This is a genomic window from Bradyrhizobium sp. 142, from assembly GCF_023074015.1.
Classification (GTDB): Bacteria; Pseudomonadota; Alphaproteobacteria; order Rhizobiales; family Xanthobacteraceae; genus Bradyrhizobium.
In genome coordinates this window covers 1-57,671 of the sequence record NZ_JADPKQ010000399.1, presented here as the reverse complement: position 1 = coordinate 57,671, position 57,671 = coordinate 1, and the positions used below count along the sequence as shown (strand labels likewise).

At 62.2% G+C, this 57,671-nt stretch carries 52 protein-coding genes, 1 pseudogene and 1 riboswitch (1 of these 54 running past the window's edge); of the genes and pseudogenes, 19 read left to right on the top strand and 34 right to left on the bottom strand.

What is annotated here, in order from left to right:
- From IVA82_RS37025 to aceE, 14 genes are all read right to left on the bottom strand, one after another.
- Window positions 1-244, bottom strand: the 5' portion of a protein-coding gene (locus tag IVA82_RS37025) for a sigma-54 dependent transcriptional regulator (RefSeq protein ID WP_247388317.1). The gene continues 1,130 nt to the left of window position 1, outside the view; the window shows 244 of its 1,374 coding nt (coding positions 1-244); the start codon lies at window positions 242-244; its stop codon lies beyond the left edge, outside the window.
- Window positions 234-2,126, bottom strand: coding sequence for an ATP-binding protein (locus tag IVA82_RS37020; RefSeq protein ID WP_247388316.1), 1,893 nt, complete (start codon window positions 2,124-2,126; stop codon window positions 234-236). The genes IVA82_RS37025 and IVA82_RS37020 overlap by 11 nt, the downstream gene beginning before the upstream one ends.
- Entirely contained in the window at window positions 2,119-3,123 is a 1,005-nt protein-coding gene (locus IVA82_RS37015; protein ID WP_247388315.1) for a cytochrome d ubiquinol oxidase subunit II, read from the bottom strand. The genes IVA82_RS37020 and IVA82_RS37015 overlap by 8 nt, the downstream gene beginning before the upstream one ends.
- Window positions 3,120-4,511: a cytochrome ubiquinol oxidase subunit I gene (locus IVA82_RS37010; protein ID WP_247388314.1), complete on the bottom strand. Its 1,392-nt coding sequence runs from the start codon at window positions 4,509-4,511 to the stop codon at window positions 3,120-3,122. The genes IVA82_RS37015 and IVA82_RS37010 overlap by 4 nt, the downstream gene beginning before the upstream one ends.
- Window positions 4,512-4,599: 88 nt before the next feature.
- Window positions 4,600-5,922 carry an NAD(P)/FAD-dependent oxidoreductase gene (locus tag IVA82_RS37005; RefSeq protein WP_247388313.1) on the bottom strand — a complete coding sequence of 441 codons (1,323 nt, stop codon included), beginning with the start codon at window positions 5,920-5,922 and terminating at the stop codon, window positions 4,600-4,602.
- Between the two features lie 45 nt (window positions 5,923-5,967).
- Window positions 5,968-8,250, bottom strand: a complete 2,283-nt coding sequence (locus IVA82_RS37000; protein WP_247388312.1) for an NADP-dependent malic enzyme — start codon at window positions 8,248-8,250, stop codon at window positions 5,968-5,970.
- 74 nt (window positions 8,251-8,324) lie between these two features.
- Complete coding sequence (gene phaP, locus IVA82_RS36995; protein ID WP_247388311.1) at window positions 8,325-8,750, bottom strand: TIGR01841 family phasin; 426 nt, start codon at window positions 8,748-8,750, stop codon at window positions 8,325-8,327.
- A gap of 11 nt (window positions 8,751-8,761) precedes the next feature.
- Window positions 8,762-9,214 (bottom strand): acyl-CoA thioesterase, encoded by a 453-nt coding sequence (locus tag IVA82_RS36990; protein WP_247388310.1) that lies wholly within the window; start codon window positions 9,212-9,214, stop codon window positions 8,762-8,764.
- A gap of 7 nt (window positions 9,215-9,221) precedes the next feature.
- Window positions 9,222-9,947 (bottom strand): acetoacetyl-CoA reductase, encoded by a 726-nt coding sequence (gene phbB, locus IVA82_RS36985; RefSeq protein ID WP_247388309.1) that lies wholly within the window; start codon window positions 9,945-9,947, stop codon window positions 9,222-9,224.
- Window positions 9,948-10,067: 120 nt separating this feature from the next.
- A complete protein-coding gene (locus tag IVA82_RS36980) occupies window positions 10,068-11,240 on the bottom strand; it encodes an acetyl-CoA C-acetyltransferase (protein WP_247388308.1) in 1,173 nt (390 codons plus the stop codon).
- Window positions 11,241-11,312: 72 nt separating this feature from the next.
- Window positions 11,313-12,644, bottom strand: coding sequence for a dicarboxylate/amino acid:cation symporter (locus tag IVA82_RS36975; protein WP_247388307.1), 1,332 nt, complete (start codon window positions 12,642-12,644; stop codon window positions 11,313-11,315).
- A 47-nt stretch (window positions 12,645-12,691) separates the two neighbouring features.
- Complete coding sequence (gene lpdA / locus IVA82_RS36970) at window positions 12,692-14,440, bottom strand: dihydrolipoyl dehydrogenase (protein ID WP_247388306.1); 1,749 nt, start codon at window positions 14,438-14,440, stop codon at window positions 12,692-12,694.
- Window positions 14,441-14,456: 16 nt separating this feature from the next.
- Window positions 14,457-16,025, bottom strand: coding sequence for a dihydrolipoyllysine-residue acetyltransferase (locus IVA82_RS36965; RefSeq protein WP_247388305.1), 1,569 nt, complete (start codon window positions 16,023-16,025; stop codon window positions 14,457-14,459).
- Window positions 16,026-16,047: 22 nt separating this feature from the next.
- Window positions 16,048-18,735: a pyruvate dehydrogenase (acetyl-transferring), homodimeric type gene (gene aceE, locus IVA82_RS36960; protein WP_247388304.1), complete on the bottom strand. Its 2,688-nt coding sequence runs from the start codon at window positions 18,733-18,735 to the stop codon at window positions 16,048-16,050.
- Window positions 18,736-19,279: 544 nt separating this feature from the next.
- On the opposite strand from aceE, the gene lipA reads away from it, so the two are divergent.
- Together lipA and IVA82_RS36950 are read left to right on the top strand one after the other, a co-directional pair.
- Window positions 19,280-20,248 carry a lipoyl synthase gene (gene lipA, locus IVA82_RS36955; protein ID WP_247388303.1) on the top strand — a complete coding sequence of 323 codons (969 nt, stop codon included), beginning with the start codon at window positions 19,280-19,282 and terminating at the stop codon, window positions 20,246-20,248.
- 639 nt (window positions 20,249-20,887) lie between these two features.
- On the top strand, window positions 20,888-21,289 hold the full coding sequence (locus IVA82_RS36950; RefSeq protein WP_247388302.1) for a phosphoribosyltransferase family protein: 402 nt from the start codon (window positions 20,888-20,890) through the stop codon (window positions 21,287-21,289).
- A 107-nt stretch (window positions 21,290-21,396) separates the two neighbouring features.
- Here the strand turns inward: IVA82_RS36950 and IVA82_RS36945 are convergent, their stop codons facing one another.
- From IVA82_RS36945 to IVA82_RS36910, 8 genes are all read right to left on the bottom strand, one after another.
- Window positions 21,397-22,047: an urea amidolyase associated protein UAAP2 gene (locus IVA82_RS36945; RefSeq protein WP_247388301.1), complete on the bottom strand. Its 651-nt coding sequence runs from the start codon at window positions 22,045-22,047 to the stop codon at window positions 21,397-21,399.
- 10 nt (window positions 22,048-22,057) lie between these two features.
- Entirely contained in the window at window positions 22,058-22,876 is an 819-nt protein-coding gene (locus IVA82_RS36940) for an urea amidolyase associated protein UAAP1 (protein ID WP_247388299.1), read from the bottom strand.
- 41 nt (window positions 22,877-22,917) lie between these two features.
- Window positions 22,918-23,520, bottom strand: coding sequence for an urea carboxylase-associated family protein (locus IVA82_RS36935; RefSeq protein ID WP_247493792.1), 603 nt, complete (start codon window positions 23,518-23,520; stop codon window positions 22,918-22,920).
- A gap of 25 nt (window positions 23,521-23,545) precedes the next feature.
- Window positions 23,546-24,328, bottom strand: coding sequence for an amino acid ABC transporter ATP-binding protein (locus IVA82_RS36930; protein ID WP_247388296.1), 783 nt, complete (start codon window positions 24,326-24,328; stop codon window positions 23,546-23,548).
- A gap of 8 nt (window positions 24,329-24,336) precedes the next feature.
- Window positions 24,337-24,993 carry an amino acid ABC transporter permease gene (locus tag IVA82_RS36925; protein ID WP_247388295.1) on the bottom strand — a complete coding sequence of 219 codons (657 nt, stop codon included), beginning with the start codon at window positions 24,991-24,993 and terminating at the stop codon, window positions 24,337-24,339.
- The gene (locus IVA82_RS36920) at window positions 24,990-25,637 is read right to left on the bottom strand and encodes an amino acid ABC transporter permease (RefSeq protein ID WP_247388294.1); all 648 of its coding nucleotides are present in this window, start codon (window positions 25,635-25,637) and stop codon (window positions 24,990-24,992) included. Before IVA82_RS36920 ends, IVA82_RS36925 begins: the two co-directional genes overlap by 4 nt.
- A 35-nt stretch (window positions 25,638-25,672) precedes the next feature.
- A complete protein-coding gene (locus IVA82_RS36915; protein WP_247388293.1) occupies window positions 25,673-26,410 on the bottom strand; it encodes a transporter substrate-binding domain-containing protein in 738 nt (245 codons plus the stop codon).
- 193 nt (window positions 26,411-26,603) lie between these two features.
- Window positions 26,604-27,440: a nitroreductase family protein gene (locus IVA82_RS36910; protein ID WP_247388292.1), complete on the bottom strand. Its 837-nt coding sequence runs from the start codon at window positions 27,438-27,440 to the stop codon at window positions 26,604-26,606.
- A gap of 188 nt (window positions 27,441-27,628) precedes the next feature.
- Window positions 27,629-27,734: riboswitch (guanidine-I (ykkC/yxkD leader) on the bottom strand.
- Window positions 27,735-28,206: 472 nt separating this feature from the next.
- On the opposite strand from IVA82_RS36910, the gene IVA82_RS49215 reads away from it, so the two are divergent.
- Window positions 28,207-28,416: a hypothetical protein gene (locus IVA82_RS49215; RefSeq protein WP_346658787.1), complete on the top strand. Its 210-nt coding sequence runs from the start codon at window positions 28,207-28,209 to the stop codon at window positions 28,414-28,416.
- A gap of 106 nt (window positions 28,417-28,522) precedes the next feature.
- Here IVA82_RS49215 and IVA82_RS36900 read toward each other — a convergent pair whose 3' ends face one another.
- Window positions 28,523-28,882 (bottom strand): Rieske 2Fe-2S domain-containing protein, encoded by a 360-nt coding sequence (locus tag IVA82_RS36900; RefSeq protein ID WP_249815660.1) that lies wholly within the window; start codon window positions 28,880-28,882, stop codon window positions 28,523-28,525.
- A pseudogene (locus IVA82_RS36895) lies at window positions 28,872-29,363 on the bottom strand (ABC transporter ATP-binding protein); the annotation flags it as partial. The pseudogene IVA82_RS36895 and the gene IVA82_RS36900, both read right to left, overlap by 11 nt.
- Before the next feature lie 103 nt (window positions 29,364-29,466).
- Here IVA82_RS36895 and IVA82_RS36890 point away from each other — a divergent pair.
- From IVA82_RS36890 to IVA82_RS36870, 5 genes are read left to right on the top strand one after another with little or no spacing between them, the layout of a single operon-like run.
- On the top strand, window positions 29,467-30,345 hold the full coding sequence (locus tag IVA82_RS36890) for a BadF/BadG/BcrA/BcrD ATPase family protein (RefSeq protein WP_247388290.1): 879 nt from the start codon (window positions 29,467-29,469) through the stop codon (window positions 30,343-30,345).
- Window positions 30,336-31,091 (top strand): GntR family transcriptional regulator, encoded by a 756-nt coding sequence (locus IVA82_RS36885; protein ID WP_247388289.1) that lies wholly within the window; start codon window positions 30,336-30,338, stop codon window positions 31,089-31,091. The genes IVA82_RS36890 and IVA82_RS36885 overlap by 10 nt, the downstream gene beginning before the upstream one ends.
- Entirely contained in the window at window positions 31,088-32,113 is a 1,026-nt protein-coding gene (locus tag IVA82_RS36880) for an SIS domain-containing protein (protein WP_247388288.1), read from the top strand. The genes IVA82_RS36885 and IVA82_RS36880 overlap by 4 nt, the downstream gene beginning before the upstream one ends.
- Entirely contained in the window at window positions 32,113-33,279 is a 1,167-nt protein-coding gene (nagA, locus tag IVA82_RS36875; RefSeq protein WP_247388287.1) for an N-acetylglucosamine-6-phosphate deacetylase, read from the top strand. The genes IVA82_RS36880 and nagA overlap by 1 nt, the downstream gene beginning before the upstream one ends.
- Before the next feature lie 19 nt (window positions 33,280-33,298).
- The gene (locus tag IVA82_RS36870) at window positions 33,299-34,396 is read left to right on the top strand and encodes a Gfo/Idh/MocA family oxidoreductase (protein ID WP_247388286.1); all 1,098 of its coding nucleotides are present in this window, start codon (window positions 33,299-33,301) and stop codon (window positions 34,394-34,396) included.
- Window positions 34,397-34,508: 112 nt separating this feature from the next.
- Here IVA82_RS36870 and IVA82_RS36865 read toward each other — a convergent pair whose 3' ends face one another.
- The gene (locus IVA82_RS36865; RefSeq protein WP_247388285.1) at window positions 34,509-35,327 is read right to left on the bottom strand and encodes an IclR family transcriptional regulator; all 819 of its coding nucleotides are present in this window, start codon (window positions 35,325-35,327) and stop codon (window positions 34,509-34,511) included.
- 152 nt (window positions 35,328-35,479) lie between these two features.
- On the opposite strand from IVA82_RS36865, the gene IVA82_RS36860 reads away from it, so the two are divergent.
- From IVA82_RS36860 to IVA82_RS36820, 9 genes are read left to right on the top strand one after another with little or no spacing between them, the layout of a single operon-like run.
- Window positions 35,480-36,475 carry an ABC transporter ATP-binding protein gene (locus IVA82_RS36860; protein WP_247388284.1) on the top strand — a complete coding sequence of 332 codons (996 nt, stop codon included), beginning with the start codon at window positions 35,480-35,482 and terminating at the stop codon, window positions 36,473-36,475.
- A complete protein-coding gene (locus IVA82_RS36855) occupies window positions 36,468-37,163 on the top strand; it encodes an SDR family NAD(P)-dependent oxidoreductase (RefSeq protein WP_247388283.1) in 696 nt (231 codons plus the stop codon). Before IVA82_RS36860 ends, IVA82_RS36855 begins: the two co-directional genes overlap by 8 nt.
- Entirely contained in the window at window positions 37,160-37,447 is a 288-nt protein-coding gene (locus IVA82_RS36850) for a (2Fe-2S)-binding protein (protein WP_247388282.1), read from the top strand. The genes IVA82_RS36855 and IVA82_RS36850 overlap by 4 nt, the downstream gene beginning before the upstream one ends.
- Window positions 37,444-38,814 (top strand): NAD(P)/FAD-dependent oxidoreductase, encoded by a 1,371-nt coding sequence (locus IVA82_RS36845; protein ID WP_247388280.1) that lies wholly within the window; start codon window positions 37,444-37,446, stop codon window positions 38,812-38,814. Before IVA82_RS36850 ends, IVA82_RS36845 begins: the two co-directional genes overlap by 4 nt.
- Window positions 38,811-39,971, top strand: a complete 1,161-nt coding sequence (locus tag IVA82_RS36840; RefSeq protein WP_247388279.1) for an FAD-binding oxidoreductase — start codon at window positions 38,811-38,813, stop codon at window positions 39,969-39,971. Before IVA82_RS36845 ends, IVA82_RS36840 begins: the two co-directional genes overlap by 4 nt.
- Window positions 39,949-41,499: an ABC transporter substrate-binding protein gene (locus IVA82_RS36835; protein ID WP_247388277.1), complete on the top strand. Its 1,551-nt coding sequence runs from the start codon at window positions 39,949-39,951 to the stop codon at window positions 41,497-41,499. Before IVA82_RS36840 ends, IVA82_RS36835 begins: the two co-directional genes overlap by 23 nt.
- A gap of 31 nt (window positions 41,500-41,530) precedes the next feature.
- Window positions 41,531-42,469: an ABC transporter permease gene (locus IVA82_RS36830; RefSeq protein ID WP_247388276.1), complete on the top strand. Its 939-nt coding sequence runs from the start codon at window positions 41,531-41,533 to the stop codon at window positions 42,467-42,469.
- Window positions 42,466-43,332 carry an ABC transporter permease gene (locus IVA82_RS36825; protein WP_247388275.1) on the top strand — a complete coding sequence of 289 codons (867 nt, stop codon included), beginning with the start codon at window positions 42,466-42,468 and terminating at the stop codon, window positions 43,330-43,332. The genes IVA82_RS36830 and IVA82_RS36825 overlap by 4 nt, the downstream gene beginning before the upstream one ends.
- Window positions 43,329-44,303, top strand: a complete 975-nt coding sequence (locus tag IVA82_RS36820; RefSeq protein ID WP_247388273.1) for an oligopeptide/dipeptide ABC transporter ATP-binding protein — start codon at window positions 43,329-43,331, stop codon at window positions 44,301-44,303. The genes IVA82_RS36825 and IVA82_RS36820 overlap by 4 nt, the downstream gene beginning before the upstream one ends.
- A 490-nt stretch (window positions 44,304-44,793) precedes the next feature.
- Here the strand turns inward: IVA82_RS36820 and IVA82_RS36815 are convergent, their stop codons facing one another.
- The 5 genes from IVA82_RS36815 to iolG all read right to left on the bottom strand — a co-directional run bounded on the left by IVA82_RS36815 (window position 44,794) and on the right by iolG (window position 49,773).
- Window positions 44,794-45,798: a substrate-binding domain-containing protein gene (locus tag IVA82_RS36815; RefSeq protein WP_247388272.1), complete on the bottom strand. Its 1,005-nt coding sequence runs from the start codon at window positions 45,796-45,798 to the stop codon at window positions 44,794-44,796.
- Between the two features lie 55 nt (window positions 45,799-45,853).
- A complete protein-coding gene (locus IVA82_RS36810) occupies window positions 45,854-46,957 on the bottom strand; it encodes an ABC transporter permease (protein WP_247388270.1) in 1,104 nt (367 codons plus the stop codon).
- Complete coding sequence (locus IVA82_RS36805) at window positions 46,947-47,687, bottom strand: ATP-binding cassette domain-containing protein (protein WP_247388269.1); 741 nt, start codon at window positions 47,685-47,687, stop codon at window positions 46,947-46,949. Before IVA82_RS36805 ends, IVA82_RS36810 begins: the two co-directional genes overlap by 11 nt.
- Before the next feature lie 189 nt (window positions 47,688-47,876).
- Window positions 47,877-48,686: an SDR family oxidoreductase gene (locus tag IVA82_RS36800; RefSeq protein ID WP_247388359.1), complete on the bottom strand. Its 810-nt coding sequence runs from the start codon at window positions 48,684-48,686 to the stop codon at window positions 47,877-47,879.
- 82 nt (window positions 48,687-48,768) lie between these two features.
- Window positions 48,769-49,773 carry an inositol 2-dehydrogenase gene (iolG, locus tag IVA82_RS36795; protein ID WP_247388268.1) on the bottom strand — a complete coding sequence of 335 codons (1,005 nt, stop codon included), beginning with the start codon at window positions 49,771-49,773 and terminating at the stop codon, window positions 48,769-48,771.
- A gap of 274 nt (window positions 49,774-50,047) precedes the next feature.
- Here iolG and IVA82_RS36790 point away from each other — a divergent pair, with 274 nt between their 5' ends.
- Window positions 50,048-50,920 carry a MurR/RpiR family transcriptional regulator gene (locus IVA82_RS36790; RefSeq protein WP_247388267.1) on the top strand — a complete coding sequence of 291 codons (873 nt, stop codon included), beginning with the start codon at window positions 50,048-50,050 and terminating at the stop codon, window positions 50,918-50,920.
- Window positions 50,921-51,050: 130 nt separating this feature from the next.
- On the opposite strand, the gene IVA82_RS36785 is transcribed toward IVA82_RS36790, so the two are convergent.
- The 4 genes from IVA82_RS36785 to iolD form a co-directional block, all read right to left on the bottom strand.
- On the bottom strand, window positions 51,051-52,124 hold the full coding sequence (locus IVA82_RS36785) for a Gfo/Idh/MocA family oxidoreductase (RefSeq protein ID WP_247388266.1): 1,074 nt from the start codon (window positions 52,122-52,124) through the stop codon (window positions 51,051-51,053).
- A gap of 75 nt (window positions 52,125-52,199) precedes the next feature.
- Window positions 52,200-53,174, bottom strand: a complete 975-nt coding sequence (locus IVA82_RS36780) for a Gfo/Idh/MocA family oxidoreductase (protein ID WP_247388265.1) — start codon at window positions 53,172-53,174, stop codon at window positions 52,200-52,202.
- 94 nt (window positions 53,175-53,268) lie between these two features.
- Entirely contained in the window at window positions 53,269-54,168 is a 900-nt protein-coding gene (gene iolE / locus IVA82_RS36775) for a myo-inosose-2 dehydratase (RefSeq protein ID WP_247388264.1), read from the bottom strand.
- A 6-nt stretch (window positions 54,169-54,174) separates the two neighbouring features.
- Entirely contained in the window at window positions 54,175-56,046 is a 1,872-nt protein-coding gene (gene iolD, locus IVA82_RS36770) for a 3D-(3,5/4)-trihydroxycyclohexane-1,2-dione acylhydrolase (decyclizing) (protein WP_247388263.1), read from the bottom strand.
- Between the two features lie 169 nt (window positions 56,047-56,215).
- On the opposite strand from iolD, the gene IVA82_RS36765 reads away from it, so the two are divergent.
- Entirely contained in the window at window positions 56,216-57,346 is a 1,131-nt protein-coding gene (locus tag IVA82_RS36765; RefSeq protein WP_247388262.1) for a Gfo/Idh/MocA family oxidoreductase, read from the top strand.
- The last annotated feature ends 325 nt before the right edge of the window (window positions 57,347-57,671 follow it).

Sequence of the window (57,671 nt, the reverse complement as noted above, 5' to 3'; positions counted from 1 at the left end):
TCACCGGCAGATCCTGATCCAGCCTGCGCAGATCGGCTTGCCATTCAAGGCCGCTCTTGCCGCGCAGGCGGACGTCGCAGACCACGACAAAGGGCATGTCGGAGCGCATGGATGCGTTGGCGGTCTCGACCGACGCAAATCCCGAGACCGAAAACCCCGCAAGCTCGAGAGCCTGAACGCCGCCGATCCGGACATCGTCGTCGTCCTCGACGTAGATCACGCCAATCGATTGGTCATCGCCCATGCGAAGCCACCTTTGTTATGTCAGCCAACGGAAGGATCACGACGAATTCGGCACCATCCGGAAGATTCCGCGCGCGCAATTCGCCCCCAAAGGTTCGCGCGATGTGGTTGGAGAGCATCAGACCGAGTCCAAGCCCCTTGCCCGCAGGCTTGGTCGTCACAAAAGGCTCGAACATGCGCTGCAGAACATCGGAGGCGATCGCAGGACCGCTGTTGCTGATGGCGATGCGGCAGCGGGCCGCTTGCCCGTCTTCCTTGGTTGCCCGGATCGCAATCGACTTTCGCTCGGCGCTCTCCACGGCATCCAGCGCATTCGCCACAATGTTGCAGAGCAGCTGCTCAAGCCGGATTTGATCGGCAATGACGGTGAGACCAGCGTCAATGTTCGACTCGACGGCGACGCCGCCCTCCTTGATGCGCGCGGCAAGTATCTTGAGCGATTCAGCCACGGCGTGTTCGACAGAGACGGTGTCAAGCGGGCTGCTTGACTTGTAGGCGAAAACCCGCAGCTGACTAGTCAGGCGTCCGAGTCTGCGTACCAGTTCGCCGATGCGGGTGAGGTTGCCGCGGGCATCGCCGATCGACCCGCGATCGACAAGCAATATCGCGTTGTCGGCCGCAGTCTGCAGCGCAGCCAAGGGCTGGTTCAATTCATGGACAATTCCGGCCGACATCTGACCGAGGGCAGCCAGCTTGCCGGAATGGATCAGTTCATCTTGCGTGGCCCGCAGTTCCGCCGTTCGTTCCTGCACCCGGGTCTCGAGCATGTCGTTCGCCGCCTGCAACGCCGCCTGATTGGCCAGACGTTGCTTGGTCTCTCTCCTGCGCTGCAGGACGAGACCAAGCGCCAGCAGGGCCGCGATGGTGGCAAGACCCGACGTCGCACCCATGATGCGCGCGGTCTGCCGTGTCGGTGCCTCATCGTCGAGCAGAACAAGTTTCCACAGATCGTGATTGATCGGTTGCTCGCTGATTGTATAGGCAGCTCCGTTCTCTGCGGTGACGCGGGCAGCGCCGTCCGAAAACTGCGCGACAAAATTCCATCCGAGCGGCTTCAGCTCGTGGTTGCCGTATGGTTTGGATCGCGAAATCTCCTCATGCATCTGAGGCGACAGCGCCGCCATAGGTCGAAAGCGCCACTCGTCGCGCGAGGCAAGGATGGCGACCCGGCGCTCGTCAAGCAGAATGATGTCGCGGTCAAACTCGCGCCACGCGCGCTCAAACGAATCCAGATTGGCCTTGACGGTGGCGATACCCCTCGTCTCTCCGCCCCGCTTCAGGGCATAGGAGAGATAGTAGCCGGCGCGGGCGCTGGTAATGCCGACGCCGAAAAACGCCCCTCGACCGCGGGAGAGCGCTTCGCTCACATAGGGGCGATAGGACAGGTTCTCACCGAACGGCGTACCCGGCTGGTCGAAATCGGCGGCCGCCAGCGTCGCACCGGAAACACCCAGGACATAGAGATTGTCGGCTCCGGCCAGCAGATTGATCGACTTCAAGTACTGGCTGACGGTGTGCTGCAGTGCAGGGTTAGGATCGGCCAGCACCTGGAAGACGCTGGGCGACGTCTCGAGCAAGGACGGAAGATACTCGAAACGCGAAAGATAACCGTCGAGCCGAGCCGATTCCACGGTCAGCCGCTGCTGGGCGGCGGAGCGCAAATGGTCCAGGCCCCGCTGGAAAGCCACGGCATATCCAAGCCAAGAAGCGGCCGCGACCAGCGCGAGACCTGCAGCGCCGCGAACCAGCCAGCCCGTGAAACTGGATGCCACCAAATTGGCTTTGGGCTTCCCCCTGACGTCCAGTAGCGATGGAAGGTCCGTCATCTCGGGAACCAGGAAAATCCGGAGCGCGCCAGCCACGACGGACGACCGCTCATGCATAGTCTAACTCTATGGTCTTGCCCCGGAATACGCGATAGGAAAATCCGGTGTAGGCGATAATGACGGGCAGCGTCACGCACACACCGATCAGGATGACCTTGAGGGCTTCGGGACTGCTGGCCGCCTGCCAGACGGTCAGCTTATCGATCACCACGAAGGGATAGATGCTGTAGCTGAGGCCGAGGAAGCTCAGCACGAAGACCAACACGAGCAAGGCGAAAGGCAGCCAGCACAGGCTGCCGCGCACGGCGGGCGAGCCGAGTAGAAGGCGCACCGCCATGAGCGCGATCCCCGTCGTGATCGGAATCGACGCCACCGCGATCATCGCCGGCAGGGCAAACCACCTGGCGCGAACGGTCTCGCTGATCCAGGGTGTTGCCATCGAAATCAGGATCAGGCCAAGCACCATGGGCGGCCAGGCGATCTTGCTCCATTCGATCGCCTTGTGCTGGAGTTCGCCATCCGTCTTCATCACCAGCCACGTCGCGCCGAGCAGCGCGTAGGCCATCGGCAGCGCGATCGCGATTGCCGCAGCAAAGATCGGATAATTCCAGCCCTCACCAAAACCGCTGATGTAGCGGCCGAGCATCCAGCCCTGACATACCGATGCCAGCATCGATCCGGCAATGAGCAGGCGGTCCCAATTTGCCTTCCCGCTCGCCTTGCCCTTGACCCTGAAGTCGAAGGCGGCGCCGCGCAGGATCACGCCAACCAGCATCAGCGCGGTCGGCAGGTACAATTCCGACAGCACCAGTCCATGCGCCTTGGGGAAAGCGACAAGCAGCAGACCGACGCCCAGAACCAGCCACGTTTCATTGGCGTCCCAGAACGGGCCGATCGACGCGACCATGGTATCCCGCTCCTCGGGTGTCGCCCGATGCATCAGCATGCCGACGCCGAGATCGTATCCATCGCTCACGACATAGACCAGCAGCGACACGCCCATCAGCCCGATAAAGATCAGCGGAAGCAGTTCGTCGAATGACATCGCGATCATGCGAATTCCCCCTGGCGCTGAATTTGGCGCGAGCCGTCTGCAAGGTCCGCCGGCACGATTCCGCCCGCGATCTTCTCCGCGGTTTCCGACATGTATTTCAGCACGCCGACATAGGCCGCGAGCAGCGCCAGATAGAGCGCAATGTAGATGGCGAGCGTCAGGGCAACACTCGTCGACGGGACGCGCGAGGCGACGTCGCTGGTTCGAATAAGGCCGGCAACGATGAAGGGCTGGCGCCCGATCTCCGTGACGTACCATCCGGCAATGGTCGCAACCCAGCCGGCAAAGGTCATTGCCGCGAACAGCGTGAGCATCGGCCGCGGCATTGCTGTGAAATCCCAGCGATCGCGCCAGTGGCGCCACAGGCCGAACCAGCTCACCAGCAGCATCAGGATGCCGGTCCCCACCATGATCCGAAAACACCAGAACACCGGAAAGACCGGCGGATGGGCCGATGGGAACTCGTTCAGTCCCTTGATTTCGCCGTCAGGATCGTGCCGTAGGATCAGGCTAGCAAGTTTTGGAATTGCCACTTCGAAGCGGTTGATCTTCGCCGCGTCGTCCGGGATCGCGAACAGCAACAGCGGAACGCCCCGCGCCGTCTCCCAGACACCTTCCATCGCCGCGATCTTCTGCGGCTGGTGCTTGAGTGTGTTGAGCCCGTGAAAGTCACCCGCCACCATCTGCGCCGGCGCCACAATCGCAGCAAGGATCAGCCCGGTCCGCAGCACGCGCGAGGCACTGGCGGTCGCGACGCCCTTGAGAAGCTGCCATGCACTAATCCCGATCAGCAGGAACGCGCAAGTCAAAGCCGATGCCAGCATCATATGGACGAAGCGATACGGAAAGGACGGATTGAAGACGATCTCCAGCCAGTTCTGTGCGTGAAACTGGCCATCGACGATTTCGTAGCCCGCCGGCGTCTGCATCCAAGAATTCAAGGCCAGGATCCAGAACGCGCTTAGCATGGTGCCGAACGCGACCAGGACGGTCGATCCTAGATGGATCACTTCCCCGACCCGGCGGTGGCCGAACAGCATCACGCCGAGAAAGCCGGCTTCCAGAAAAAAAGCGGTCAGCACTTCATAACCGAGCAGCGGGCCAGCGATATTGCCGACGCGCTCCATGTAGCCCGGCCAGTTGGTGCCGAACTGGAAGCTCATGGTGACGCCACTGACGACCCCGAGCGCGAACGTCAGTGCGAATATCTTGGTCCACATCCGGTAGGCGCGGAGCCAATCCATCTTCTGCTGCAGATCGGTCGCACGCAGATGCTTCAGCCGGAAGAACAGCAGCACCCAGCCCAGCGCGATCGAAATCGAAGGAAACAGGATATGAAACGTGATATTGGCGGCGAACTGGATGCGCGCAAGGAACACAACGTCCATCAGCATTCCCTCCAGGTTCGGCGCAGCGCCCACCGCCAATCAAGTGCACAACGGCCGATACCGCACCCGTGCCGTTCGTGCCTTGCAATCAATGGAGCTTCACGTGCGGCTCGGTGCGCCGGGTGATCAGGCGGGCCAGCGTGTCGAGCGCCACCTTCACCGAACCATGCAGCGCGTGTTCGTGCATCTTGTAGAGCGACAGATACATCATCCTTGCGAAGATGCCTGCGAAGACCAGGTTGCCGCCGACGAGCGCCCCCATCATCGAGCCGACCGTGCTGAATTCGCCGAGCGACACCAGTGATCCGAAGTCGCGGTACCGATAGGACTTGAGAGGATGACGCCCGAGATACCGTGGAATCTGTGAATAGAGGTGGGACGCCTGCTGATGAGCCGCCTGCGCCCGAGGCGGCACATTGCCATGTTTTCCCCATGAGCAGGCCGAGCAGTCGCCGATGGCGAAAATATTGTCGTCACGGGTTGTTTGCAGCGTCGGCCGAACAACGAGCTGATTGATGCGATTCGTTTCGATGCCGGCGATATCCTTCAGGAGATCCGGCGCCTTCACGCCCGCGGCCCAGACGATCAATTCGGCCGGGATCGTCCGGCCATCCGTCAGATTGACCCGGTCGGCGCCGACCTCGGAGACCTTGGCGCCGACCAACACATTAACCCCGAGCTTGGCCAGTAATTTTTCCGTCTCGCTCGACACCCGTTCCGGCAACGCTGGAAGCACCCGTTCGGCGGCTTCGATCAAGGTGATCTTGATGTCCTTCTGCGGATCGACCTGATCCAGGCCATACGCGACCACTTCGCGCGTCGTTCGGTGCAGTTCGGCCGCAAGCTCTACCCCGGTCGCGCCGGCTCCGATGATCGCGACCTTCAACTGGTGCGCTCCCAGCGGCAACGATTGGGCATGCGCACGGATGCACGCATTGACCATTCTTTCGTGGAACCGTCTCGCATCGCTGTGCGAATCGAGCTTGATTGCATGGTCCACGACGCCAGGCGTGCCAAAGTCGTTGTTCTGACTTCCGATGGCGATGACAAGGACATCATAGCCAAAGGTCCGCTTCGGCGTGACCTCGCGGCCCTCGGCGTCGAAGTACGGCGCCACCAGCACCTGACGGCGATCCCGATCGATCCCGGTCATCTCCCCAATGCGGTAGCGAAAGCCGTGCCAGTAGGATTGCGCAAGATAGTCGACCTCGTGGGCCGAGATATCCATGCTCCCCGCGGCAATTTCGTGAAGCTTCGGCTTCCACACATGCGTGCGGCTTCGCTCGATCAGCGTGATATCGAGTTTTCCCCTGCGTCCGTATTTATCGCCCAGGCGCGTCGCAAGCTCCAATCCGCCGGCTCCGCCTCCGACGATCACAATCCTGGATGTTGCCAACTGCGGCTCACTCATGATGGCCTCAACCGATCGAGTTCTTTTCCAACCGCGTCTTGCCGATCAAGCCCGCTCCGAAATGGCGTCTGCGACCGCGACGGCAGCCATGTTCACGATACGCCGAACTGTGGACGATGGCGTCAGGATATGGGCCGGCTTTGCCGCCCCGAGCAAAATGCCGCCCACCGTCAGTCCCTGCCCCGCCGCCATCCGCAACAAATTGTAGGAGATGTTGGCGGCGTCTAGATTCGGCATCACCAGCACATTCGCTGGTCCTTCGAAATCGGTGTCGGGAAACTCGTGATCAAGCACCGACCGCGATAGCGCGGCATCCCCGCGCATCTCGCCCTCAACGGCCAGATCGGGCGACCGCTCGCGAATGATGGCGCGCGCCTCCCGCATCTTGTGCGCTTCCGCGACGGCCGAGCTGCCAAAGCTCGAATGCGACATCAACCCCACCCTCGGCGTGATGCCGAACCGCCTGACCTCGGCGGCCGCCAACAACGCAATATCGGCGACCTGCTCGGCGGTCGGATTGAGATTGCAGTGCGTGTCGCAAATGAACAGCTGATGCTTTGGGAGAATGAGCATCTGCATCACGGCGAGCGTGCGCACGCCGTCCCGGGTCCCTATTACGTGGCTTATGGCCGTGAGGTGACTGGCGGTCCTTCCGATGACCCCGCACAGCATGGCATCGCCAATGCCCCTCTCGAGCAGGATCGACGCGAGCACCGTCGCGTCGCTCCGCGTCTCCGACAGGGCCAGCGCGGCCGACACGCCATCACGCTTTCTGCGCGCATGATACACTTCCGCGGACTTGGAATAGACCTGCGCATCATGTGGATCGATAATCTCGCAGTCGCTGCCTGGCTTGAGCCGGAGACCGAAGGCCTTGATCCGCTCTTCGATCGTCGAAGGCCGGCCGAGCAGCAGCGGCCGGGCAATGCTCTCGTCAGCGATGACCTGTGCTGCGCGCAGCACACGCTCGTCCTCGCCTTCCGCCAGAAGCAGCGATTTGCCGCTTCCCTTGGCCAAGGAGAAGACCGGCTGCATCGCGTTTCCGGACTGGTAGACGAACCGGGCGAGCTTCTGACGATAGGCCTCCATATCGAGGATCGGACGCCTGGCAACGCCGGTGTCGGCAGCGGCCTTGGCCACCGCCGGCGCGATCATTTCGATGAGCCGCGGGTCGAACGGCTTCGGAATGAGATAGTCGCGGCCGAAGCGCAGCCCCTCCCCCTTGTAAGCGGCGGCGACCACCTCGGGCACCTCCGCCATGGTCAAATCCGCGAGTGCGCGTACCGTCGCGAGCTTCATCTCCTCATTGATCGTGGTCGCCCCGCAGTCCAGCGCACCTCTGAAGATGAACGGAAAGCACAGCACATTGTTGATCTGGTTGGGGTAGTCGGAACGCCCTGTCCCTATGATCGCGTCGGGACGAACGGCCAGCGCATCCTCCGGCATGATTTCGGGGATCGGGTTGGCCATGGCGAAAATCAACGGATCTCGCGCCATCTTCTTGACCATGTCGGGCGTGAGCACGTTGCCGGCCGACAGACCGAGGAAAATGTCCGTATACTGGATGATCTGGTCCAGCTTTCGCGCGTCCGTCGTTACGGCGTAGCGCGCCTTGTTGTCGTCCATGCCTTCGGTGCGGCCGGCATACACCACGCCCTTCGCATCGGTCACGATGATATTATCGTGTCGCAGCCCGAGACTGACGATGAGATCGAGACAGGCAAGCGCCGCTGCACCGGCGCCGGAGCAAACCAGCTTGACGTCAGCGATGTCCTTTTTCACCAGCTTCAGCCCGTTGAGGATCGCGGCCGCCGCGATGATCGCGGTGCCGTGCTGGTCGTCGTGAAAGACGGGAATCTTCATTCGGGCGCGCAGCTTCTGTTCGATGTAGAAGCACTCCGGCGCCTTGATGTCCTCCAGATTGATGCCGCCGAAGGTCGGCTCCATCCTGACGATCGTTTCGATCAACGCGTCAGGATCGTTCTCGGCGAGTTCGATATCGAATACGTCGATTCCGGCGAACTTCTTGAACAGGCACGCCTTGCCTTCCATGACCGGCTTGCTCGCAAGCGGGCCAATATTGCCGAGACCAAGCACAGCGGTGCCGTTGGTGATGACTGCCACGAGGTTGCTGCGCGCCGTCAGTTCATCGGCCTGCAAGGGATCCTTGGCGATGACCAGGCAAGGTTCCGCCACGCCGGGTGAATACGCCAGGGCCAGATCGCGCTGCGTTGCCATGGACGTCGTTGGCACGACGGAGATCTTCCCCGGCGTCGGCAGGCGATGATACTCGAGTGCGGCTTCCCTCAGATCCTGATCCTGATCCATGATATTCCCCGATTCTACTGTTGGTTCGAGAGGCGATGCGCCTCTCTCCTGCTTCTGCTCGGCCGGCGGGGCCTTCACGCACTTCCGCCACGGGTGCGCATCACGGCCATCCCTTCCTCGAAGCGTCGACGCATTATTTCGATCGTCTGCTTCTGGGACTCGGCCGCGGTCTCGGCGAGCTGGCGCATGTTGGAGATGGCTTTTTCAAATCCCTGCCTGGCGATTTCACTGCGCCGCCCCGCAACGGTTTCGTTGCTGGCCTCGGCAGCGATCGCCTTCATGGTTTCCTGGAAAACCTCGGTCTGCCGTGCCATCAGGTTCCGCCAGCTCTCGTATGCCGAACGATTGACCTCGGTGAGCGCGTCGATGTTTTTCTTCTCCATATCGATCAACGACATCATGTCGACGCCGCTGATCTGGCAGGATTCGATGAGCTTGGCGAAGTCGAACCCCGGGAGACCCCAGTCGGCTGCGCTCGGCGTTGACTTGTTGTCGGACACGTCCGTCTCCTTCATGAGTGATTGGTGCGGTGATTTGTGGTGGCGGCGTCGGTCACGTTGACTTCCCTTGGCGGCTGATCGGGTCTGAGGTCTGCAATGGGTGTCGGCCGTCCTTCGGCATCGAGCGCGACGAACGTAAAGATGCCTTCGGTCACCTTCACACGGTCCCCCAGGCGGCGGCGCAGCGCCCAGGCTTCCAGGCGGATCGCCAGCGATGTCCGCCCGACACGCTCGGCCGCTGCGTAGACGCAGAGAACGTCTCCGACCTGGACCGGCTTGATGAAATGCATCGCCTCGATCGCAACCGTCGCGACCCGCCCCTGCGCACGCTGACCGGCATGGATGCCACCCGCGATATCCATTTGGGAAAGCACCCAGCCGCCGAAGATGTCGCCACTCGGATTTGCGTCCGCAGGCATGGCGAGCGTTCGCGTCGTCAGGTCCCCTTGTGGCTGCGTCGACATCGGCACCTCAGACCATGCTCTGGCCGCCGTTGGCGGATATCGTCGAACCCGTGATGAAGCCCGCATCGTCGGACGCCAGGAACAGGACCGTGCGCGCGATCTCGTGCGGCTCACCCAAACGGCCGACCGGGATCAGGGGAATAATGTTCTTGGCCACGATTTCCGGGTTGATCGCCTTGACCATCTCGGTGGCGATATAGCCGGGACAGATCGTATTGACGGTGATGCCGGAGCGAGCGCCCTCTTGCGCCAGTGCCTTCACAAAACCCATGTCACCCGCCTTGGCGGCGGAGTAGTTGACCTGGCCCATCTGGCCCTTCTGGCCGTTGATCGAGGAGATGCAGATCACACGGCCGAATTTGCGCTCGCGCATTCCTTCCCACACCGGCCGCGTCATGTTGAACAGCGAATTCAGATTGGTGTTGATGACCGCATACCATTGGTCCGGCGTCATCTTGTGGAACATGCCGTCCTTGGTGATCCCCGCGTTATTGACCAGCACGTCCACCGGACCGAGATCGGCCTCGACCTGCTTCAAGCCGGCGATGCAGGCGTCGTAGCTCGACACGTCCCATTTGTAGACGTTGATGCCGGTCTCGTTCTTGAACTTCGCCGCCGCTTCTTCATTTCCGGCATAGCTCGCAGCTACCTTATAGCCGGCCGCCTTGAGCGCGATCGAGATCGCCTCACCTATGCCTCGCGTTCCGCCGGTCACCACCGCAACTCTGGACATCGTTTCCTCCTGATCTTGGTCGGTTGTATTCGCCGGCTCCGGGGAGCCGTTTTCGTTTGCGGACGGCCCGGTGCCGTCCGCATCTGGTTCCGGTTGTAACGACCGGGCCCGTCCGCTGGTTTAGCGCTCGACCGTCAAAGCAACGCCCATGCCGCCGCCGATGCAGAGCGTGGCAAGGCCTTTCTTCGCGCCACGCTTCTGCATCTCGAACAGCAGCGTCGTCAGAACGCGCGCGCCGGATGCACCGATCGGATGGCCGATGGCGATGGCACCACCGTTCACGTTCACGATCGATGGATCCCAACCCATGTCCTTGTTGACGGCGATGGCCTGCGCCGCGAAGGCCTCGTTGGCCTCGACGAGATCGAGATCCTTGACCTTCCAGCCGGCCTTTTCGAGCGCCTTGCGGGACGCCGGAATGGGCCCCGATCCCATTACCGCCGGATCGACGCCCGCGGTCGCCCAGGACACGATCTTCGCAAGCGGCCTGAGGCCGCGCCTGCTGGCTTCGTCAGCGCTCATCAACACCAGCGCGGCCGCGCCGTCGTTGAGACCCGAGGCGTTGCCGGCGGTTACCGAGCCCTCCTTGTTGAAGGCAGGCTTCAGCTTCGCCATCGCATCGAGCGTCGTGCCCGGCCGGATATATTCATCCTGGTCGACGACGATATCGCCCTTTCTGGTCTTGACGGTGACAGGAACGATTTCGTCCTTGAACTTGCCGCCCTTTTGCGCGTTCTCGGCCTTGTTCTGCGAGCTGGTGGCGAACGCGTCTTGCTCTTCACGGCTGATCTGCCATTTGGCGGCGATGTTCTCGGCCGTTACTCCCATGTGATAACCATGGAACGCATCCAGCAGGCCGTCTTTCAGCATGGAATCGATGAACTTGACGTCGCCCATCTTGGTGCCGGAGCGCATGTGAGACAAATGCGGCGCCATCGACATCGACTCCATGCCGCCGGCGACGATAACCTTCGCATCGCCATTGGCGATCTGCTGCAGTCCGAGGGCCACCGACCGCAGGCCCGAACCGCAAAGCTGGTTCATGCCCCACGCCGTCTTCTCCTGCGGAATGCCGGCGGCCATGGCGGCTTGTCGCGCGGGATTCTGCCCCTCGCCCCCGGCCAGCACCTGGCCCAGGATGACTTCGTCGACGTCCTCGGGGGAGACCTGGGCGCGCTCGAGCGCCCCCTTGATCGCGACGGCCCCGAGTTCATGGGCGGTCAGCAATCCGAATGCCCCGTTGAAGGAGCCAACCGGCGTCCGCGCGGCAGACACAATTACGACGTCAGTCATGACCAATTCTCCTTTTTACGGCCGATCCGTTGTGATTCGAATATCAAAGAACCTTGCGTTAGAGACGCCGCGCTAAAGCGCCCTGGCATCCGCGACGGCGGTCTCAAAGTCGGTCGGGTCGATATTGCGTTCGAGCCCGGCGCGCAGCTTGTCCCGATCTAGTTCGCCCTCCCACCAGGCCACCACGACGCAGGCGACGCCATTGCCGCAGAGATTGGTCAGCGCGCGGCACTCGCTCATGAACTTGTCGATGCCGAGCACGATCGCCATGCCGGGAAGCAGCTCCGGCCGCACGGCAGCGAGCGTGCCTGCCAGCGTGATGAAACCCGCACCCGTAATGCCCGAAGCGCCCTTCGACGTCAGCATGGCGACGATGAGGATCGTCATCTGCTCACCGAAGCTGAGATCGACGTTCATGGCCTGGGCAATGAAGAGCGTCGCCAGCGTCATGTAGATGTTGGTGCCGTCGAGATTGAAGGAATAGCCGGTCGGCACGACCAGGCCGACGACCGGCTTGGAGCAGCCGAGGCGCTCCAGCTTTTCCATCAGTTGCGGGAGCGCGCTCTCCGAGGACGACGTGCCGAGCACGATCAGCAACTCATCCTTGATGTATTTGAGGAACTTGAAGATCGAGAAACCGGCGATGCGGGCGATCAGACCAAGGACCACCAGCACGAAGATCACCGCGGTTAGGTAGAAGGTGACGATAAGTCCGGCGAGATTGCCCAGCGCCTGCGGACCGTACCGCCCGATCGTATAGGCCATCGCCCCGAACGCACCGATCGGCGCGGCCTTCACGATGATCGAGATGACGCCGAACATCGCGTGGGCGACATCGTCGATGAACGATCGCACGGTATGGGCCCGGTCACCGAGCCCCATCAGTGCAAAGCCGAACAGGATTGCAAACAGCAGGACTTGCAGGATTTCGCCCTGCGCAAACGCCCCGACCACTGTTTCCGGAATGATGTGCAGGACGAAGTCCACCGACTTCATCTCAGCCGCCTGCTTGGCGTAACCAGCGACGGCGGCGGCATTCGACTGCCCCTGGAAACCCGATCCCGGGTGCAGCACGTTGGCGACGATCAGGCCCAGCCCGAGCGCGAAGGTCGAGACGATCTCGAAGTAGATGAGCGCCTTGACCGCGACGCGGCCGACTTTCTTGACTTCGGAGATATGGGCAATTCCGGAGACGACGGTGCAGAAGATGATGGGCGCAATGGCCATCTTGATGAGCTTGACGAAGCCGTCGCCCATCGCCTTGATCCAGTCATTCTTGGCGAAATCCGGCCAGAGCCAGCCGACGGAAATACCGAGCACGATCGCCACCAGCACCTGGACATAGAGAATCTGATAAATCGGCTTCTTCTGCGTCGCGGTTATCGCAGTTGTCGTTCCGGACATCGTGTCTCCTCCATGATCTCGTCGTGTCTGCGTGGCCGCAGGCAACGTCATTTTTTCTTCTGTGGCGGCAGATCGGTGCAGTGGCCCTCGAAGACTTCCGCGGCCATTCCAATGGACTCGCCGAGCGTCGGATGCGGGTGAATGGTCTTGCCGATATCGGACGGGTCGCAGCCCATCTCGATCGCAAGACAGATCTCGCTGATCAAGTCGCCGGCATGGGTACCGACGATGCCGCCGCCGACCACACGATGGGTCGTGGAATCGAACAGCAATTTGGTGAAGCCCTCGTCGCGGCCATTGGCGATGGCGCGGCCGGACGCCGCCCAGGGAAAAACCGCCTTGCCGAACTTGATGCCTTCTTCCTTGCACTGGTCCTCGGTCTTGCCGGCCCAGGCCACTTCAGGGTCGGTGTAGGCGACGGAGGGAATCTGCCGCGCGTCGAAATACGACTTCTCGCCATGCGCGACTTCCGCGGCGACATGGCCTTCATGCACAGCCTTGTGCGCCAGCATCGGCTGGCCGATGATGTCGCCAATCGCGAAGATATGCGCCACGTTGGTGCGCATCTGCCGGTCGGCGTTGATGAAGCCTCGCGCCGTCACTGCGACTCCAGCTTTCTCGGCAGCGATCGTCTTGCCGTTCGGGCTGCGGCCGACCGACACGAGAACGAGGTCATAGACCTGCGGTCCGGCGGGCGCCTGCTCGCCCTCAAAGCTCACCTCGATCCCGGCGTGAGTCGCCTTCGCACCGACCGTCTTGGTCTTCAACATGACCTTCTCGAAGCGCTTGGCGTTCATCTTCTCCCAGATCTTGACTAGGTCGCGGTCGGCCCCCTGCATCAGCCCATCGAGCATTTCGACAACGTCGATGCACGCACCGAGCGTCGAATAGACCGTCGCCATCTCGAGCCCGATGATGCCGCCGCCGATCACCAGCATGCGCTTGGGAATCGATTTCAGCAGCAGCGCGCCGGTCGAATCGACGATGCGCGGATCGTCGGGCAGGAACGGCAGCTTCACGACCTGGCTGCCGGCGGCGATGATCGCCTTGGCGAACTTGACTGTCTTTTTGCCGCCCGCCGAAACGATCTCGAGATGATGCGGATCGAGGAAGGCGCCGACGCCGGTCACGACCTCGACCTTGCGGGCCTTCGCCATGCCGGCAAGGCCACCGGTCAGCTTCTTGATCACGCCGTCCTTGAAGCCGCGCAGCTTGTCGAGGTCGATCTGCGGCGGACCATAGGAAATGCCGTGGTCAGGCAGATGCTTGACCTCGTCGACGACCGAAGCCGTATGTAGCAGCGCCTTGCTCGGGATACAGCCGACATTGAGGCACACGCCGCCGAGCGTATCGTACCGCTCGACCAGCACGGTCTTCATGCCGAGATCGGCGGCGCGGAAGGCAGCCGAGTAGCCGCCAGGACCGGCGCCCAGCACCACCATGTCGCATTCGATATCGGCCTTACCGGAATAGGATCCCGCGGCTGGCGCGGGCGGCGGCGGCGCGGCGGCAGCGGGCTGCGCCGCTGGCGCGGGCTTCGGCGCGGCCACAGCACCGGCGCTTTCCAGCACCAAGATGGTCGAGCCTTCGCTGACCTTGTCCTCGACCTTGACCTTGATTTCCTTGACGATGCCGGCATGCGTGGACGGAATCTCCATCGACGCCTTGTCGGATTCGACCATGATGAGGCTGGTGTCGACCGCGACGGTTTCACCGGGCTTCACCAGGACCTCGATGACCGCGACGTCCTTGAAGTCGCCGATGTCAGGAACCTTCACTTCAATCTGCTGAGCCATGCTGCTCTCCCCGATCTCAGAACAGCACGCGCCGCAAATCGGCGAGTACGTTGGCGAAGTGAACGTTGAAGCGCGCCGCCGCCGCGCCATCGATGACGCGGTGGTCCCACGACAACGACAGCGGCAGCGTCAGCCGCCAGTCCGAGGTCTTGCCGTCGGGCGAGTGCTGCTTCCAGTAGCCCTTGCAGACGCCCATGATCGCGACTTCCGGCGCGTTGATGATCGGTGTGAAGTAAATGCCGCCGATGCCGCCGAGCGACGAGATCGAGAACGTGCCGCCCTGCATCTGGTCGGGCTTGATCTTGCCCTCGCGCGCGACCTTGGCGAGCGCGTTCATCTCGGTGGCGATTTCCGGCACCGATTTCTTGTCGGCATCGCGGATTACAGGCACCATCAGGCCGTTCGGCGTGTCAGCGGCAAACCCGATGTGCCAATAGTTCTTGTAGACCAGCGTGTCACCGTCGAGGCTGGCATTGAACTCCGGAAATTTCTTCAACGCCGCCACGGCCGCCTTCACCATGAACGGCAGCAGCGAGAGTTTTACGCCACTCTTCTCCAGCTCCTTGTTCATCTTCATCCGGAACGCTTCGAGGTCGGTGATATCAGCCTCGTCATGGGTGGTGACGTGCGGGATGACGACCCAGTTACGGTGCAGATTGGCGGCGGAGATCTTCTTGATGCGGCCGAGCTCCTTGCGCTCGACCGGCCCGTATTTGGCGAAATCAACCTTGGGCCACGGCAGCAGGTCGATGCCGCCGACGCCACCGCCGCTGGCCGACGCGGCTTGCGGTTTGGCCGAGGCCGCTCCGCCCTTGCCGAACGCCTCGACGTCCTCGCGCTGGATGCGGCCATGATTGCCTGACCCCTTGACCTTGCCGAGATCGACGCCGCGTTCGCGCGCCAGCTTGCGCACGGCCGGGCCAGCATAAGCGAGCGCGAAAGCCTTTTCGTCGATCGCGCCGGTTGCCGCGGCTGGTGCCGCCGCAGGCGATGAGGATGCGGCTACCGGAGCGGCCGTAGGACAGCCTGCAACGTCGCCAACGGAAGCGCCGGTCGCCAGCACGAGGATGATCGAGCCTTCGCTGACCTTGTCGCCGGTGTTGACCTTGATCTCGCGCACGATGCCTGAAAGCGGCGCCGGCACTTCCATCGTGGCCTTGTCGGACTCCAGCGCGATCAGCGGATCCTCCGCCTTGACGCTGTCGCCGGGCTTGACGAAGATTTCGATCACCGGAACGTCCTTGAAGTCGCCGATATCGGGGACCCGCACCTCGGCGATGCCGCCCGGCGCGCTGACCGGCGACGGCGGCGCGCTGACGACCGGGCGAGCCTCGGCCTGCTCGGCGCCGGCGCCCTCGAACTGCACGATGACGGCGCCTTCGCTGACCCTGTCGCCGACCTTCACGACCACCGATCTCACGACGCCATCCCGCGGCGACGGCACTTCCATGGTCGCCTTGTCGGACTCCAGCGCGACCAGCGGCGCCTCGGCCTTCACCGTGTCGCCCGGCTTGACGAAGATTTCGATGACCGGGACGTCCTTGAAGTCACCGATATCGGGAACCTTGATGTCGATCAGACTCATCGCTCTGTCCTCGGCTTCGCCGTCACACAGTCCAGGGCGCAGCGCGCCCGGTGTCGATTTGAAATTTCGCGATCGCCTCGGCCACGATCGCCGGCTTGATCGCCCCTTCGTCGGCCAGCGCCTTGAGCGCGGCGATCGCGACGTAATGCCGATCGACCTCGAAGAACCGCCGCAGCTTGACGCGATAGTCGCTACGACCAAAACCGTCAGTGCCGAGGGTGACGTATCGCCGTCCGGCGGCCTGGACATATTCGCGGATCTGGTCGGAGTAGCTGCGCATGTAATCGGTCGACGCCACGACCGGGCCCAGATGGCCTTCAAGTTGCGCCTCGACCCAGCTCTTGCGGCGCGGCTCGGTCGGGTGCAGCAGGTTCCAGCGCTCCGCCGCCATGCCGTCGCGGCGCAATTCGTTGAAGCTCGTCGCGCTCCAGACGTCGGCGGTGACGCCGAAATCCGCCCTGAGCAGATCCGCCGCCGCGATCACTTCACGCAGAATCGTGCCCGAGCCCACCAGCTGGACGCGCAGTCCCTTCTTCGCGGTCTCGCCGCCGTTCTTGAGGAGATAGAGCCCCTTGAGAATTCCTTCTTCCGCCCCCTTGCCGGCGTCGGCCAGCCCTGGGTGCTGATAGTTCTCGTTCATCAGGGTGATGTAGTAGTAGACGTCCTCCTGCGCCTCGTACATGCGGCGCATGCCCTCGCGGACGATGGTCACGACCTCATAGGCAAAGGTCGGATCGTACGCCACGCAGTTCGGGATGGTGGCGGCCAGCAGATGGCTGTGGCCGTCCTCATGCTGCAACCCTTCGCCGTTCAGCGTCGTGCGGCCGGCGGTGCCGCCGAGCAGGAAGCCGCGGGCGCGCATGTCACCGGCGAGCCAGGCAAGGTCGCCGACGCGCTGCAGGCCGAACATCGAATAATAGATGTAGAACGGAATCATCGGCACGTTGTTGGTCGAGTAGGACGTCGCCGCGACGATCCAGCTCGACATCGCGCCGCCTTCGTTGATACCCTCCTGGAACACCTGTCCGCTCTTGTCCTCGCGGTAGTACATCAGCTGGTCGGCATCCTGCGGCCGGTAGAGCTGGCCGACTGACGAATAGATGCCGAGCTGGCGGAACATGCCCTCCATGCCGAAGGTGCGGGATTCGTCCGGCACGATCGGCACGATGTGCTTGCCGATCAACTTGTCGCGGACGAGGGTGCCGAGCATCTGCACGAACGCCATCGTGGTGGAAATTTCACGGTCGCCGGTAGCGTCGAGCAGCCGCTGGAATGTCGACAGCGGCGGAATTGGCAGGGAGGCGGATTTGCGCCGGCGTTGCGGCAGGCTGCCGCCGAGCTTGGCGCGCTGGGCGTGAAAATACTTCATCTCCGGACTGTCTTCCGGCAGGCGGAGGAACGGAACCTTGGCCAGGTCCGCATCGGAGACCGGTATCTGGAAGCGGTCGCGGAAACCGCGCAGCGCATCCTGCGTCATCTTCTTGGCCTGATGCGCGATCATCTGGCCTTCGCCGGATTCGCCCATGCCAAAACCCTTGACGGTCTTCGGCAGGATGACGGTCGGCTGGCCCTTGTGATTGACGGCTGCGGTGTAGGCCGCGAACACCTTTTCCGGATCATGGCCGCCGCGCGCCAGTTGCCAGATATCGTCGTCGCTCATGTCGGCGACGAGCTCTTTCAGTTCATCGTATTTGCCGAAGAAATGTTCGCGGATATAGGCACCGCTCTTGCTCTTGAAATCCTGGTATTCGCCGTCGACGCACTCCGTCATGCGCTTGAGCAGCAACCCGGTCTTGTCCTTCTGCAGCAGCCGATCCCAGCCCGAGCCCCACAGCACCTTGATGACGTTCCAGCCGGCGCCGCGGAACACGCTTTCGAGTTCCTGGACGATCTTGCCGTTGCCACGAACCGGCCCGTCGAGCCGTTGCAGGTTGCAGTTGATGACGAAGATCAGATTGTCGAGGTTCTCGCGGCCGGCGAGCGAAATCGCGCCGAGCGATTCCGGCTCATCGGTTTCGCCGTCACCCATGAAGGCCCAAACCTTGCGGTTGGCCGTTTCCGCCAAATTGCGGTTCTGGAGATATTTCAGGAAGCGAGCCTGATAGATCGCCATCAGGGGCCCGAGCCCCATCGACACCGTCGGAAACTGCCAGAAATCCGGCATCAGCCAGGGGTGCGGATAGCTCGACAGTCCCCCGCCGGCGGTCTCCTGCCGGAAGCCGAGCAGCTGCTCCTCGCTCAACCGGCCCTCGAGGAAGGCGCGGGCGTAGATGCCGGGCGAACAATGCCCCTGGACGAAAATCAGATCGCCACCATGGGTATCCGTCGGCGCGTGCCAGAAATGGCCGAAGCCGATGTCGTAGAGCGTTGCGGCCGACTGAAAACTTGCGATATGTCCGCCTAGCTCCGAGCTTTCCTTGTTGGCGCGAAGAACGATCGCCAGCGCGTTCCATCGGATGATCGAGCGAAGCTTGTGCTCGATCGCACGATCGCCCGGCAGCGCGGGCTGCCGGTCCGGAGGGATCGTGTTGCAGTAGGGTGTCGTCAGCGATTGCTCAATCTGAAGGCCGCCATCGCGTGCGGCATCGAGCACCGCATTGACGACGAACTCGGCTCGTTCATTGCCACGATGGCCTCGGACGGCCGACAAGGCATCGAGCCATTCCCGGGTTTCGTGCGGATCCAGATCGTGCGCGTCCGCGATCGTCATTACCCTCTCCCATTTCGTGCCGAGCCAAAATCAGGCGCGAACGTTCGTTGCGCGCCGCGCGCCTGGTGAAACGCACAATGCCGCACAGGCGATCTCGCCTGGCGGTCTAGGTCATGAGCTGCATGATGGCTGGCATCTGAACGTTCCCCTCACATTGCTTATTCTGAAGCTCTTGCTTCTTTTGAAGAGACCGAAGCAGCATTCGTGCCAGACCCCGAGAGGCACGGCCAGTCGCGCGCATGCCATTCTTTTTGCTTGGGTTTGCGGTGCGAGCTATCGGAGCTGCGTCTGCGAACGGCTGGGATTTGTCCGAAGCTCCGGAAAAGGTTCGGAAAGGCCGCCCGAAATGTCGGACAGACACCGTGATCGATTCCAAACGCAAGACTCGGAGCTGGAAATTGGCCGCCGCGCGAGGAGCAAGGTCGCCCTCGCAAAGCAGCGCTCCTCGTGAAAGGGGCACTGGTGCGAAAACAAACAATCGAATTGACGAAGTTCGCTCAGATAGCTGAATGTCCTCAAGCGGCGCATTCACGGGACCAACCAAATGACAGTCTTACTCGATCTCCTCAACAACGATCCGCGTGAGATGATGCGGCCTGACAGGCAACGCCACCCTGAAAAGGCAAACCGCCCCGACACGCAAATACTGAGCAAGCCTACATGGATCCGCGTAAAGGCTCCCGGCTCCGCCGATTGGGCGGAGACGAAGCGCATCGTGCGTGAGAACAAACTCGTGACCGTTTGCGAGGAAGCCAGCTGTCCTAACATTGGCGAGTGCTGGGCGAAGAAGCAAGCGACCTTCATGATCATGGGCGACACCTGCACGCGCGCCTGCGCGTTCTGCAACGTGCGCACCGGCCTACCAGATCCGCTCGATGCAGATGAGCCGGTCAAAATCGCAGAAGCGGTGGCCACACTAGGACTGCAGCATGTGGTCGTCACCTCAGTCGATCGCGATGATCTTGCCGATGGCGGTGCGGTGCATTTCGCCACAACCATTGCTGCGATCCGGGCAGTGAGCCCTGGCACGACGATCGAAATCCTGACGCCAGACTTTCTGCGCAAAAGGGGCGCGCTCGAAACCGTCGTCGCGGCGAAGCCCGACGTGTTCAACCACAATCTGGAGACCGTGCCGTCGAAATATCTGACGGTGCGGCCCGGGGCGCGTTATTTCCATTCGGTCCGGCTGTTGCAGCGCGTGAAGGAACTCGATGCGCGGATTTCCACCAAATCGGGCATCATGGTCGGTCTCGGCGAAGAGCGGAGCGAAGTGCTGCAATTGATGGATGATCTGCGTTCCGCCGACGTCGATTTCTTGACGATCGGGCAGTATCTCCAGCCCACGCGCAAGCACCACCCTGTTGTGAGCTTCGTGCCACCTGACGAATTCGAAGCCTATGAGAAGGTCGCTTACGCTAAGGGCTTTCTGCTGGTCTCGGCCACGCCGCTAACGCGCTCCTCGCACCACGCGGGCGATGATTTCCGCAAGCTTCGCGAGCGACGACTTCGGTAGGCTGATTGCGGTTGGGCCGCCTTGGCATGCTCGACGATCTGGCTTGCCCTTGGTTCATGACGGCGCGCCAGCTTGACCAACAAAATGCAACCTCCAGGCATGAGATGGTCGCTCAGCATGGAGTTGCTTTCGCTGCCCGTATTAGGATTTTCTTTGATCTCCCGGTGCACACGTCGTGCACACGCCACCTTCTAACGAATTGAAAAACTTGAACTCTCGCTCCAATCCATCATGGGGAAGTTTGAGCTAAGTATAGCCAAGAAGAACACCGCGTACGTTATGATGCAGCGACTCCAATCAACATGGCACCAGCACCATGACCGCGAATGAGACTTACACCGAGCCTACAACTGGCTATTGGCAGAACCTGACGCCTGAGGTCCCCGCCCGGTTCCCCGCGCGGCCGCCCTATCGCTTCGGCTATCCAGTAAGTCTACCCTGCAGCCGCACGCTGGTCCTGCCGCTGCGCCAATTGCCCGATGGCAATCGCGCCGTCGCCTCCCTCATTGCCAACCAGGCCTCAAGCAACGTTGTTGCGGCGCTGGCGGATCATATGGCCACGCAGGCGCGCTCACTCGATGCCCAGATCATTGTCGGACTGCCAACCCTCGGCCTTGCCTTTGCCTCGCTGGTAGCCGAATGGCTCGGACAGTCACGCTATGTCCCCTCGGGTACTCGCGCAAATTCTGGTATGATGACGCCCTGTCCGAGCCGGTCACCTCGATTACAAGTCCGGAGGCGGGCAAGCAATTGCGGCTGGACCCGAACCTGGTGCCCCTGATCGAAGGCCGACGGGTCGTGCTGGTCGACGATGCGATATCAACCGGCGCAACCGCGGTCGCTTCTGTGCGTCTTTTGCAAAAGATCGGCGTCGAAGTTGCCGGTATGATTGTCGCCATGAAGCAAACCAATCGGTGGAAGGCGCCGGTCGCGGCGCTGTCCCCGCCGCTTGTAGTCCGTGCGGTCTATGGGTGCCCACTCTTCCTCCGCGGCGACGCTGGCTGGATGCCCCTCACGGAGACGCAGCCCGCCATTCCCTGAACGAACCGGTCAAGCGATCGTCGACATGGGACATGGGCATAGGTGTCTCGTGTCCATCAAAACTGAGAGGTCTTGAAACAGAGGCTCCGCGGCCAGGCGAGATCTCGTTAGAATAGATCCTCGTCCCAGACGATCACCCTGATCGGCGTCGGATTGAATCCGTTGCAGGGATTGTTGACCTGCGGGCAGTTGGAGATGACGAAGATCACGTCGAGATCCATCGTGACATCGACATAGTTTCCGGGCGCCGACATGCCATCGACTACGGTGAATTTGCCATCGGGATCGATCGGCACGTTCATGAAGAAGTTCAGATTGGCGACGATGTCGCGCTTGGTCATGCCGTATTTCGACAATTCCAGGATAAAGTTCTCGCGGCAGGCGTGCTGGTATTTGGTTTCTTCGCCGAACCGCACCGCGTTACTCTCGCAGGAACAGCATCCGGCCGAACTGTCGTGGCGTCCGCAGGTATCCGCCGTGATCCGAGCCATGACACGGCCGCGGTTGGAGATTAGTCGGGTGCCAAGTTCGACATAGGCCGAGCCTTGAGTACGCAGCGTGTCCTGCGTGCTGTAGCGTTCCGCGGTGTCATCGGCGCAGTACAGCACGGTGTCCACCGCCTGCTGGCCTTCGCTGTCGACGATCCGCAAGGTCTGCCCGCGCTTCACCACGCGCGACCAGGGCCGTTCCGCGGCGATATCGCTGACATAGATCGCCGTGGAGACATCCCGCGGCAAGCTGGAAGCATCGGCAGTCATTGGAGTCTCCTCACGCGTAGAGCCGGTCGGTGAATTCGAAAGCCCGCATGGCTTCGGGCGAACCGGTACGGCAGGGATCATCCGCTCCGGCAGGCGGCAGGCGAAGGCGAATCAGCGTCACCGGCCGCGATACCGACGGCCGCGCCGGATCGAGCGGATGCGCGCAATTCGACAACACCAACACCGCATTCATCTCCGCGCGCAAATCGGCGAAATCTCCCGGCCGCTTCCGCTGCTGATTCCAGACGAAGCGGCCATTATCGTCGAGCGAAACCGGCGCGAAGAACGTTACGCAGGGCGGAATGTCGCGCACGCTCAGCCCGATCTTGGCGGCACCGGCGATGAAATTCTCCTGGGTATTGCGTGAGGTCTGGCCGTAAGCAGCTAGCGTCGTTGCTGGCGTGGAGCCGCCAACCATAATGTCGTGTGCGCCGCTGGTATCCTCGATCAGCGAGACCAGCACCCGCCCCATATCGGTGAGGATCACCCTGCCCTTCGAGACGGCGGCGCTCCATTGCACCTTAGCGGTGTCGGCACAATTGATCCGCTCGGACGTATCTTCCTGACGCCAGCCGATCATGGAAACACTGGAGTGGCCGGACGAATCGATAATCCGCAGCGCCTCGCCGCGCCGCAGCCGAACGATCGTGTACCAACCGGCCGCGACCTCTTCACGGCTGATGATGGCGTCGGGATTGATCGGCGCACCATCGAGCGCGGTTGCAACGGGAAGCGCTTTAGGCGTCGATTCCTGGCCGGCGGCGCGTAGCTCTTCGTAGCGGCGCCGGTTGGCTTCCGCGGCCTCTCGCTTTTTCTCTGCGGCGATCATTCGCTTGCTCCCAACTCAAAATGGGTCGGCCGGCTGACGCATCAGCCAATCCAGAAATGCGCCTCGACGGGATTCCCCCCCTTGCCGTTGATCGGAAGAATATCCTGCGGGCAGGCCGAAAACGCGATCACCAGATCCATCTCGGCACGCAGCCGGACATATCCGCCGGGCACCGGCCGCGGCGGTGCCGCGAAACCCAGCGTACCGTCGGCGGACCATGGAATGTTCATGAACAGATTGAGCGGACTCGGCACCTCCGGCGGCACGAGGCCAAGTTCCTTCATTCCGGAAAACAGGTTGTCTGTGCAGTTGTCATGGTAACCCTCGACGCCGAGAAATGCATAGCGATGCTTGTCGCAGGCCGCGATCAGCGTGTCGTGAATGCCGCCCGACGTGTCCTCGATCAACGTCATAATCGGACGGCGGTGGTTGGTTCGCAGCACATCTCCGGGTCTTGGAATGAGATGAAGGCAGTGGGCGCGGGTGTGTTCATTCGACATGAACTCGCTGAGATCGGCGCGATTGAACGCCCAAGTGTCGACGACCTGCTCGCCATGCGTATTGATGACGGTGACTGTCTGGCCAGCTGCGACCAGCGCCGCCTTGCCGCGGCGGGCCGGAATTTCTATCCGTGGTTCACTCATCGCTACCGAGCTCCCTGTCCGATCGTCACTGCCGCCGGGCGGCATCGCCGGCGTAACGTTGCACGAACTGCCGTGCCCGTTCGGTTTCCGGGTTTGAAAAGAAGCGATCCGGCGGGCCGGTCTCGATGACACGGCCCCGGTCGAGAAACAGGATGCGTGTTGCGGCTTCGCGAGCGAACGCCATTTCGTGCGTCACGATCACCATGGTCCGGCCCTCGCGTGCCAGATCGCGCATGACCAGGAGGACTTCGCCGACCAGTTCGGGATCCAGCGCACTCGTCGGCTCGTCGAACAGCAGCAAGTCCGGCCGCATCGCCAGCGCCCGGGCGATGCCGACGCGCTGCTTCTGTCCGCCCGAAAGCTTTGCCGGAAAGGCGCTCTGCTTTTCGAGAAGTCCTACCTTTGCGAGCAGCGCGAGCGCCTCGTCGCGGACTTCGACCTTGGGCCGGTGCTGCACCTGGATCGGCGCTTCCATCAGGTTTTGCAGGACGGTCAGGTGCGGCCACAGCGCGAAATGCTGGAACACCATGCCGATACGGGTTCTGATCTGCGACAGCTCGCGATCACCCATCACGACGCCGGCCCCGCTGATGCCGACCTGCGCACCGTTCAGGTAGATCTGGCCGGCATTGGGGCGTTCGAGCCAGTTGATACAGCGCAGCAGCGTCGATTTGCCAGAACCGGACGGGCCGAGCACGCACACCGTTTCGCCCTTGTCGACCTGGAAACTGACATCGGACAACACCTCGGTGTCGCCGAAGGACTTCGACACACCGGCGACGTCCAGAACCTTGCTCACGTCCGACATGGCCTCCCCTAGCGCCGCGCGTCTGCGGCGCGACCGATTCCGCTGACCCCGACCTCGACCAGCAGGCAGAGACCCCAATAGAGAAACACCGCGGTGATAAAGGCCGCAAACGGAACGTAGTGGCGAGATTGGATCGAGCTCGCAGCGTGGGTGAGTTCCGGGAGCGCGATGATAGTCAGAAAGGCGCTGTCCTTGACGATTTGGATCACCTGGTTGCCGATCACAGGACCCGCGGCGAGCAACAAGGGTGGCAGAATGATGCGGCGAAACAGCTTTATATCGGACAAGCCAAAGGCAATGCCGGCCTCGACCGGCTCCCGCGGCTGCGCGACCCAGGCGCCGCGCAGGATTTCGGCCATGTAGGCCGCGTTGTAGATCGTCAGCGCCACCAAGCCGGAGGTCCAGTTGTCCAGCCGGACGCCGAAGGACGGAAAGCCGTAGTAGACGATATAAGCGAACAGCAGGAACGGCACGCACCGCATGCTGTCGACGAAGCACCTCGCAGCCCACGCCACGGGCCGATATCCGGACATCAGCGCCGGCGTCAGCGCGAACCCGAGCAGGAGAGCGGCAACGCCCGACAGCACCGACAGGATCGTGGTGTTGGCGAGCCCGCTGAGCAACAGGCCACGCTCGGTCCATACGATACCGAAATCGTGGATCATGCCGCCGCCTCGGCGGCTGCCTGGCGTCGCTCGATCCAGCGCTGGAGATAGACCAGCACGAACACGATCGGCGCATAGAGCGCGACCGCAACCAAAAACGGAGGCAGCGGCTCGTAAGTCTGCGCCCCGATCCGCACTGCGGCCCGCGTGATATCGACGACGCCGACCACCGCAAGGACCGGCGTCACCTTGATCAGTAGTGACATTTCATTGACGAGACCGGGCAAACTGACCCTGACGATCTGCGGCAGGACGATACGCCGAAACCGCAGGGCGGCGCCCATCCCGACCGACTGTGCCGCTTCGTATTGATCTTTCGGAAAGTTCGCCAATGACGCCCGCCACACCTCGCAATTGAAGGCGGAGGTATTCATGACGAGGGCAAGAACTGCCGCCGAGATCGGATCGATGGGAATCCCGATATTCGGCAACGCGAAAAACAACAACAGCAATAACGTAACCAGCGGCGTTGCGCGCAGGCAGCTGACATAGACGGCAATCATCCTCGCCGCGACAGGGACATTGGCCCAGCGCAACAACGCAAGGCCGAGCCCAATCGGCAGGCCGATCAGGATGCCGATCACCGACAGTGTAACTGTCGTGACGGCACCCTGAACAATGGCAAGGACGTCGCCCGCGGTCATGGCGGATCGCTCTCGTGCGTCCTTACCTTCAGAACTCAGGCTCGAACTTCACGGGAAGGTCGGGAAAGGCTTCGCCAAACCACTTTTTTTTGCAGCTCGGCGAACCGGCCGTTTTCCTTTTCCTTGGCGATGAAGCCGTTCAGGAACTCCAGCAGCTCGGCATTGTCCTTGGCGACGGCCCAGGCCGGGAAGGACGGTCCGGACACGGCCTGCCCGACCTCGAATACGTTCGGCTTTTCGGCCACCAGTGTCTTGATATTGATGATGGTGTTGACGACGTAGTCGACCCGGCCGAGCGCCAGATCCTGATAGGCTTCTGGATAAGAGGTGTATTCGACCACCTTGCCGAGCTTGCCGCCCTCCTTCTCCAGCATCCCGTTGAGTTCGGTGAGCCGTGCAAGCAGCGCGCTACCCGCTTGCACACCAACCGTCTTGCCGTTGAGGTCCTTGATCGCTGAGATGTTCTTGTCGTCCTTGCGCTTGACATAATAATGCGTGGCATCGGCGATCGGGCTGGTGAAATCGAGCGACTTCTTGCGCTCCTTGGTGATGATCGCCGCGGTAATGGCGACGTCGTACTTGCCGGTGCTTACGCCGGCCAGAATTCCGGTCCAGGGCAGGATTTGCTGCTTGATCTCGAATGGCGCGTACTTCTTAAGATCCTCGATCAGTTCATTGTCAAAGCCGGTCGGCTTGCCGTCCTTGATGAACTCGAAGGGACGAAAGTCATCCTCGGTCGCAACGATCAGGCCGCGTTTCTTGATCTCATCCATGCTCCCGGCCTGGACTTTTCCCACCAGCATCGGAACGGCGAATTGGGCAGCGACGAGGCCGAGCAATAACCTTCGCGAGTATGACGTACGGGAAGCATTCGACGATGTTGACATGATGAAGCAACCTTTGCTGATGGATGACAAGTCGAGACAAAGAAAGCGACGTTATCGATTTTGCGTGAGCTCAGTCCTTTCAGTCGAAACTAAAGCCGTGCGAGCGCAGATAAGGCGGGAAACCAGCACCTTCGGCCTTGGCCGCCTGCCGCGCCTTGTCTTCCGACCAGCCATAGAAGGCGGCCTCGCCGAACTCGGCGTTGGCCCGCTGCTGCTCTTTAGGAATGGTGTGAATCGTATCCCGCCGGCGGTCATAATCATCGACTGCGGCGGCCAGTGCTGTGTCGTTGTAGCCATCGCGATGGACGGTGGCTCGGCGCGGCAGCCGCAGGCTGAGAAAGCCCTCGCCTTGCGGATAACCGAGGCAAAGCCCCGCCACCGGAAACACCAGATCGGGCAAGCCCAGCACCTCGGCGACGCTATCCGCCTCGTTGCGGATCACGCTGATGGGACAGACGCCGAGGCCCTCCGCCTCCGCGCACAAGATCATGGTCTGCATCGCGAGCGCGGCGTCGACGCTGGCGTTGAAGAAGCCTTCAAGCGTTCCGTTACTGACCGGCTTGCCCCGCATCTCGCCGATGCGCTGCAGCCGCCGGGCGTCGCCGAGGAAGACAAAGAACGCTGGGGCGTCGGCTATCCAGGGCATGGCCGGAAACAATTTCCCGATCGCATCGCGTTTGCCGCGGTCAACGACCCGCAGGATCGAGGCCTGCTGGAAGTCCGACTTCGCCGACGCGCTTAGTGCCGCCGCAACCAGTACATCGAGCAGGCCCTCGTCCGGCAGTCTGTCGCTGTAACGGCGCACGGTCTTGCGTGACAGGACACGGCGGATCAACTCATTGTCGCCGGCGTCACCGCCGCCGGAGGGCCCGCCGTCGCCGAAACGGCGCTCGATAGCGCTGTCGTAGGCCGCCATCAGCCAAGCCCTCTCGGAAAGTTCTGTAAAGCCATGCCCGTGGATACGATGATGGACATGGCGCCGGGCGGCCACGTCGCCGCGTGGTGTGCCGGGGGCGGATCGAGATCAGGCATCGCCAACTCCATACAAGCCCACACATCTGGAATTGGCACGCACCCGAGCGACGCCAGTTCCTGGCAACTGAGGCCTCCCGGGATTTTATCCCGCCGTGTCCGCGCGGATTTCTCCCGCGACGGCGGCAGCTCTTGGACCAGCCACCTATTCAGGTGCGGAACCCTAGCCACCAACTCATTGAGCCCTATGCAGCAAATGATGTGCCAGTCGGGCCTGCTTACGCACGAGGCCTGATTTCACCGGCGACCACGTAGGCGAGATCTGCTGAATCGAAGCGTCCCGCCCGAAGATGGCGAGGGAAACCGCATCACAACGAATTCGAAGACGTGGAAAGGATTACGAAGTACGTTTCGCATTTTTCCTGACGTCGGCTGCCTAAGCGAACGCAATTGCCTTTTGCAAGGCAGCAATGCACAGATTCTAGCCGAACAATCGGGGATCGGCCTCTAAACGCTAGGAACGTCGGCTGCAACGACCCGCTGCATCAGCTTGACGAGCTGCTTTTGCTCGGCCTTGACCTCCACGCGTCCATGCCGGACTGGCGATATCAGGCGTCTACGATCTCGCGCCGATCCGCGACACCGGGCTGAACAATGCGCTGAAGCTGACGGATGAAGAAATCGCCGCGGTTTCGCCGCTTCGCCTGCCCGTGACGCAGAAGCGACTCGACATCGCCTACGGCAGCGCCGAGCTTCCGGCACTCGTGCTAGATTCAATCAATTTCCACGAGAAGCGCGCGGCCGCAAAGGCGCCTGGCAAGATGATTCCGATCGCAGGCGCCGATTATTTCACCATCCTCGAGGCACTGCGACGCTCTGACGGCATTCTGGTGGACGCTGCCCGCCGGTTGCTGGATTAAAAACCCGAAAACAACCCCATGCACAGTAGAATGCCTCTTGTTTCTGAAGGAAAATTCACCTCGCGCATGGCTTTGACTCGTCGGGCAAAACAGGAGCAGGATGCCATCATCGCCCCGACTCTCCCGCCCCCGCACCAATCCAGACCTGCTCTCCCGTGACCCGGACCGGATAGAGCCGCAATGGCGGACCTGACCAGCCCGAAGAGATGCAGCCGTCGCGCAAATCGAACGATGCTGCGTGACGGGGACAAGACAGGCGTCCCGCTGCCACCTGTCCAAGGCCGAGATCAGCCTGTTCGTGCGGACACGCGCGCTCGCAGGCTGCGACCTCGCCATCGTTCCAGATCACGAGCATGTCCAGCCCGGTCACGCGCACGCAAACGATCGTCTCTGCCTTCAGCCGATCCAGCTCACAGACCGCAATCCACCCCGACTCGTCCGGGCGGACCGTCGCATCATCCGCCAAGATAGGCCTTCCGCACATGCTCATTCTCGATCAGCTCAGCGCCGGCCCCGGACAGCACGATGCGGCCGCTCTCGAGCAGATAGGCGTGGTCGCACATCTCAAGCGCGGCAAACGCATTCTGTTCGACCAGCAGCACCGTGGTGCCGGCGTCGCGGATGCGGCGGATGATCGCAAAGGTCCGCTCGACGATGTTGGGGGCAAGTCCGAGCGATGGCTCATCGAACATGATTAGCCGCGGCCGCGACATCAGCGCACGTCCGATCGCGAGCATCTGCTGCTCGCCGCCGGACAGCGTGCCCGCCGCCTGCCGGCGCCGCTCGGCAAGCCGCGGAAATTCCACATAGATGCGATCGCGATCAGCTGCGATCTCACCCAAACCGCGACGAAGGTAAGCCCCCATGTTGAGATTTTCTTCCACGCTCATGTGCGGAAACACACGCCGCCCTTCCGGACAATGCGCGATCCCGCTGGCCAGCACGCGCGGCCGACATCTTGAATACCAATGGTAGATACCTCTTGTATTTACTTTTGCCAGGTGACATACCACTTGTCTAGAGCCGTTAAGAACTTTTTTAGGAGGCTCCTTGGCGACGGCCCAGTTCTTCCTCGGTGTGGACGGCGGCGCGACCCGTTGCCGCGCGAGACTGCGGGATTCGTCGGGTCGCGAGCTCGGGCGCGGCCTCGGACCGGCTTCGAACATCTATCTCGATTTCGATGAGGCCATGCGGGTCGTCCGTGAAACGATCGAGTCCGCGATCGCCGCCGGCGCGCCAAGGCAGGAGATCGCAGTCGGCCTTAGCCTTGCCGGGCTTTCGGACGACAAGGAAGCGGAGCGCGTCTCCGCCGCCCTGCCCGGCTTTGCGCGCATCGTCGCTGTCAATGATGCTGTCGCCGCCTGTGTCGGTGCCAATGGACTCGGCGACGGCGGTCTGATCATCGCGGGCACGGGCTCGGCGGGCATCGCTCGCGTGGAAGCGCGAACGACTATCATCGGCGGACGCGGCTTCTGGCTCGGCGACGACGGATCCGCCGCACGCCTCGGCGAATCGGCGTTGCGCGCGACGCTGCGTGCGATCGATGGCCTCGAGCCGATGAGCGGACTTGCGCAAGCGCTCGGGCGCCATTTCGATGACGATCCATTGCGGATGAGCCGCTGGGCAGCGGACGCGAGACCCAGAGACTACGGCGCCTTCGCACCCCAGATCCTGGAAGTCGCCAGGTCCGGCGATACGCGAGCGCGCGAAATTGTCGGCGAAGCAGCCAGCGCGATAGCGGCGCTCGCGAACACGCTGAATGTGCTTGGCGCGCAGCGCATTGCGCTCGCTGGCGGCTTCGGTGAGCCCTTGCGCCCCTTTTTGCCGCCTGATGTGGCCAAGCGCCTCGCCGCGCCCCGGCGCGACGCGGTCGACGGCGCGATCCTGCTCGTCGGCGGAACGCTCGCGGAGGACGCGGCATGTCCATGACGGTCGAAACCGCGCCGGGCCAGAAGCTCTATCGTGCCGTGGTCGACGCGCTTCGGCGCGAGATTGAGACCGGATGCTTCACAGCGACGCAATTGCTTCCGGCCGAGCGCGTATTGTGCGAGCTGCTCGACGTATCGCGCACCACGCTTCGCAAGGCGATTGCCGATCTGATCGCCGAAGGCGTGCTGTTTCACCGCCACGGCGCCGGCACCTTCATCCATCGCGCGACGCCGCGCGTCGAGCAGCCCTCCTCGCGGCTGACGAGCTTCACGGAAGACATGCGGCTGCGCGGATTGGAGGTGAGTTCGCGCGAGCTCGAGCGCGGCGTGTTCCTGCCGACACCGGAAGAGTCCATGATGCTTGGCGTACGGCCGAACGAACGCGTGTTCCGGCTCGGCCGCCTGCGCCTGGCCGACGGTTCGCCCATGGCGATCGAGCGCGCCGCCGTGCCTATACGCTTTCTTCCCGAACAGGATTCGGTCCGCGGCTCGCTTTACGAGGCGCTCTCCGCGCGAGGCTTCAAGCCCGCCAGGGGCTTGCAGCGCTTGCGTGCGACCCTCGTCGATCATGCGGATGCGGTACTGCTCGGCGTCGCACCGGACAGCCCGGCGCTCTATATCCAGCGCATCGCCTATCTCGGCGACGGATCCTGCGTCGAATTCACGAAATCCTGGTACCGGGCGGACGCGTATGACTTCGTCTCCGAACTCACGCTGTCGCCACCGGCTCGAAAGGCGCACCGATGACGACCTACATGCTTCAGGAGATCGGCGAGGCAGGCGAAGCGGTCGCGCGCCAGCTTGGCCACAACGCGGAGCGGCTCGCTGAACTGGGGGCGCGTCTGCGCATGCTCGATCCGTCGCTCGTCGCGACCATCGCCCGCGGCTCGTCGGATTGCTGCGCGCTCTATCTGAAATACCTCGTCGAGATTGTCTCGGGGGTGCCTTGTGCCTCCATCGGCCCTTCCATCGCGACGCTTTATCGTACGCCGATGCGGCTCGAAGGCGGCGTTTCCGTCGCGATCTCGCAATCGGGACGCAGCCCGGACATCGTCGAAATGCAGCGCGCCGCACGACGCGGCGGTGCGCTGGCCGTCGCACTTATCAACGACGTGGCCTCACCGCTCGCGCAAGAGGCCGAAGTTCTGCTGCCATTGTGCGCCGGCACGGAACGTTCCGTCGCCGCGACCAAATCGATGGTTGCAGGTCTCGTCGCGGGCGCGAGCCTGGTCGCGGCTTGGCGCCAGGATCGGCAGCTCGCAGACGTCCTCTCCAACCTGCCGGACGTCCTGCGCAGGCAAGCGGCGCCACCGCCCGCGGCCATGCTGGAGAGACTCGCAAATGCCCGCAGCGCTTTCGTGCTCGGCCGCGGCGCGACGCTTGCGATCGCCGCAGAAGCGGCGCTGAAGCTCAAGGAAACCTGCGCGATTCACGCCGAAGCCTATTCCGCGGCCGAGGTGCTGCATGGCCCAGCCGAACTTGTGGATTCCGGCTTTCCCGTCATAGCCTTCCTGCCGTCCGACGCGGCGCGAGAGGGAATGCTGGCGACGCTCGCGGCACTGACCCAGGCCGGCGCGGCGGTGATCACGATCGAGTCGAGCGGCGCTGATGAGGCGGATCGTCTCGCGACGGCAAAGGTCGAGGCGACGCTACTGGAGCCCATCGTCATGATCCACCGCTTCTACCGCCTTGCCGAGGCGCTTGCGCTTCGGCTCGGGCGCGATCCCGACTGCCCGCGCAACCTGCGCAAGGTGACGGAGACTGTTTGATGACCGTTCTGTCCGGCGCGCGGATTTTTGATGGCGAGCGTTTTCTCGACGACCACGCAGTTGTCGTCGAAGGCGGGCACATCGCGGCAGTCGTCCCTCACTCCGAGAGACCTCACGGCGCCGTGCGCGATCTCGGCGGCGGCCTGCTCGCGCCCGGCTATATCGATGTGCAGGTCAACGGCGGCGGGGGCGTTCTGTTCAACGAGGACCCGACAGCCGAAGGCATCTCCCGCATCGCCGCTGCACATCGCCAACACGGCACTGTCGGACTGCTGCCGACGCTGGTGACCGACACACCGCAGGTGATGGCCGCCGCGATCGCCGCGACGCGCGAGGCGCGGTGTCTGACCCCGGCGACACTCGGCATTCATCTGGAAGGGCCCTTCCTGGATCCGCGACGCAAGGGTGCGCATGAGCTCAGCTATATCCGCGACCTCGAGCGCGACGACATCGCGACAATCGCCAGGGCTGATTGCGGCGCCGTCATGCTGACACTCGCGCCCAATCGGGTCGGAGCCGAGGGCATCGCCGAACTCGCGCGACAAGGCGTGCTCGTCTCGCTCGGGCATTCGGACGCGAGCTACGAGGAGGCGCGCATGGCGGTCGAGGCAGGCGCGCGCGCGTTCACCCATTTGTTCAATGCGATGAGTGCGCCGGCCGGGCGCGAGCCGGGCATGGTCGGTGCCGCGCTCGATCTCGACGAGGCGTTCGTCGGCCTCATCGCCGACGGCCATCATGTGCACCAGGCGAATTTGCGCATCGCGCTTGCCGCCAAGCGGCGCGATCGTTTCATGCTGATTACCGACGCGATGCCGCCGGCGGCCGGTGGCCCCGATCATTTCGATCTCCAGGGCCGCCGCGTGACGTGTGCGAACGGTTGCCTGCGGCTCGACGATGGGACGCTCGCCGGCTCGGTTCTGACCATGGACGAGGCGGTGCGCTATGCCGTCAACGTCGTGAGGCTTCCGCTCGCCGATGCCCTCGCGATGGCATCACGCGTTCCGGCGACGTTTCTCCGGCGCGACGCGGAACTTGGCTGTATCGCACCAGGCTATCTCGCGAGCCTCGTGCATCTCGACGACAAGCTGCGGGTACTCGAAACCTGGATCGAGGGCCGGCCGACCGCCGACGGCTCCAAGCGCGACGAGCTGGCAGGCAACACCTGACTGAAGGACCGATCGAGCCATGTCCTCGCCCTCCATTTCGACCGCACAGAATGTTCGCGTTCTCGTGGTTGGCCGCGGCACCATGGGAACCAGCCATGCCCGCGCCTACAGATCGGTCGAGGGATTTGAGCTCGTCGGTCTTTGCACCTCCCGCGCAGCCGATCGCGACGATCTCGAGGCCGAGTTTCCCGCTCTTCCGCGCTTCGAAAGCTTCGACGAGGCGCTCACGAGCTTGCGTCCCGATGCCGTCGCGATCTGCACCTACACGGAGCATCACGCCGGCATGGCCTTGCAGGCTTTCGCCGCAGGTGCGCATGTTTTCTGCGAAAAGCCGCTGGCCAACGCGCTGGAGGCCGCGCGGCGGGTCGTCAGCGCTGCACGTACGGCCGGAAAGGCGCTGCTGATCGGCTATATCCTGCGCGTGCATCCCGCGTGGTCGCGCTTCGTCGAGATCGGCCGTACGCTCGGAAAGCCGCTCGTGATGCGCATGAATCTCAACCAGCAGTCTACGGGCTCCTTCTGGGAGGTTCATAAGAACCTCATGCGGTCGACTTCGCCGATCGTCGATTGCGGCGTCCATTACGTCGACATCATGTGCCAGGTGACGCGAGCGCGTCCCGTCGCGGTCCACGCGGTCGGGTCGCGGCTGACGAGCGAGATCGCGCCGGCCATGTACAATTACGGCCATCTTCACATCATGTTCGACGATGGATCCGTCGGCTGGTACGAGATCGGCTGGGGTCCGATGATGAGCGAGACCGCTCATTTCGTGAAGGACTTGATCGGCCCGAACGGCAGTGTGTCGATCGTCGCGAAAGAGAGCACCGAAGCGGGCGCGCATTCGGCGGACCATGACACGCATACGCGGACCAACGCCCTTCGCATCCATCACGCGGCGCGCGTCACCGAAGGCCGCTTTGCGAAGCCGGATGAGTTGATCTCGACCACAGACGAACCCGGCCATCAGGAGCTCTGCGAGCGCGAGCAGCGGCTGTTTCTGAGCGCGATCCGTGGCGAGATCGACCTATCCGAGCATCACGAGGACGCGATCAACTCGCTCCGTATCGTCTTTGCCGCCGACGAGAGCGTCCGGAGCGGTGAAGTCGTCCGCCTGTAGATCCGCGCCCACCGAATGCGTCGCGCCGCGCACCCGGAACGGACAGAGAAATACCCAGGCAAGTACCCACACCGCTGCGCGACAGGAAACGTACCGGCACGCATGGGTCATCTCAATACGAGCCGGGATGTTGCCCCGGCCTGCGCAAGGCAGCGTCGAACGGGTTGATCTTCGTCGCCAGCGCCTCAGCCTCGCGCCTTAGCACCTGGACCACAGTCGGCAAACGCTCGGCATTCAGCCGCTCGACTGTGGTGCCGATGCTGATCGCGGCGAGCGGCCGCCGCTCGCGGTCAAGGATCGCAACGGCGACACCGGCCATGCCCGGCAGGAGCCCCGTCCCGCGCGCGGCGCAGCCGCTTTCCCGCACCCGTTCGATTTCGTTGCGGAAGAACACTTCGTCAAACGGGCCAAAATTGAGGAGACGCGGCAGGTTGAAGCGGATCACCTCCTCACGTTCCGCCTCCGGCAGGTAAGCGAGGATTGCCATGCTACCCTGTCCGACCCCGAGGATCACTTTGCCGCCGATATCGCCGGTAAAGGAGCGGATCGGCACCGGTCCCTCACAGCGATCGAGACAGACCGCATCATATCCGCTGCGTACCAATAGGAACACCGTGTCGCCCAACGCCACCGACAGCCGCAACAGCGCAGGGCGGCAAACCTCGCGCAGATTGCCAGGGTTCCCGGCGCGGGCGGCAAGCGAAAAGAACTCGATGCCGAGCCGATAGTACTTGTTGCGAGCATCCTGTTCGACCAAGCCTTCATCGATCAGCATGCGCAGCAACCTGTGCGCCGAAGCCGGAGGGACGCCGGCCGCCTCGGCCGCATTCGTCAGCCGCATCCCCTCGCCGCCCCTCGCGGCCAGCGCACGCAGCAAGGCCACGGCGCGCGGCAGACTTCCAGAAAGCCCAACGTCGGAAACATCATCCATCTGCTGAAAATACTCCCTGCACGGCGGCGCCTTCATTACACATATCGGAAAAACGGCACCTCCTGTTTGCGCATATTGGAATATGGCATTGACACGACGCAGAGCAAAGACCTGAATAGCAGGTGGCGTCCTCGCTCCGGCAGTCCAGCCCCATGCGCGAACAGGTCTTGCGTGTCGAAGATCTCCGAGTCGAATTTCGCATTCGTGCGGAATGGTATCCGGCCGTCGACGGCGTCTCCTTCACGCTCGATCGCAACGAGACGCTCGCTCTGGTCGGCGAATCCGGCTGCGGAAAATCGGTCGCCGCGCTCTCCATCATGGGTCTCGTGCCAGAGCCGCAAGGTCGCGTATCGGCGGGCCGTATCCTCCTCGACGGAATTGATCTGCGAACGATCGATGAGACGAAGTTCGAAGGTCTGCGCGGCGACCGCATGGCGATGATCTTCCAGGAACCGATGACGAGCCTCAACCCCGTGATGAGCATCGGCGCGCAGGTCGCCGAGGCGCTGTGGGTCCATCGCGGGCTGTCGCGGGCGGATGCGAAGGCGAAGGCGCAAGCCGTTCTTGAGGAAGTGAAAATTCCGTCCGCCAAGCACCGATTCCACGATTATCCGCATCAATTCTCGGGCGGCATGCGCCAACGTGTGATGATCGCGATGGCGCTCGCATGCGAACCGACGCTGCTGCTCGCCGACGAGCCGACCACCGCGCTCGACGTGACCATCCAGGCGCAGGTGCTCGGGCTGCTCGCCGACCTGAAGGCGCGCCACGGCATGGCCATGCTGTTCATCACGCATAATCTTGGCGTCGTCGCCCAAATCGCCGACCGCGTTGCGGTGATGTATGCAGGCCAGATCGTCGAGGAAGCGTCTGTGCAGGAGATCTTCACAAGGCCCGCCCACCCCTATACGCGCGCGCTCTTCTCGGCGATTCCGCGCATGGATCGCGCGGAACAGTCGCTCGCCGCCATTCCGGGCCGTGTGCCACCCCTCAACGACATGCCGACGGGATGCCACTTCGCTCCGCGCTGTCCGTTGCGCCGCCAAGGTTGCGAGGCCCCGCAGGTCCTGGCGGCCGCCGCTCCGCGACACCTCGCCCGCTGTCACATCGCAACCAACACTTTCGCCAAGGAGCTTGCCCGTGCTTGAAGCGTCTGGCCGGGTGGTGATGGTCTCCGGCGCCTCGCGCGGCATCGGCCGCGCCGTGGTGGAGCGCCTGGTCGCTGGCGGTTATCGCGTCTCCGCTGGCGTACGCGATTCCCGCGGACTGGTCGGATCCGACCGGCTGATGCTGCATCGTTACGATGCGGAGTCACTGCCTTCGGCGGAAGCATGGATTGCGGCGACGATCGATCGTTTCGGCCGGCTCGACGGCCTCATCAATGCTGCCGCAATCAATCCGGAAGCCAATCTCACCGATCCCGACGAGACGGCACTCGACGCCATGATGCTGATCAACGTCAAGGCGCCGATGCGGCTCATTCGACTTGTGCTGCCGCACCTTGCCACGAGCGGCGAAGGACGCGTGATCAACGTCGCCTCGATGTCCGGCAAGCGCGTCCGCAATCCCAATGCCGGTTACGCGATGAGCAAGTTTGCGCTGATCGCGCTCACCCATGCCGTACGGCAATATGGCTGGGACCACGGCATCCGCGCGACCGCGATCTGCCCGAGTTTCGTCGCGACCGACATGACCGCGCACGTCACCAAATGGCCGCGCGAGCAGATGAGCGATCCGCGCGACATTGCCGAACTGATCGCGACGGTCCTACGACTGCCCAACACCGCAACGATCGCTGAGCTGCTGGTCAATTGCCGGCTTGAGGACATGCTATGAGATTGCAACGCCTGGCGGAGACTAACCGGCCCGCCGTGTCATTCACGCTCGACGGTGCACCCGTGGTTGCGCTCGAGGGCGACAGCCTGCTCACAGCCATTCTCGCGCAAGACGGCGGTTACCTGCGCGCGAGCGAATTCGGCGATGGTCTGCGGGCGGGGTTCTGCCTGATGGGGGCGTGCCAGGATTGCTGGGTGAGCATCGAGGGCGGCGGCCGCGTGCGCGCCTGCACCACTCCCATATCGGAAGGCATGCGCATATTCCGCAGGATGGTGCAGCCATGACCATCGTAATTGTCGGCGCCGGTCCGGCCGGCACCCGCGCGGCCGAGGTCCTCGTCGGCGCAGGCCTATGCCCAATCGTGATCGACGAAGCGCCGGAGAACGGCGGGCGCATTTATCAGCGCCAGCCAGGCGGATTCCACCGCACCGCACGTGCCCTTTACGGCTTTGAGGCTGCAAAGGCGCGCGCCATACACGACACCTTCGATCAGCTACGCACCTCGGTTGACTTCCGCCCGCGAACACTTGCATGGAATTTGCGGCCCGGCGTGATCGACACGATCTCCGACGGGAAGGCGCGCGCAGTGCCATTCGTGCAGACGATCCTTTGCACGGGCGCGATGGATCGGGTGATCCCACTGCCGGGCTGGACGCTGCCAGGGGTCTTCACTCTGGGCGGATCGCAGATTTCCTTGAAGGCGCAGGGCTGCTCCATCGGTGCGCGTGTCGCCTTTCTCGGGACCGGTCCCCTGCTCTATCTCGTTGCGTATCAATATGCCCGCGCCGGCGCCCACGTTGCCGCCGTGCTCGACACGACATCCTTCGCCACCAAGGCAGCCCAAGCGTTCGGACTGATGCGTGGCGGCGCAACTTTCGCCAAAGGCCTTTATTACATCGGCTGGCTGCGCGCGCACGGCATCCCCATCTTCGCGGGCGTGACACCGCTCGCGATCGGAGGCGACGGCCAGGTCGAATCGCTGAGCTGGCGTGATACGAGCGGTAACATGCACGAGGTGACAGCCGATGCCGTCGCGCTCGGCTTTGGGCTGAAGCCGGAAGCACAGCTCGCTGATCTCGCCGGGGTACCGTTCGACTTCGATCCCGTGCAGCACAATTGGGTGCCCCGCAAGGATCGGAGCGGGCAAACGTCCGTCGAAGGCGTGTTCCTTGCTGGCGACGGCAACGGCATTGGGGGGGCTGATCTTGCTGAGGCGGCTGGCGCGCGCGCCGCCTGGGCTGTGCTGGCGGCACGCGGCCTGGCGGTTGATGCGCGCGCGGTGACGCGCCTCGATGCAACGATGGTAGCCGGTGCCACCTTCCGCGCCGCATTGGAGCGCGCATTTCCATTTCCAGCAAAGCTCGCCGCCGACATGGCCGACGATACGATCCTTTGCCGCTGCGAGGTGATCACGGCGGGCGAATTGCGCGCCGCCGCGAACGAAGCTCTCGCGACGCTTCCGCCATCGGAGGTCAATCGCGCCAAAGCGCTGACCCGTGTCGGCATGGGACGTTGCCAGGGCCGCGTCTGCGGCGCGGCCGCAGCCGAGATACTGGCAACGACATTGTCCTGCCCGATCGAGCAGGTGGGTCGGCTGCGCGGGCAGCCGCCGGTGAAGCCGATCCCCATCTTTCCCGCGGAGGCCGCATGAGCGCGACAGCGACCGACGTATTGATCGTGGGCGGCGGCGGCGCCGGCTGCTCCACGGCCCTGCATCTCGCAAAGCGCGGCGTGCAATGCGTCCTGCTCGAACGCGGCCAGATCGGCGGGCAAGCCAGCGGCGTCAACTACGGCGGCGTGCGCCAGCAGGGCCGACATCCGGCCGAACTGCCGCTCGCCCGTCGCTCCCGCGAAATATGGGCCAGGCTGCCGGAGCTCATCGGCACCGACTGCGAATTCGAGGTGACCGGACACCTGAAGCTCGCGCGCAACCAGGCCGAGGAAGCCGACCTGATTGCCTATCTCGATGTCGCCAAGGCCAACGGACTTCCGCTGATCATGATCGGCGGCAACGCCCTTCATCAGCAATATCCGTGGCTCGGCCCTGACATCGTGGCCGGCTCATTCGCACCCGACGACGGCGCCGCCAACCCTCGTCTGTTGAGCCCCGCTCTGGCGCGCGCCGCGCGCGATGCGGGCGCCGATATCCGCGAGTTCACGCCGGTCAGCAAGCTGGCTCATGACGGCGCTCAGTTCATCGTGACGTCGGGCGAGCACAAATTTCGCGCCCGCTATCTCGTCAACACGGCCGGCTACTGGGGCGGCGCGGTTGCACGCGCCTTCGGTGAGCAGGTTCCAGTGTCGCCGCTCAATCCCAACATGCTCGTGACCGAGCCCGTGCCCTATTTCATTGCGCCCAATCTGGGCGTTGTCGGCGGCGATGTCTACCTGCGTCAAATCCGACGCGGCAACGTGATCTTCGGCGGCGGCCGCGGGCACTCCGATCCGGATGTTCCGTCGTCACGGCCGTCGCCCGAGGCAAGCTATGTCGTCATGGCGAAGGCGCTGCAGCTCGTGCCGCGGCTCGCAGGCGTGCAGGTGATCCGCAGTTGGACCGGCATCGACGGCGAAACGCCGGACGATATTCCGGTCATCGGACTGAGCCGCACGACGCCCGGCCTGTTCCATGCTTTTGGATTCTCCGGTCACGGCTTCCAGCTCGGCCCGGCCATCGGCACCATCATGAGCGAGCTCGTCCTCGATGGACACACGGACGTCCCGCTCGAGCCGTTCCGTATCGATCGTTTTGCAGCGGATCAATCATTCAACCAGCAGGAACACGGACATGACGCTTCGCATCACGCTTAGTGCGGCACTCACGGCCGCCACCCTCGTTGCGATACCTGCTTCCGCGGCGCCGAAGACCGATCTGAAAGTCGGCATGGCCGCCCAGGATGTCGGCCAGCTCGATCCTCATCGCGCGGTCAGCACGATCGACCGCACCGTGGTGGCCTGGATGTACAACGGCCTCGTGCGCTTCAAGCCGGGGACGATGGATCCCAAGCAGATCGAGTCGGATCTCGCGGAAAAATGGGAATCGAGTGCCGACAAGCTCGACTGGACATTCCATCTGCGTCAGGGCGTGAAGTTTCACGGCGGCTTCGGCGGGCTGACCGCCGACGACGTCGTCTTCAGCCTGAAGAGGGCAAGCGACGCCAAGACGTCAGCCTTCTCCGCCGACTTCGCCGCGTTCAAGACCATCGAGGCAACGGATCCCTACACGGTCCACATCGTGCTGGCGCGGCAGGTGCCGAGCCTGCTCGGGCTGGTCACCAACTATTCGGGTGGCTACATCGTCAGCCGCAAGGCCGTCGAGAAATACGGCGCGGACTTCACGCGCAATCCCGTCGGCACTGGACCCTTCGCGTTCGTCTCCGACACTCCGAACCAGTCGCTCGAGCTTGCAGCCTTCGACGGCTATTTCAGAGGCAAGCCGAAGCTCGAGCACGTGAGCTATCGCTACATTCCCTCCGATTCCTCGCGCGACCTCGCCTTCCAGAACGACGAAATCGATCTCGTCTACGGCAAGCAGGATCAGGCCTGGATCAACCGCACCCGCGCATTGCCGAACTCGGTCGTCGACGTGTTCGAGCCCGGCGAGCTCGCCAATCTCAATCTCAACATCACGGCGAAGCCGCTCGACGACCTCCGCGTGCGGCAGGCGATCGCCTACGCCGTCAACCGGCCGGAGCTCGTGAAGTGGCAGGGCGCCGACACCGCGCGACCTGGCCAGAGCGTGATTCCGGCGGGCTATCTCGGATCGTCAAATGATGCCGGCCTCGTCGCCACCGACGTCGCCAAGGCCAAGGCGCTGCTCAAGGATGCCGGCTATCCCGACGGCGTGACGATCAAGATCATCCACACGCAGTTGCCGCAGATGCTTGGCAGCATGCAGGTCGTGCAGGCGCAACTCCGCAAGGCGGGCATCAATCTCGATATCCAGGTCGTCGACCACGCCACTTTCCATCAGCAGATTCGCAAGGATCTGAGCCCGATCGTCTATTACGCGGCGGCGCGCTTTCCCGTGGCGGACATCTACCTGACCCAGTTCTTCCATTCGGCCAGCATCGTCGGAAAGCCGACGGCGGTCACAAATTTCAGCCACTGCGATGTGGCAGACAAAGAGATCGACGCCGCCAAGACCGAGACCGATAGCGAGAAGCAGGCTGCGCTCTGGGTCGAGGCCCAGAAGAAGATCGTCGCCACCGTCTGTGCCATTCCGCTGGCCGAGGCCTTGCAGATCTGGGCGCACCGCACCGACCTCGACTACGGCTACGAGCTGAAGGCGTCGCTGTCGCTCGGTCCGCTCTTGACGGAAGCGACGCACTTCAAGTGAAGTCAGCGCGAACAAGCCAAGGGATCGTCTGGTGATTGGCTTCATCGTCCGGAGATTGCTGGCATCGATACCGACGCTGCTCGCGGTATTGACGCTCGTCTTTCTGCTGGTGCGCGTCGTTCCGGGCGATCCCGCAATCGCCATCCTGGGCGATCGAGCGACCCCGGAAACGCTCTCGGCCCTGCGCGCCGAACTCGGCCTCGATCGCTGGATCGGTACGCAATATTTCGAGTTCCTCGGTCATGCCTTGCGCGGCGATCTCGGCACCAGCATGGTCACGCATCGTGCAGTCTGGACCGAAATTGCCGAAGCTTTGCCGCACACTATCGTGTTGACGCTGGCGGCCATGGCGATCGGCTGCCTCGTCGGCATTCCAGCCGGCGTCTGGGCTGCCCTCCACCGCAATGGCACGATCGACGTCCTGACGCGCCTGCTATCTTTGCTCGGGTTGTCTTTTCCCGTCTTTGTCTCCGGCATTTTTCTCCTGATCGTCTTCGCGCTGCAGCTGCACCTTTTTCCGGTGATCGGCAATCCGCGCCCCGGCGACTGGATCGACGGCCTGCACAAGCTCGTCCTGCCCGCGATAACCCTTGGCATCGTGATGGCGGCTTATGTCGTCCGCGTGACGCGCAGCTCAATGCTTCAGGTACTCGGCGAGGATTACATCCGCACCGCGCGCGCGAAAGGCGTGCCACGGCGCGGCATCATCTGGCGCCACGGCTTGTCCAACGCCCTGATCCCCGTGGTCACCGTGGTCGGTCTCTATGTCGGCATCCTCATCGGCAATTCGGTGCTGACCGAAATCGTCTTCAACCGCCCCGGCCTTGGCAAGGTGATCGTCAGCGCGCTGACCCAGCGCGACTACACCATGTTGCAGGGCATGATGGTGATCTATTGTTTCCTGATCGTCGTTGTGAACCTGATCACCGACATCAGCTATGGCCTCATCGACCCGAGAGTTAAACAATGACCGATGTGGCCCTTTCCGCACCACCTTCACCACGGCGTGCAATGATCGGCCGGCTCTTGAGCGATCCTACAACAGTCGCCGGCGTCGTTCTCTGCTCGATCATCCTGGCCGGCGCGTTGCTGGCGCCATGGCTTTCCCCTCACGATCCCCTCGAACAGAACATACTCGATCGTCTGGCGGGATCCGGGTCCGACTATCTTCTCGGCACCGACCAATTCGGGCGTGACGTGCTGTCACGGCTGCTTTGGGGCGCGCGGGTATCCCTGCTGGTATCGTTTCTTTCCATCGCCAGTGCCGTCGTTGTCGGTGGGGCGATCGGTATGATCAGCGGCTATATCGGCGGGCGCTTCGACCTCGTGACCATGCAGGCGATGGACGTCTTGTTATCGTTTCCGAGCCTGATCCTCGGCATGATCATGGTCGCGCTGCTTGGGTCGAGTGTCACAAATCTCGTAATTGCCATTGCGCTCACGGCGATCGCCCCGTTTGCGCGCATCGCGCGCGCACCGGTCCTGGTGCTCAAGCAGCGCGCCTTCATCGAGGCCGGCCGCGCGCTCGGTTTCTCGCATCTGCGCATCCTGCTCGTGCATGTGCTGCCGAACATCGTCACCGACCTCCTGGTCATGGGCACGCTCTGGATGGCGACCGCGGTCCGCACCGAGGCCTCGCTTTCCTTCATCGGGCTCGGCGTCAAGCCGCCGACGCCGACCTGGGGCGGCATGATGCGGGATGGCTTTGAAAACATCCTGGATTCGGCATGGCTGTGCATCTGGCCGGGTCTGGCCATTCTTATCCTGGTTTTGGGACTGAACCTCGTCGGTGACGGCCTTTGTGACGTCACCGATCCCAAGGCGACCCAATGACCGCGTCCGAAACATTGCTCGAGGTCTGCGACCTCGCCAAGTATTTCACGGTGACCAAAGGCTTCCCTCGCCCGGTCACGACCACAGTCCGCGCCGTGGACGGCGTCAGCTTCGCTGTCCCGCGCGGCGAGGCATTCGGTCTCGTCGGCGAATCCGGCTGCGGCAAGTCGACCGCGGCGCGCGCCGTGTTGCGCCTGACACCGCCGGATGCCGGCCGCGTGCGTTTCGCCGGCATCGACGTGACCGGGGCAAAGGGATCCGCGCTCCAGCAGCTGCGCCGCCGTATGCAGATCGTATTCCAGGACCCCTATTCGTCGCTCAATCCGCGACGCACGATCGGCCAGGCCTTGACGGAGCCGCTTGGCGTGCACGGACTTGCCCGCGGCCGTGCCGCGCGCGACCGTGTGATCGCGTTGCTGGAGGAAGTCGGCCTGCCGCCGTCTGCCTACGACCGTCACCCGCACGAGTTTTCCGGCGGGCAGCGTCAGCGTATCGGAATCGCCCGTGCGCTATCCGTCGAACCCGAGCTCATCGTTGCCGACGAGCCCGTTTCCGCGCTCGACGTCTCCGTGCAGGCACAGGTGCTGCTACTGCTGAAGGATCTCCAGGCACGACGCGGCCTGACATTCGTGTTCGTCAGTCACGATCTCGGTGTCGTGCGGTGGTTCTGCTCGCGCGTCGCAGTCATGTATCTCGGGCGGATCGTGGAGGACGGCCCGGTCTCACGCGTGTTCGGCGCGCCGCGTCATCCCTATACGCGTATGCTGCGTGATGCCTCGCCCATTCCCGATCCGGCCATCCGAGGCCAACTGCCGCGCATCGTCGGCGAAATTCCTTCCGCCGCCAATCCACCGACAGGATGCCACTTTCACCCCCGTTGCCCACGTGCATCGGATGTGTGCCGCACTGTTTATCCAGAATGGCGGATTGATGGTGACGGGGGTGTCGCCTGTCACCATCCAGGGGACTGATTGTTCTCAGTAACCACTGGCGCCCGTTCACGATGCAGGTTCACCTATCTGGTTCCGGCCAACAAGCGCGAGTGCGGATTTCACATATGATTGAAGCCGCAATGGCTTATTTCCTTATCAGAATGACGAGATCCTCGCTTGCGGCTTGACAGTCCAGCGCCCCCCGTCGGAAGCAGACTTATGCGGCGAAGCGACGCAGAACCTAGCGACTGGCGGCGGATGATCACATTCCGGAATGGCCGCTTTGCGCCACAAGCTACCCTTCTCGCTAAAGCAAAACTTGACCTCTCCACCGGGGTCTTCACCGTCCAATCCGGTTAATCTCGGAATGGCCTGTTTTGCCCAGGTTTCGCACGTCGCGGTCAGGCGGCAGAGATGCGCACGCCAGTTGCTTCCAAGTGGTCGGGCAGATTCGAGATCCGAGCGGCTGCGATCGATTCGTCGTCAAAGATCAGCGGGCTAGGTCCCTAGCCCGCTGCCGTCATCATGACTACTTCGCGATACAGGTATCGACGTTCTTTGATGTGCAGACGTCGAGGCCGGTATAGGTCGGATCTTTAGGAGAAGCCTTGCCTTCCTTGACATCCTTCAGCGCGAACATGGTCTTGTAGCCCATCTCGAACGGACGTTGTCCGACCTGGCCGAGCGACAGCCCCTCCTTCATCTGATCGATCTGAACCGGCAGCGTGTCGGCAACCACCAACGCCAAGTCCTTCTTGGCGATCTTGTCCTTAAAGGGCGCCACCGCAGCGCGGTTAGCGTCCGGCACGAATTGCGGAAAGCCGCCCGTCGGCGTGAAAGCGTCCAGGTTCGGGTTCTTTGCCATGATGTCCTGGAATTGCTGCACCGACAGAGGGAAATCGTCGTTGGTATAGAGCGGGCAGCCGTCGATCTCCTTCCAGCCATTCTGTCCAGTCAGCCGTTCCCCGGGCGATTGGGCAGACTCCTTGCCGGCCAGCGTGTCACGGATACCCTTCATGCGCTCGTTGTGGTTGGCTGCAGCCGCGCCGCCGGACTGGATACAGATCGCGCCGCCCTTTGGCTTGATGGTCTGCACGATCTTGGCGATGTTGACGCCGATCTCGTAGTTGTGGGTGCCAATATAGGCAAGACGCAGCTCCTTGTTCTCGGGCAGAACGTCGGAGTCCCAGGTCAACACGGGAATGCCGGCGCCCTTGGCGGCCTGCAACGCAACGGCCATCGCTGCCGCGTTGGCCGGTGCCACGGCAATGCCGTCCACCTTCTTGGCCACGAGGTCCTGCACGATCTGCACCTGCTCCTCGCCGCCGCCATGCTCTCCAGGGCCGATATACATGCACTGGAAGGCGCCCTTGGATTCGGCTTCCGCCTTCTTGCATCCGTCCCGCGCCTGATCGAAGAACGGATTGTTCATGTTCTTGGGAACGAGCGCAAAGGTGAACTTCTGCTGCGCGCAGGCCTGTCCTCCCATGAGCGCCGAAAACGCCACGGCGGCCATCAATAGATGTTTATGCACGTTTCTCCTCCCTTTTTGCTGACTCCAAGTCTCCGACCTTATTGCCATCGGATGCCTAACTACGCTTCCAGACAACCCACTCGCGGATCGTGGCAAGAAGCGAGCTTCCACTCGTCTGCAAGCCGAGAAGTGCGGCAATGACGATGAACATGCCAACGAAGGCGCCCTGCCAGTTCGAATCGATGCCGGCCATCAGAAGGGCGTTGCGAATGACCTCGAGGAACGCCGAGCCGATCACGGCGCCGAATGCGGTTCCGTAGCCGCCCATCAGATTGGCACCGCCAATGACGGTGCCGGCGATGACTCGAAGCTCATAGCCGGTCCCCATCGCGTTGATAGCCGAGCCGCTGTAGCCGAGCAGCAGCAGCGAGGCGATCGAGGCCGTGAAAGACGAGAACACGTACGCCTGGAATTTGATCCAGTCGACCGACACGCCGGTCAGGCGCGCAGCGTTCTCGTTGGAGCCAATCGCATAGAGGTGACGCGCCCACGCTGTAAAGATGAAGATGGCGCCGAGGATGAGGGCAAGGATAACCATCACCCAAAAATGGGAGGAGAATTCCGGCATCCAGTGCGGTGCCCAGCCGGCTGGCGCATGGAGCGGCCATTTTGCCTGGCCTATCGCCCTCACGATAGGCGCGTCCGGACCAAACTGGTACAGCATCTGGTTGCCGGAGAGCACGACGGCCAGCGAGCGCGCGATCGACAGCATACCAAGAGTCACGACGAAGGACGGCATGCCAATATAGGCAACGAAGAAGCCGTTGAAAGCTCCGCACGCCAGACCCGCCAAGAGCCCGGCTGCGAAGGCAACGTACCAGGAATGATGCCAGGTCAGCAGCAACCCGGTGACAATGGCAACGAGCCCCATCACCGAACCGACGGACAGATCGATGCCCCCCGTGATGATGACCACAGTCATGCCGAGGCTCATAATCGCAAGCGGAGCGAAGTTGCGCGTGATGTTCGTTACGTTGTCGGCTGTGCCGAAGCTCGGCTCCAGCCAGGTCATGAAAATCACCAGAGCCAGGAGCGCAGCTGCGACCCAGAATGCCTGGTTGGCCACCAGGCGCTGGAAGGTCGTCTGCTCGCGAACGCTGACGATATCACCGATTGCGGCGTGTGTTTCTTCTATCACTTTGGCAGAACTAGGCTTCACGGATCGCCCCCGTAATCAGGCCGGTGATCTGCTCCGGCGAGGTCGTCGCGGTTTCCTTGTCGGCCACTTTCGAGCCGCGCCGGAGCACAATGATGCGATCGCAGACCGTAAACACGTCAGGCATGCGGTGGCTGATCAGCATCACCGATACTCCGCGAGACTTCAGCCGGCGGATGAGCTCGAGCACCTCGGCGACCTGTCGCACAGAAATGGCCGCGGTCGGCTCGTCCATCAGGACCAGCTTGGCGTTAGACAGCCGGGCCCGGGCAATCGCAACAGCCTGGCGCTGCCCCCCCGACATCTTCTTCACGAGGTCGCGGGGACGCGTTTCCGATTTGAGCTCGGCGAAGAGCTCGCCGGCGCGTCCGATCATCGACTGCTTGTCGAGGATGCGGAACGGCCAGAATCCCTTTTTAATTTCTCGTCCGAGGAAAACGTTCTCCGTAGCGGTGAGATTGTCGGCCAGCGCGAGTTCCTGGTAGACAACTTCGATGCCCTCGGCCCGTGCCTCGATTGGCCTGTGGAAATGGCATGGCTTGCCATCGACAACAACGGCGCCCTCGGTCGGCGGAAAGTTTCCGGCAATCAGTTTCACCATGGTCGATTTGCCGGCGCCGTTGTCGCCCATCAGCCCGACCACCTCCCCCGCATCGACCGAAAAGCTGACGTCGTGCAGTGCCCGAATGGCACCAAAGCTCTTCGAGATGCTTCGCACATCAAGCAAGGCCACGCATTCCCTCCATGCGGTGGCGGCTCTATCCGGCCGCTTCACATCGTTCTTTTTTGCAACTATTATTGCATAGACCGCAATCCTGCAACACTTATTTCACATGCTGATGGCCTTGTAGGGACGTATCGGAGTGCAGGCCGCATACCTTGCTCGCCGATCACAGAGAAAAGCCTTTAGGCTCGGAACGTCTCAGAGCAGCGCTTCCGGATGCGGTGACGTATCGTAGGCGCCCCAGATACTTTGATCGAAGTTGATCGTGGCTCCCGTCATCATACCGGACTCATCGCAGGACAGGAACGCAACGGCGCGCGCGACCTCGATGGGATCGAGCAATCGGCCGAAGGGCTGCCGCGCGGCGACTTCTTCGAGCCAGTTCGCAGACCGACCATGGTAAACCTGCTGCGTGTTGAGCTCGCCTTCCGAAGCCATCCAACCAATGTTGAGACCGTTCACGCGGATGCGGTTGCGCAGCAGCGCATGGGCAGTATTTCGCGTCAGCGTGTCGAGCGCCCCTTTCGATGCGCAGTACGCAGCGATAAATGATTGGCCACCCATCGCCGACATCGACGAGATGTTGACGATCGTGCCCTGCACCTTGTCACGACGCATCAGCTTGATCGTGTCCTGCATCAGGAAGAACGGGGCGCGGGTATTGATGGCGAAAATCTTGTCGAACAATTCGGGGCTTGTATCGATGATCGTGCCGCGGCTCGTGTCGCCCGCGGCGTTCACCAGGGCGTCGACGCGCCCGAAGGTCCGGTCCGCCACGGCCACGACCCTGGCGCAATCCTCGACCGTCGCGAGGTCGGCGTGCACAAAAACGACTGCTGCGCCTGTGGCTGCGGCGATCGCGTCGGCCTTCGCTCGGCCTTTCGCCTCGTCACGACCGCACGTTACGATTCCTTTGGCACCACGCTCGGCGAAGAGTTTAGCGATGGCAGCACCTAGGCCCTGCGTACCGCCCGTGACGATCGCTATCTTTCCATGCATCGAAGTCATTTTGAACTCTCCAACGGTCGGCGGGGCGCTGTCTAGCTTGCTCCACTGCTGCTCGACGCCCGCAGGCACGTCCTATTCAACCTCATGCGATATCGCGAACCTCGACCTTCTTGCCGGTCCTGCCAGACTCGACGGCAGCCTCCGCAAGAATGAGCGCGCGGTAACCGTCGTCGAAAGTGGCTTGGATCGGTCCACCGTCGCGGACAGCAGCAATGAAAGCGGCAATCTCAGCTTCGTAAGCCTGTGCGTAGCGCTCGATAAAAAAGTGGAGGTAGGGCTCGGCCGCTTCAGTGGTGGTCGAGCCGTAAAACTTCAGCTCGTGGCCTTTCATATTGTCGGAGATGACCATCCCGTCGCTGCCAAACAGTTCGATCCGCTGATCGTAGCCGAAGCTGGCGCGTCGAGAATTATTGATATGGCAGAGCTTTCCGTTTGCAGTGCGCATGATCACCATGATGGAGTCGAAATCGCCAAACTCGGATCCAATGGTGGGATCAACAAGTGCACTGCCGGTCGCAAGGACCTCGGTCGGCTCGTCGTTCAACATGAAGCGCGCCAAGTCAAAATCGTGGATCGTCATGTCGCGGAAAATACCGCCTGAGACCGCAACGTAACTTCGCGGCGGCATCCCCGGATCGCGCGACGTGATAACGACCTGCTCAAGTTTTCCGATTTTGCCGGCGGCGCAGGCGTCGCGCGCGGCGCGGTGCCCGGGGTCGAAGCGGCGATTAAAGCCGATCTGGATTGGTACGTTGCACCCTTCAATCGCCTTGCGGCATGCTCGCACCCGATCGAGATTGAGATCGATCGGCTTCTCGCACAAGATTGCCTTGCCGGCCCGTGCCGCGAGCTCGATCAGGTCGGCATGCGTGGCAGTCGATGTCGCAATCAAAACTGCGTCGGCCTTACCAATCGCATCTTCCACGCTTGCGGATACCCCGCAGCCATGCGCTCTGGCGACCGCTTCGGCGGCAGTTGTGTTCGGATCGAATACCGTCTCCAGGCGCGCCCCCTCCGCTTTGGCAAGATTGCGGGCGTGCAAGACGCCAATGCGCCCGCATCCGAGCAATGCGAATTTGGTTGCCACCGTTTCCTCCCGCCGACGAATGCTCGATTTACTTGCAAGAGTTATTGCGGATATGCAAAAGTGTCAATAATTGTTCGCTGGCGCTATCACTGATTCTGCTCCGCCGCGTGATTCTGTTTGGGCCTTTAGCCCGTCCGGTCGATGGCCAGCTGTATTGCTAGTTGACCTATACAGATGCCTTGGCACTGCTGACTCTTAGGGAGGACAGCCTTCCGAACGAGAGTGAAGTTGTTAGCATCCGCACACCATGACACCAATGACGAGAGTACCTTAGATGCAGGACGTGAAGACACCGGAAGATTATGAGGAATTGATCCGTGTCATCCACGATCGCCATGGTGACATGAGCAAGTCCTATCAAAAGATAGCTGTTTATCTGACCCAGAACCCGAATGATGTCGCGGTCCTGTCGGTAAACGCAATTGCCGATCGCTGCGGCATCCATGCCTCGAGCTTCGTGCGCTTCGCCCAGTCACTCGGCTATGAAGGTTTCAAGGAGCTTCAGGCCCTGTTTCAACGGCGCTTGTCTACCGCCGCCCCGGGTTTCGAGGCGCGCATCAAAGCTCTCGAGATTGAGTTGGGCGCCCGCGCGGATCGCAGTGAAGTCGGCTTCCTGCGCGACCTGGTCGTCCGCGACATTGCCTCCCTTCAGGACATGCTCACGGATATTTCCCCGAAAGCTCTCTCGGAAGCGGTGACCCTACTTGAGAAAGCCGATTGCGTTTTTCTGATCGGGCAACTGCGTTCGGCGCCGGTCGTTGAATTCCTTCGCTACATATTGACCATGCTGGGCAAACGGTGCGTGCTGCTTGATGCAGGCGGCGGCCTCGCGACACACATCGCGCGTACGATCCGCAAGAAGGACGTGCTCTTGGCGGTGTCGTTCCGCTTCTACGCAAATGAGGTCGTCAACGTGGTGGAGGAAGCCGGACGCAATGGAACCCCTATCATTGCAATATCGGATAGTACGCTGTCTCCGCTGGCTAAGAGCGCTCGCGTTCTGTTCGCGGTTCCAGAGCATGAATACACGTTTTCGCGTTCACTCGCCGCTCCCATGTGTCTTGCCCAGGCTTTGACAATAGCGCTAGCGGCGAGGCTACAGAAAAACGACGTCGATCCGCGGATTCCAACAGTTACTGGTCCGTAGAACCAATTCGAGCGGGCTTTCGCTAGGATTTCATCGGGCCCGCATTTCATCGGCCGATTGCGCGAACGGCGGCACGACGGCTCTCAGACCGTAGATCCAACAGATCGGTAACCGCAGGGCAGCGGCTCCATCAGAAGACCAGCCGTCGATCCGTTACTGGGGTAAATCGCACCATGTCGGGCATTGGATGGCGGGCACGTGGAGGGGACGTGATGGTTTGCGGTTGTCCGGTCAGGGAGGCTTTTTCGATTGCGACTAGCGCGCGCAAGTCCGCCAATCCCTCTTCGCCATCAGCCTCGGGCGGCGTTCCAGTTTTGATGCAATCGGAAAAGTAGTCCACCTGTGCGCCAAAATGGTCGATTTGCGGAAACCGGGTTTCGCGGACCTCGCCGTCGCGGCGCAGGCGTAGTTTTGTTGCAGTCTCGAACCTGAAGCCGGGGTCGAGCTCGAGATCGCCCGACGTTCCGACGACCCGATAATTGTCGACGGCGGCCGCGCTGAAGCTGGCTACGAATTGCGCCAAGCCGCCCGAGGGGAACCGCAGCAAAGCTCCGACAGAGGCTTCCACCTCGAAAAAACGCGGGTCTTCGTTTGGTCGGTGCACCATCGCCATGGCCTCAATCGGCTCTTCTGCAAAGATGTGCCGAGCCGCATTGACGCAATAGACCCCGAGGTCTTGGAGCGGGCCGCCCCAACTCATAGACTTCAGTCTGTGGTTCTCCAGCGCCGCTTGAAAACTGAACACCGATTGGAAGAACAGCGGTCGGCCGATCGCACCGTTGCGGATATGTTCGAGCACTGCGAGTGTTCCGGGTTCGTTGTGGAGCCTATACGCGGTCATCAGGAACACCCCGGCTTCGCGCGCAGCGCCGATCATGGCGAGGGCATCTGATTCATTGGTAGCCAACGGCTTCTCGACCAGGATGTGCTTGCCGGCTCGAGCCGCGCGAACGGCGTAGTCCGCATGCATGTGGTTGGGCAGAGCAATATACACCGCGTCGATGTCAGGGCCTCTCAGAAGAGCATCGTATCCGTCATAGTCGACGATCCGGCCAACACCATAGAAGCTCGCCAACCGTGCGGCCTTGTCCTGATCGCCGGTCACGATGGCGGTAACTCTTGAGTTTGCGGACTGTCTGACCCCTGGCAAGAAGGCTTGTTGCGAAATCCAGCCCGCGCCGACAACTGCATATTTGATCATCATTTCCTCTCCCAGGATTTGGGCCGGCTCGCATGAGAGGCTGGTCAATCCTCTCCGGTGTCGTTCGCTCGCTATCGGTCAGTCATACAACGGGGGCCGTGGTCCATATTTCAGGGTCGCCATGCCATTTCCAGCAAGAGCCTCAACAACTTGTTCCGCGATGGCTGAGGCGACATAGCCGTCCCATGCGCTCGCTCCGACAGACGTTTCGGCCTTCACAGTGCTAACCCAGTCAGCCATCTGCCTGCGATACGCCTCTTTGAACCTCGGCACCCAATTGTCCGGATACGAATGACCACCGGATCTGTCTCTGTTCAACAGCGTCAGTGATGCCGGAGCCAGCGATATCGTGCCCTGCCGACCGACCAGTTCGACATGGACGTGATAGCCGTAGCTGGCGTTCACGAAAACCTCAGTCGAAACAATTTCGTTTTTGTCGGACTTCAGCGTGATCATGAGGGGTTCGCCGCCGGGCCCCGTCTCCACGTGCGCTGAAACCATCTCCGACCCCAAAAGCCAACGGCTGCAGTCGATCTCGTGGACGAACGAATTCGTGATGGCCATCGAGCCGTTGAACCACTCGGGCGCGCGAACGTTTCGGTGCACGTTGTGCAACAACACGGGTCCACCCAATTCACCGGTGTCTTTGACGCGCTTGATCTCCTGATAGCCATGGTCAAACCGGCGCATGTATCCGACCTGGATGAGCCTGCGACCCAAAGCGACTTCCGCCTGCACCACGTCTAGGGCATCAGCTGCTGAAGACGCTAAAGGCTTTTCGCAGAGAACAGGCTTCCCCGCCTCGATGCAGGCCAGTGTTAGGGCCGCATGTGTGGCGTCGGGAGATGCAATCACTATCGCGTCGATCCGATCCGACGCGATCAACGATTGAGGATCCGAAAAGACGATTGCTCCAGAGGCAACTGCCTGCGCCCGAATCGCGTCAGTATCAAAGATCCCAGCAAGATGAGCACCGGGAGTCTCGTGTCGGAGTATCCGAGCATGCTCGGCGCCCATTACACCTGTCCCGATGACTCCTATCCCGATGCTCATTTCACCTCACCTCCCGACTTCGCGAAGATGAACCCGCCGCGACAGGCGAGACCTGAGCGCTTCTTCGAGGACGGCGACATCCGATCCGTACGATTCATTGCATGACCTCGTATCCGGCAGACGCCATCAAGCGCATCAGTTCCGCGTGGCCTTTCTTGGCCATTTCGAGCGGGGGACTGATCTTCGGATCCTGCTCCGCCTCGACGACGAACCACCCCTCGTAACCGTAGGACGCGAGGCGGGCGATGACCGCGGCGAAGTCGAGCGAGCCGTCGCCCGGCACGGTGAACGCCCCTTTCACCACCGCGTCGAGGAAGCTCTCCCGTTTCCGGTCGAGCTTGTTGATGACGCTGCTGCGGACGTCTTTGGTATGCACATGGCTGATGCGAGAATGATGTTTGTCGATGACACGCAAAACGTTGCCGCCGGCAAAAGCCATGTGGCCAGCATCGAACAATAGCGATAACGCCTCACCCGAATTCGCCATGAGCAGGTCGAGTTCAGCTTCGGTCTCGATCGCCGCAGCCATGTGGTGATGGTAAGCGATCGGCATTCCCTGCCCGGCACACCACTCGGCGAAAACCGTCATCTTGCGTCCATAGGCCTTCATCTCCTCGTCCGAAAGCCTGGGTTTGGTATCAAGCGGCGCGGAACGAATGCCTTGGATCGAACGCGCAGTTTCGCCGTAGACGATGCAAGGCGCCGCGGCCGCAATGAAAAAATCCATCTGGGCGCGAATGCGGTCCTTTTCCCGTCCGATGTCACCGTCGAGGAGAAGGCCAGAGAACCAACCGCCGCACACGGAAATGCCAAACCGGGCGAGTATCGGCCCGAGTTCCTTCATGTTCATGGGGAAGCGCCGTCCGGTCTCCATTCCCGTAAAACCTGCGACGCTCGCTTGGCGTAAGCACTCCTCCAGGCTCACGTCGTCGGACAGGTCCGCAAGATCGTCGTTCCACCAGGCAATGGGAGCAATTCCAAGTTTCGCTTTCATAACTCATCACACTCCGATGCGCTGCTTCGCGCGGATCTCGTCCTGCTGCCTGCGCGCGCTTCGAACCGTCTCGCGCGAAGATACTTGGGGTACGCCGACGTCCCAGTCGGCATCGCCAGGAACCCACGAATACGCGTCCGAGGCGATCGAAAGCACGGTGGTGCGGTCGTTGCCTTTGGCCCATTCGAGCGCGGCAACAAGGTCGGCAAGGCTCTCGCAACGTCGTGCAGCCGCTCCCATGGACTCGGCGTGCTTGGCAAAATCAACGTGAAGAGGATTGTCGCGATTCTGAACTCGACAATCGGTCAACAAATTATTGAAGCCAGGCACGCCTTTGAATTGTTGCAACCGGTTGATCACCGCGAACCCGCCGTTGTCGCAGACCACAACAATTATCTTGTGACCGCTCAGAACTGTCGAGTAGATGTCCGAGTTCATCATCAGATAGGTGCCGTCCCCGACCATCACGATCGGCGTGCCGCCGAGTCCGCCGGGCCCGGAATTGGCCATCGCATGGCCCCAACCGGCCGCGACCTCGTAGCCCATGCAAGAGAAGCCGAACTCAAGATCAAAGGTGTTCGGCGCCTTGATGCGCCAGCCTTTTGCCACTTCGCCAGGCAGCCCGCCGGCGGCTGAAATCAAGGTATCTTTCTCGCCGGCGGATGCATTCACTGCCTGGACTATTTGCGCGTAGGTCGGCACCGGAGCGTTGCTGGGATTCTGCAGCGACTCGAGCAGCATGTCCCATTCTCTAAAGAGCATCTGAGCGCGAGCCATGTGGGCGGGGTCGATGCGCCACGTGCCGAGCTCCACGTCGAGTTCCTCAATCGTCTCCCGCGCGTCGCCCACCACCGCCAGCGCGCGATGCTTCACCGCATCGAACCTAGCCGCGTTGATCGAGATGAAGCGCGCGTCCGGGCTGAAGGCGGTCCATGATCCTGTCGTGAAATCCTGAAGGCGCGTACCCACCGCAAGGATCACATCGGCTTCGGCCGCGAGCGCATTCGCTGAGGTTGAGCCGATGATTCCGATCGGTCCCGCATGGGCTGGGTGATAGTGGGTCACGGCGCCCTTGCCGGCGACCGTCTCCACAATCGGAATTCCATGCTTGACGGCAAAACCCGCGACGACATTTCCTGCCAGCGAGTAGCGCACGCCGCCACCGGAGATGAGGATCGGCTTCTTCGCAGCCTTGAGCAGCGCGGCAGCTTCCGCGAGTTTCCGGCGGTCGGGACGCGGACGCGGGATGGTCCAAGTTCGAGGCTCGAAGAAAGCCTCGGGGTAGTCGAAAGCCACCTCCTGGGTATCCTGCGGCAGCGCGAGAAACGCCGGCCCGCAGTCCGCTGGATCGAGCATGGCGGCCACTGCCTGCGGGAGCGAAGACAGGATCTGCGCCGGATGTGTGATGCGATCCCAGTATCGTGTGACCGCCTTGAAAGCGTCGTTTACCGTCACAGTCGGGTCGCCAAAATGTTCGACCTGCTGGAGAACTGGATCCGGTAGCCGATTGGTGAACGTATCGCCAGCGATGAGAAGGACCGGCAAGCGGTTTGCATGAGCCGTCCCCGCCGCCGTCACCATGTTCAGGGCGCCGGGGCCGATGGACGAGGTCGCGATCATGATTTGCCGCCGGAGCTTGGCCTTGGCGAAACCGATAGCCGCCAGCGCCATCGACTGCTCGTTCTGTCCGCGCCAGGTCGGCAGACGATTCTGCACCGCCTCCAGGGCCTCGGACAGGCAGGTCACGTTCCCATGACCAAAAATGCCGAAGACGCCGGCGAACAGCGGCACACGAACTCCGTCGACTTCGGTGAACTGTTGAGTCAGCCATCGCACCAGGGCCTGGGCCATGGTGAGTCGGACTGTCGCTCCGGTCATGTGATTTCCTCCCTCGACGGTTTGTGCGGAACATAACCTCTTGCATTGAATATTGACAATCACAATTTTCGGCAACAATTATTGCCGACAGCGTCTTCCATTCAGAACGTGCTCCGATTTTTTGTAGGTCGCCTCAACTCCGACCTCATCGTGAACAGGAACTTCCGACATGACCAAACCGAAGCTTCGCATCGGCCTCATCGGTAGCGGATTCATGGGCAAGGCTCACGCTTTCGGTTACTCCATCGCGGCGCGCGTCTTTGACCTTCCCTTCGAGCTGAAACTGCATACGATCGCGGATATCAGCGACGAGGCAGCCGCGAAGGCGGCCTCCGCCCTGGGCTTCGCGCGCGCGACCTCGGATTGGCGTTCACTCGTTGCGGACCCTGGTATCGACGTCGTGAACATCACCACGCCCAACGCGCTCCACAAGGAAATGGCCTTGGCTGCGATTGCGACGGGCAAACATGTGTATTGCGAAAAGCCGCTGGCGCCTTTTGCGATGGACTCCCACGAAATGGCGGAGGCCGCCGAAGCGGCAGGAGTAAAGACGCAGGTCGGTTTCAACTATCTCTGCAACCCCATGTTGGACTTCGCGCGCGACATGATCGCGGCCGGAGAACTCGGCGAGATACGCAGCTACCGCGGTATCCACGCCGAAGACTACATGGCAGACAGCGCTGGGCCGTTCACCTTTCGGCATGACCCGGCGGGTGGCGGCGCGCTGGCTGACATTGGCAGCCATGCATTGGCCACGGCCGAATTCCTGCTGGGTCCGGCGACCGGACCGATCATCCGAGTCATGGGCGATTGCCTCACGATGATCAAGGAACGTCCAGATGGCAAAGGCGGCCGGAGGCGCGTCGAAGTCAACGATGTCGGCCGCGCTTTCCTCCGATTCGAGAACGGTGCCTCCGGCTCAATCGAAGGAAATTGGATTGCGACAGGACGGAAGATGCAACACGACTTCGAAGTCTATGGAAGCAGGGGCGCCCTCGCCTTCAGCCAGGAACGATTCAACGAGTTGCATTTCTTCTCGACCGGTGACCAACGTGGCCGTCAGGGATTCCGGCGGATCGAGGCAGGCCCGGACCACCGGCCATACGGCCTGTTCTGCGTTGCGCCAGGACACCAGCTTGGCTTCAACGATCTGAAGGCGATTGAAGTCGCGGGATACCTTGACGCTATCGCTGGACGCCGGCCGGAGCCATTCAACTTCCGCGCTGGTCTGCGCATCCAAACGCTCGTCGAGACCATTCAAGCCTCGAGTCACACTGGAACGTGGAAGGACGTTCCTTGACTGAGCCTTTGCACCTTTCGATGTCAATCGGCTTGCAAATTTGACCCCCGTATTGCCTCATCTGAGGATGTTACTTTCGCTTGACGGATGTAGCTCCGACTGTCGGCCGGTCCGAGGTTGCGTCATTGCTCGCAGGATCGGAGGGACTGGGGCCGTCGCGGAGTGCCCATCACACGCAGCGACGGCCCCAGTCCCGGGATCACCAGTAGTGGCCGGTACTGTACGCGGGATGATCACCTTGGCTCCGTTGCGTCTGAGTGATCGCAACAAGCGCTGCACGATGGTGTGCTGCGGCGGCCCGAACTTTTCGGGGGAATGCTCGGCG

Bases quoted from the DNA above. Each gene is read 5' to 3' on its own strand.
- IVA82_RS36965 (WP_247388305.1), bottom strand. From the start codon at position 16,025: ATGAGTCTGATCGACATCAAGGTTCCCGATATCGGTGACTTCAAGGAC.
- IVA82_RS36835 (WP_247388277.1), top strand. From the start codon at position 39,949: ATGACGCTTCGCATCACGCTTAGTGCGGCACTCACGGCCGCCACCCTC.
- IVA82_RS36820 (WP_247388273.1), top strand. From the start codon at position 43,329: ATGACCGCGTCCGAAACATTGCTCGAGGTCTGCGACCTCGCCAAGTAT.
- IVA82_RS36860 (WP_247388284.1), top strand. From the start codon at position 35,480: ATGCGCGAACAGGTCTTGCGTGTCGAAGATCTCCGAGTCGAATTTCGC.
- IVA82_RS36865 (WP_247388285.1), bottom strand. From the start codon at position 35,327: ATGGATGATGTTTCCGACGTTGGGCTTTCTGGAAGTCTGCCGCGCGCC.
- IVA82_RS36845 (WP_247388280.1), top strand. From the start codon at position 37,444: ATGACCATCGTAATTGTCGGCGCCGGTCCGGCCGGCACCCGCGCGGCC.
- IVA82_RS36885 (WP_247388289.1), top strand. From the start codon at position 30,336: ATGTCCATGACGGTCGAAACCGCGCCGGGCCAGAAGCTCTATCGTGCC.
- IVA82_RS36765 (WP_247388262.1), top strand. From the start codon at position 56,216: ATGACCAAACCGAAGCTTCGCATCGGCCTCATCGGTAGCGGATTCATG.
- IVA82_RS36790 (WP_247388267.1), top strand. From the start codon at position 50,048: ATGCAGGACGTGAAGACACCGGAAGATTATGAGGAATTGATCCGTGTC.
- IVA82_RS37005 (WP_247388313.1), bottom strand. From the start codon at position 5,922: ATGAGTGAGCCGCAGTTGGCAACATCCAGGATTGTGATCGTCGGAGGC.
- IVA82_RS36975 (WP_247388307.1), bottom strand. From the start codon at position 12,644: ATGTCCGGAACGACAACTGCGATAACCGCGACGCAGAAGAAGCCGATT.
- IVA82_RS36840 (WP_247388279.1), top strand. From the start codon at position 38,811: ATGAGCGCGACAGCGACCGACGTATTGATCGTGGGCGGCGGCGGCGCC.
- IVA82_RS36990 (WP_247388310.1), bottom strand. From the start codon at position 9,214: ATGTCGACGCAGCCACAAGGGGACCTGACGACGCGAACGCTCGCCATG.
- IVA82_RS36910 (WP_247388292.1), bottom strand. From the start codon at position 27,440: ATGGCGGCCTACGACAGCGCTATCGAGCGCCGTTTCGGCGACGGCGGG.
- IVA82_RS36980 (WP_247388308.1), bottom strand. From the start codon at position 11,240: ATGACTGACGTCGTAATTGTGTCTGCCGCGCGGACGCCGGTTGGCTCC.
- IVA82_RS36785 (WP_247388266.1), bottom strand. From the start codon at position 52,124: ATGATGATCAAATATGCAGTTGTCGGCGCGGGCTGGATTTCGCAACAA.
- IVA82_RS37000 (WP_247388312.1), bottom strand. From the start codon at position 8,250: ATGGATCAGGATCAGGATCTGAGGGAAGCCGCACTCGAGTATCATCGC.
- IVA82_RS36915 (WP_247388293.1), bottom strand. From the start codon at position 26,410: ATGGATGAGATCAAGAAACGCGGCCTGATCGTTGCGACCGAGGATGAC.
- IVA82_RS37015 (WP_247388315.1), bottom strand. From the start codon at position 3,123: ATGATCGCGATGTCATTCGACGAACTGCTTCCGCTGATCTTTATCGGG.
- IVA82_RS36935 (WP_247493792.1), bottom strand. From the start codon at position 23,520: ATGAGTGAACCACGGATAGAAATTCCGGCCCGCCGCGGCAAGGCGGCG.
- phbB (WP_247388309.1), bottom strand. From the start codon at position 9,947: ATGTCCAGAGTTGCGGTGGTGACCGGCGGAACGCGAGGCATAGGTGAG.
- aceE (WP_247388304.1), bottom strand. From the start codon at position 18,735: ATGACGATCGCGGACGCGCACGATCTGGATCCGCACGAAACCCGGGAA.
- lpdA (WP_247388306.1), bottom strand. From the start codon at position 14,440: ATGGCTCAGCAGATTGAAGTGAAGGTTCCTGACATCGGCGACTTCAAG.
- IVA82_RS36800 (WP_247388359.1), bottom strand. From the start codon at position 48,686: ATGACTTCGATGCATGGAAAGATAGCGATCGTCACGGGCGGTACGCAG.
- iolE (WP_247388264.1), bottom strand. From the start codon at position 54,168: ATGAAAGCGAAACTTGGAATTGCTCCCATTGCCTGGTGGAACGACGAT.
- IVA82_RS36945 (WP_247388301.1), bottom strand. From the start codon at position 22,047: ATGACTGCCGATGCTTCCAGCTTGCCGCGGGATGTCTCCACGGCGATC.
- iolD (WP_247388263.1), bottom strand. From the start codon at position 56,046: ATGACCGGAGCGACAGTCCGACTCACCATGGCCCAGGCCCTGGTGCGA.
- IVA82_RS36825 (WP_247388275.1), top strand. From the start codon at position 42,466: ATGACCGATGTGGCCCTTTCCGCACCACCTTCACCACGGCGTGCAATG.
- IVA82_RS36920 (WP_247388294.1), bottom strand. From the start codon at position 25,637: ATGACCGCGGGCGACGTCCTTGCCATTGTTCAGGGTGCCGTCACGACA.
- IVA82_RS36930 (WP_247388296.1), bottom strand. From the start codon at position 24,328: ATGTCGGACGTGAGCAAGGTTCTGGACGTCGCCGGTGTGTCGAAGTCC.
- IVA82_RS36850 (WP_247388282.1), top strand. From the start codon at position 37,160: ATGAGATTGCAACGCCTGGCGGAGACTAACCGGCCCGCCGTGTCATTC.
- nagA (WP_247388287.1), top strand. From the start codon at position 32,113: ATGACCGTTCTGTCCGGCGCGCGGATTTTTGATGGCGAGCGTTTTCTC.
- IVA82_RS36950 (WP_247388302.1), top strand. From the start codon at position 20,888: ATGGCTCGGACAGTCACGCTATGTCCCCTCGGGTACTCGCGCAAATTC.
- IVA82_RS37020 (WP_247388316.1), bottom strand. From the start codon at position 2,126: ATGCATGAGCGGTCGTCCGTCGTGGCTGGCGCGCTCCGGATTTTCCTG.
- IVA82_RS36870 (WP_247388286.1), top strand. From the start codon at position 33,299: ATGTCCTCGCCCTCCATTTCGACCGCACAGAATGTTCGCGTTCTCGTG.
- lipA (WP_247388303.1), top strand. From the start codon at position 19,280: ATGACAGTCTTACTCGATCTCCTCAACAACGATCCGCGTGAGATGATG.
- IVA82_RS36780 (WP_247388265.1), bottom strand. From the start codon at position 53,174: ATGAGCATCGGGATAGGAGTCATCGGGACAGGTGTAATGGGCGCCGAG.
- IVA82_RS37010 (WP_247388314.1), bottom strand. From the start codon at position 4,511: ATGGACGTTGTGTTCCTTGCGCGCATCCAGTTCGCCGCCAATATCACG.
- IVA82_RS36925 (WP_247388295.1), bottom strand. From the start codon at position 24,993: ATGATCCACGATTTCGGTATCGTATGGACCGAGCGTGGCCTGTTGCTC.
- IVA82_RS36880 (WP_247388288.1), top strand. From the start codon at position 31,088: ATGACGACCTACATGCTTCAGGAGATCGGCGAGGCAGGCGAAGCGGTC.
- IVA82_RS36940 (WP_247388299.1), bottom strand. From the start codon at position 22,876: ATGATCGCCGCAGAGAAAAAGCGAGAGGCCGCGGAAGCCAACCGGCGC.